Here is a 56,868-nt window from a genome sequence, read left to right as displayed (position 1 = left end):
GGAAGAGCGTAAAGAAAAATCGTTAAATGAAGTAAAAGCGCAAATCACAGATTTGGTACGTAAAAACTTACTGGAAAGCCGTTTCTATGCGGTTGAAAAAAATGTACGTGAAAAAGCCTTTGAAGACAGTAAATCTTTAGAGAGTGCGGCAAGCGTAGCCGGCGTAAAAGTACAAGAGAGCGATTATTTTTCCCGTGAAAACGTACCGGCCGAGTTAAATTCGCCTAATGTGGTTTCTGCGATGTTTGACTCCGATATTTCAAATGGCGGGGTAAATTCCGAACCGTTAAACCTGGGGGATCAGAATATCGTTTTGGTACGCGTGTTAGATCATAAGGCAGAAGGCATAAAAACACTAGACGAAGTAAAATCGGACATTGAAAACTTTTTAAAACGTGAAAAAGCGGAAAAAATATTGATCACATCGGCAACACAGTCACTCAATGATCTTCCGACGGCTCCAAATAAATTGCCGGCGGGTGTTTCTTTCGGCGCGGAGCAAACTTTCGCTTTTACTGAAAATCAAGATCTGATTTTAACCAATGGTATTTTCTCCATGGAAAAACCGACAAATGGTACAACGGTGTATAAAGTGGTGCGTAATACTAAAGGTGATGTGATTATAGTGGCGCTTAATAAAGTGGAACAAGGCGAGCTAAATGAACAAGAATTAGCTCAATTTGGCGGACAATTGCGTCAAACACAGCAACTTGAATTACGTGCGCAACTTTTACAAGCATTGCGTGATAAGGCACAAATTGAAATTAATGAAGCCTTTATCAGACAAGAAGATGAAAACTAATTGATAAGTTTTGAAAAAAGCCTATGAGAACATAGGCTTTTTTCTTGAAATAATAGCGGTAAATTGCAATCAGAACTGATTTCTGATAAAAAGTGCGGTAGTTTTCAACCGCACTTTTTTATTGATGGAGAGAAAATCCTATGGCAGAAGAAACCATTTTCAGCAAAATTATTCGCAAAGAAATTCCGGTCGATATCGTTTATCAAGACGAATTGGTGACCGCTTTTCGCGATATTGCACCACAAGCTAAAACCCATATTTTAATTATCCCAAATAAATTGATTCCAACGGCCAATGATGTAACCGAACAAGATGAAGTCTCTCTTGGACGTTTGTTTACGGTGGCGGCAAAATTAGCGAAACAAGAAGGCATTGCGGAAGACGGCTACCGTTTAATTGTCAACTGTAACAAACATGGCGGTCAGGAAGTGTTTCATATTCATATGCACCTGCTAGGGGGCGAACCGCTTGGTAAAATGTTGGGTAAATAATGAAAAAATTACTGATTATTTTTGCTAGCCTGGTGCTTTCGGCGTGCTCCGTCTCAGAGCCGAATTTGGTTCACACAAATACCCCTATTTTGAATATAACAGCGGAACTTGCTTCGGTTGTCGAGGCAAAAGTGTCTGCGGATTCTGCGTGGGTAAAAAATAAAAGTACCCAACCCGTTAATGTGAACTATCGTCTTTTTTGGTATAACGCACAGGGCGTGACCCAAGTTTGGGCGGATCGGCGTGAAAGTTTTGTCGGAAATTTGCGTTTACAACCTCAAGCACGTCAGTCTGTTGAGCTGATTAAACCAACATTGGAAAGTACCAATTATCGTCTTTATTTACAGTAAATTATGTCTACTTTATTAATTGATCTTGAAGGTTACGAGCTAACTCAAGAAGAAGTTGAATTGCTGGAACATCCTTTGGTTGCTGGTTTAATTTTGTTTACCCGCAATTTTTATGAGAGAGAACAGATTCAGGCATTAGTGAAATCTGTACGTGAGCGTGTGAAAAAAACTTTACTTATTACGGTGGATCAAGAAGGCGGCCGTGTTCAACGTTTTCGTAAAGGTTTTACGCAATTACCGGCAATGCAAGCCTTTGACTCATTATCCGATATTTTACAGCAACAACATTGGGCAAGAGAATCGGGTTGGCAAATGGCGGCGGAAATGAGTGCGCTTGATATTGATCTAAGCTTTGCACCGGTGCTGGATTTAGGTCATGAATGTCGTGCGATTGGCGATCGCAGCTTTAGTAGCGATGTGCAAATTGCGGTTAATTTAGCGAGTGTTTTTATTGATGGAATGCGTGAAGCGGGAATGGCAACAACAGGAAAACACTTTCCCGGTCATGGACATGTATTGGCGGATTCCCATCTGGAAACGCCTTATGATGAACGTCCTCAGGAGGCGATTTTTAGTCGGGATCTTCAACCTTTCAAACAACTGATTGCGCAGCAAAAATTGGATGCCATTATGCCTGCCCATGTGATTTATACTCAATGCGATAGTCAGCCGGCAAGTGGTTCAGAATATTGGTTAAAGCGAATTTTACGTGAAAAATTGAATTTTAGCGGGGCAATTTTCTCCGATGATCTGGGTATGAGGGGTGCAGGGTTTATGGGGGATTTTGTCGCACGTAGTGAAAAGGCATTGAATGCCGGTTGTGATCTATTATTACTTTGTAATGAGCGGGCAGGCGTGATTCAAGTGTTGGATCAGTTAAAACTCACGGAAAATCAACCGCACTTTATCCAGCGTCAAACACGTTTAAAAAGTTTATTTAAGAAAAAATCATATAATTGGTCTGAATTGACAAAAACGCCACGTTGGTTGGAAAACCATAAAAAACTGTCGGCGCTTCAACAAGCATGGTTGGCAAGCAAGAATGATTGATTGCCGTCATTATCAAGCGGGAAATTGTCGTTCATGTCAATGGCTTAAAATGCCTTATGAACGGCAAATTTCTGAGAAAATCACTCATCTAAAAATACAACTTTCTCACTTGAATTGTGATGATTTGGCTTGGTTAGCCCCCTTTCAATCACAACAGTCGGCATTTCGTAATAAAGCCAAAATGGTTGTTAGCGGATCGGTGGAACGCCCAATTCTCGGTATTTTGCAAAATCCTAATGATCCGAATAGTGCGGTTGATTTATGTGATTGTCCTCTCTATCCCACGCATTTTGGAACGATCTTCCCTATTCTAAAAGATTTTATCGGGCGTGCCGGCTTAGTACCGTACAACGTTGCCAAGAAGAAAGGTGAACTTAAATATATTTTACTGACAGAAAGCACATCAACAGGAAAGTTAATGTTGCGCTTTGTGCTGCGTTCTGGAAATAAGTTAGCATTAATTGGTCGGGAGCTGGCCGGACTTATAACTAAATTGCCTCAATTGGAGGTTGTCAGCGTGAATCTGCAACCTCTACACGCCGCTATTTTGGAAGGGAAGCAAGAAATTTTTCTAACGGAACAGCAGTTTTTAGCGGAACATTTCAATGATATTCCGTTTTTTATTCGCCCCCAAGGTTTTTTCCAAACGAATCCTCAGGTTGCCGCAGGATTATATAAAACGGCGCAACAATGGGTAAAAGATTTGCCTGTAACAAAATTATGGGATCTATTTTGCGGTGTGGGCGGTTTTGGTTTGCATTGTGCGTATGGATTGCAAAGAGAAAAAGGGCAGGGCGTTGAACTGACCGGTATTGAAATTTCGCCATCGGCAATTTTAGCGGCAAAAATGTCCGCCCAAAAACTAGCTTTACGAAATGTAAAATTTCAGCCTTTAGATGCGGCAAATTTTGTGTTGAATGGAAGTGAGGAAAACCCTGATTTGGTTGTCGTAAATCCCCCGCGTCGTGGAATCGGAAAGGCGGTAAGTGAATTTCTCAACCAAATCCGACCGCACTTTATTTTGTATTCCAGTTGTAACGCGATTTCTATGGGGAAAGATTTACGCTGCCTGACACATTATAAGCCTGTCAAAATTCAGCTTTTTGATATGTTTCCGCATACGGCACATTATGAAGTGCTGACATTATTGGAGCGTGTAACAAATTAATGATTCAGGCGGATAATAACCCGCCTTGAATTATTGTTTAATTTTGCTATAGGCTAATGCAAGAACAAAAATTGCCGCTTGCAATAGAATAATACAAGCGCCCGTCGATGCATCAAAGTGGTAACTCAAAATCACGCCCATAAGGCTTGAAATGATAGAGGTTATGAGTGCAACCCATAGCATTTTATCAAAGGATTTAGTCAATGTAAGCGCAGTAATTCCCGGTGCTATCAACATGGCAACCACTAAAATTACGCCAACCACCTGCATGGTGCTAACAATAGTAAGCGCAGTTAGAATGAGTAAGCTATAATGCAAAACCTGTGGTGAGAGACCTGCGACCCGGGCGTGGCTTGCATCGAAACAATAAAGTAATAAATCACGACGCTTAAATAGAATGACAAGAAAAACAAGGGCAGAAATAACCGCAGTTTGTATTAATTCAATATTGCTGACACCCAATACATTGCCAAATAAAATATGGGTTAAATGTTGCTCGGTTTGAATTTTGGTAAACATTACTAATCCGACAGCGAACATTCCTGAAAACACAATACCCATAGCCGTATCTTCTTTAATTCGGCTGTTTTCTTTTAAATAACCCACACCGAATGCACAAAAAATGCCGGATAGGAATGCTCCGATAGCAAGAGGAATACCTGCTAGATAGGCTAATACGATTCCGGGTAGCACGGCGTGAGAAATCGCATCGCCCATTAGTGACCAACCCTTTAATACTAAATAACAAGAAAGTAAGGCACAGATAGTGGAAACAATTAATGCTGTGAGCAACGCATTCTGCATAAAAGCAAATTGGAGAGGCTCTAAAAACCAATCAAACATTGTGTACCGCCTTTTTATTGCGAGTAAGTAAGCCGTATTTCGGGGAAAACAAAAATGCGAGCAAGAAAAGTAAAGTTTGCAATGTAACAATTATTCCACCGCTTGCACCGTCTAAATAATAGCTCATATAAACTCCCACAAAACTGGTGACTGAGCCTAGTATCACAGAAATGCTTGCTAGGGTTTTAAATTTATCTGTCAGTAGATAAGCTGTGGCGCCCGGTGTAATGACCATTGCGATTACAAGAATTGCTCCTACGGTTTGTAATGCAGCGACCACACAAGCACTTAATAAGGTGAAAAATAAAATTTTGTAGAAAAGAGGTGGAAGTCCCACGGTAATAGCTTGAGTTTCATCGAAAAAAATCAGTAGTAAATCTTTCCAAAATAATAAAAGCAAGACTAAACAAACACCGACAATGATTGAGACTTGGTAGATGTCCTCATCTGCAATTCCCAAAATATTACCTAAAATAATACTTTGCACATTTACGGCAGTCGGGTTTAAGGAAATAATCAATAATCCGAACGCAAAAAATGTACTGAAAATAAAACCGATGATGGCGTCTTCCTTTAGCTTAGAAATGGATTTAATCCATAAAATAGAAAGTGCGGCTAAAATACCTGAAAAAAATGCACCAAGCGCATAAGGCAAGGCAAACGCATAAGCAATGGCGACACCAGGTACAACGGAGTGAGATAAGGCATCACCAATTAATGACCAGCCCTTGAGCATTAAATAGGAAGACAAAAAAGCGCAAATTCCACCGACAACCGTGCTCAAAATCATTGCTTTCAGCATGTAGTCATAAGAGAAAGGTTCGAGCAATAAATCTAGCATAGGTTATTCCTTCTCTTTTTTATTCGCGGACATATCAAAATGGCAATCTTGTGTCGTTGCAGGAGGATCTTGTTTGGTTTCACCATAGAATACTACCGCTTTTTCATCATCGGTCAGTACCGTTACTGCGCGTTTGTCCTCGTCATTATGTAAATCTTCACCTTGCAATCTAATATGGCGTAATACACCACCGAAGACGATCTCTAAATTATGTTGATTAAAGGTGTCTTCTGTTTTTCCGGCCGCAATGACCGTGCGGTTGATCATCACAACTTGATCACAAAAATCAGGCACAGAACCCAGATTGTGAGTCGAAACTAAAATTAGATGTCCTTCACTACGAAGTTGCTGTAATAAATCCACAATGGCGTTTTCCGTTTTGACATCTACACCGGTGAAAGGCTCATCCAATAAAATTATTGGGCTTTGTTGTGCCAATGCCCGAGCTAAAAACACACGTTTTTTTTGTCCGCCGGACAATTCGCCGATTTGACGATGTGCAAGATGCTCAATGTTTACACGTTGCATAGCCTCTTGCACTTTTTGTTTATCAATAGCTTTTGGGATACGTAAGAGATTCATGTATCCATAACGCCCCATCATAACGACATCATAAACGGAAACAGGGAATTGCCAGTCCACTTCTTCGGATTGGGGAACATAAGCAACCAGATTACGTTTTAAAGCTTGAGAAATCGGCAAGTTGCATAGTTTTATTTCACCTTTTTGTGGTTTCACTAACCCCATTAGGCTTCTAAATAAGGTTGATTTTCCACTACCGTTCACGCCTACAAGTGCGCAAATCGTGCCGTCATTTAGTGAAAAGGTCATATCGTGAATAGCTGTATGTCCGTTGCTATAACGAACAGTTACGTTATTCACCCAAATTGATGTCGAAAATGATTCCATTATTTTTCAAATCCTTTAACGATGGTGGAAACGGTGGTATTCAATAGGTCGATATAGGTTGGTACGGGGCCCTCTTGGGTTGAAAGAGAATCTACATATAATACTCCTCCGTATTTTGCCCCGCTTTCTTTCGCCACTTGTTGTGCCGGCTTAGGTGAAATGGTACTTTCACTGAATACTACCGGAATATTATTTTTACGAACCAAATCAATGACTTTACGAACTTGTTGAGGCGTCCCTTGTTGTTCGGCATTAATTGGCCATAAGTAGCCTTCTTTTAAGTTGTAATCTTTCGCCAAATAGCTGAAAGCCCCCTCACTGGTGACTAACCAACGTTTGGATTCCGGAATTTGTTCAAGTTTAGCACGAAGCGGTTCATCTAATTGTTTAATTTTTTGTGTGTAATCCGCTGCATTTTTTTCATATACATCAGCATTTTGAGGATCATGTTTTATCAGCGTATTTTTAATATTTTCAATATAAATCAATGCATTAGAAGGTGACATCCAAGCGTGCGGATTAGGCGCATTTTTGTAAGGGCCCTCATAAATAGAAAGAGGTGTAATGCCTTCTGTCACCACTACGGCCGGTTTGTCTTTAATATTTTGGAAAAAACGCTCAAACCAACGCTCCAAATTTAGACCGTTCCATAAAATTAAATCGGCAGATTGTGCCTTTACGATGTCTTTTGGAGTCGGTTGGTATTCATGAATTTCAGCTCCGGGTTTTGTGATAGACTCCACAGTTGCTGCATCGCCCGCTACATTTTGCGCAATATCTTGTATAACGGTAAAAGTAGTAACGATTTTAAATTTTGCATTGGCTTGTATCATGAATAAACTTAACGTAAGTGCGGTCATTATTTTTAATGAAATTCGCATAAGATCTCCTTCTAAAGTAGAATTTATTTTGCTTAAATATAGGTGAATACAGTGAAGTTTAACTTCACTGGGACAATAGTACTACTTTTTGTACAGATTTCAAATAAAAATGATTATCAACTTTTAAAGATTATATTTTACGATGGTTAGCATATCAAAAAGGATGATAGATTTTTTCTATGCTTTTAAATGTTAATGATTCTAAGAATAAAAATATACCGGCATATTGCCGGTAGAATAGAGAAACTTATTGTTTTGAAAGTTGTTCAATCAGATTACTTAACCCTTCTTCATCGTAACCTTCTTCATATTGTGCATCATCAGGTGTGAAATTATTTAGTCGGCGTCCGGCAATACAACCATATTTTTCTAATTTGTTCTTGGTGAAATTAGTGCGGAATTGGGAGGAACTATTATTTAAACTAATCACACCAATGGCTGAATTTCGGCAAAGATGCTTATTAACAAATACTAGATTATAGCCCGATTCACGAATATAACCGGTTTTATTAATTGATGCATCGAATACTTCTTCTCGTACCAGTTTATTGGTATTTTTCACAAATACTTGCCGTCCCCCAGCTTGAATATAAGCGCTTGGCATATTTGAAAAATCTTTAATTTGCGGTTTATTCAAGGAATATTTGGTCAGTTTAACCAAATCCATTACGCTTGAAATATTACTATCCGACAAACCCGAGCTATCAGTGAATCGGGTTGAACGCATGCCAAGTTCACGGGCTTTTTCATTCATTTTTTGAATAAACTGTAGGCGGCTCATTCCGGCTAAACGGGAAAGTGCATGGGCTGCATAGTTATCGGAATGAACTAACATTGCTTTTAATAGTTCATTACAAGGAATAGGCGTATACGTCGGTAATTTTGTGCGAGTACCTTTGATATAGTCATGATCATCATCTGTAATGGAACCTGTACAACGAGGATTTTTATTATTTTCTAAAAATACATTTGCAGTCATTAGTTTTGTTACAGAGGCAATAGGTTGGACATGGTTTGGTGAGCTGCTTTCCAATACTTTATCGTGAGTGAAATCGTAAACGACATAGGATTGTGCCATGGTTAAGGTTGCAGGGATACATAGACACAGAACTGAAAAGCATTTTTTAAACATTTTTAGTACCGATAAATAAAACAAAGTCGTATTCTACCGCACTTTTTTCTAAAAGATTGCTTATTTTTGCGATCCGAATCGTAAAAAGTGCGGTCAGAAATGTTCTTGTTTTTGAAATATGCTAGCTTATCTTCTAACAAATCTGTAAAATCGCTGCTCATTTTTATATCAGGCTTTTTGTAGCAAATTACTACAATTTTTACTGCCATAATGTGTAGCAACGAGGCTTTAATGTTAGAACAAACATCAAACAAAAAAATCAATTTAATGGATTTGACGCGCCGACAAATGCGTGAGTTTTTTCAAGAACTTGGCGAAAAGCCGTTTCGAGCCGATCAGTTAGTAAAATGGATTTATCATTTTGGCGAAGATGATTTCGACAATATGACAAATATCAATAAGAAATTACGTGAAAAGCTAAAATCCGTTGCTGAGATTAAAGCGCCGGAGGTGGCGGTGGAGCAACGTTCTGCAGACGGCACGATAAAATGGGCAATGCAGGTGGGCGATCAGCAGGTAGAAACAGTGTATATTCCGGAGGCGGATCGAGCCACGCTTTGTGTTTCTTCTCAAGTCGGTTGTGCATTGGCTTGTACCTTTTGTTCTACCGCTCAACAAGGCTTTAATCGTAATTTGACAGTATCTGAAATTATTGGGCAAGTGTGGCGAGCCTCAAAAATTATTGGCAATTTTGGAGTAACCGGCGTTCGTCCAATAACAAATGTGGTGATGATGGGGATGGGAGAGCCATTGTTGAACGTAGCAAATGTAGTGCCGGCAATGGAAATTATGTTGGATGATTTTGCTTACGGTTTATCTAAACGCCGTGTGACGCTTTCTACTTCAGGGGTTGTGCCGGCATTGGATAATTTAAGTAAGATGATTGATGTTGCATTAGCCATCTCCTTACATGCGCCGAATGATGAATTGCGTGATGAAATTGTACCAATTAATAAAAAATATAATATCAAAATGCTGATTGATTCTGTGAACCGTTATTTGAGTGTTTCTAATGCCAATCATGGCAAAGTAACGATTGAATATGTAATGTTGGATCAGGTTAATGATAGTGTGGAGCATGCTCATCAGCTTGCGGAAGTGTTGAAAAATACACCTTGTAAAATTAATTTAATCCCATGGAACCCGTTTCCTGAAGCCCCTTATGCAAAAAGCTCAAATACCCGTATCGATCGATTCCAAAAAACATTAATGGAATATGGTTTTACCGTCATAGTGCGTAAAACTCGGGGGGATGATATTGATGCGGCGTGCGGACAACTGGCCGGCGATGTTATTGATCGTACTAAACGTACGGCAATGAGACGTCAATTTGGGCAGAATATAGGAATAACCGAAGTTAATTAGTGAAGCCACAATAATTGGAGGAAAAATGAAATCTTTATTTATTCGATTTTTAAGTGCGGTTGTTTTTCCTCCGGTTTTTTCAGCTTGTGTTTCGCAAGCGCCATCTTCTGACTTTAATAAACAACAGGCTGCAAAAGCACGAGTTGAACTGGCGCTTGGCTATTTACAGCAAAATAATTTTATTCAAGCGAAACAAAATCTTGATAAAGCTTTAGCACATGATCAAAGCTATTATCTTGTTCATTCTGCGTTTGCGCATTTTCATCAATTGCAAGGTGATGTAAATGAAGCAAGAAAGTCTTACCTTAAATCCATCAAACTTGATGAAAAACAAGGCGATGTACACAATAATTTTGGCACGTTTTTATGTAGCCAAGGCGAGTTTGAACAAGCCAATAAACAATTTGAGCTTGCCTTACTTTCACCTAATTATTATCGTCAAGCTGATACTTATGAAAATATGGCACTTTGCTCACAGGCACTAAATCAATCGGATGTTTATCAAAAAGCAATCGACAAATTACGGCAAATAGATGTGAATCGTGCGGAAAAACTGAGTCCAATCAAATAAAACATTGCCAAAAATTGCTTTGGACTTTAAAATTCAGCCTTTAATTATGTCTCATAAATTAATAAACGTTATGAATGCTCAGGCTGAACAAATGGAAACGAAAACGCAAGCAGATCAACCTATATCTTTGGGAGATAGATTTCGTGAGGCCCGCGAAGCCTTAAATCTTTCTCTTGAAGATGTCTCTAAGCAAATTACATTACGTCCCGCGATTTTAGCTCAAATCGAAAATAATGAATTTATCCAAAAAAATGTGCCTGCGGCTTTCATGAAAGGGTATGTACGTAATTATGGGAAATTTTTGCGTTTACCTGAAAGTCTTTGGGCGGATCTCTCTTTTGGCGAAGACGAACAAAATGATTTGGGAAAAAATGCCCGTTCTACTCGCTCGGTAAATCAATATTCTTCTCACAATCGTTGGGTTGGTTATCTAACTGCATTAGTGCTTTTAATCGCATTAAGTATGACGGGCTTGTGGTGGTGGCAGAATTATCAAAAGTCTAATGAAGAGCGTGACATTTTAGTGCAAAGTTATGTTTCAAGTGCGGAAACCACCCAAACTACGTCTGAAAATTCCCCCGTTTTATCTACTGAACTACCAAGTACTCAGCCGATGCAGCCGGAAAATACTCAGGCTACTACTAATAGTATGGAAGTAATGACCGAAGTGAAAACCGAACGAGAGGCTAGTTCCGATCAAGTCGAACAAAATCTACTACCTAAATCAATTACTTCTGCCGAAGAAACAACATTGAACGAAGTTACTATTCCCGATACGCAAAGTGCGGTTGAGAATCCAACCGTTTCTCCGCCTCCGCCGGCCGCTCAAGGTGATTTAGTCGTGGAAATATTAAAAAATACCAGTTGGTTAAGTATAAAAGATCAGAATCGAAAAGTGCTTGCACAAAAGGAATACAAGCAAGGAGAAGTCTTAACCTTTAGCGGTAATGAGTTTTCATTGATTGTAGGGGCGCCGGGGAATGTTCGTATCACTTATAAGGGGCTGGATTATCCTCTAAAAGTGGATGGGCGTGTTGCAAAGTTTAAACTTTCACAACCTTAATAAGGAATGATAATGTCAGCTTTTCAACCGATAATTAAGCGTCGTGAATCGACAAAAATTTATGTAGGTAATGTGCCGATTGGTGGCGATGCGCCGATTGCGGTGCAATCTATGACAAATACGCGCACTACGGATATTGATTCTACGGTTGCTCAGATTAAATCTTTAGAGCGTGTGGGCGCCGATATTGTGCGTGTTTCCGTGCCGACTATGGATGCTGCTGAAGCTTTTAAAATTATTAAGCACCGAGTCAGTGTACCATTGGTTGCAGATATTCATTTTGACTACCGTATTGCATTAAAAGTTGCTGAGTATGGGGTGGATTGTTTACGCATTAATCCCGGTAACATCGGACGGGAGGATCGTATTCGAGCGGTAGTGGATTGTGCACGTGATAAAAATATCCCTATTCGCATTGGTGTGAATGCCGGTTCTTTAGAGAAAGATATTCAAGAGAAATACGCTGAACCTACTCCCGAAGCACTAGTTGAATCAGCGTTGCGTCACGTAGAGATTTTAGATCGTTTTAACTTTGATCAATTTAAAGTGAGCGTGAAAGCATCCGATGTGTCTTTAGCGGTAGAATCTTATCGTTTACTGGCAAAAGCGATTAAACAGCCGCTACACTTAGGTATTACCGAAGCCGGAGGTGCACGTGCCGGAGCCGTTAAATCGGCAATCGGTTTAGGAATGCTACTTGCCGAAGGAATAGGGGATACATTACGAGTTTCCTTGGCGGCAGATCCTGTGGAAGAAATAAAGGTAGGTTTTGATATTTTAAAATCGTTGCGTATTCGTTCCCGAGGAATTAATTTTATTGCCTGTCCAACCTGTTCTCGTCAGGAGTTTGATGTGATCGGTACAGTGAACGCTTTAGAACAACGTCTTGAAGATATTCTTACACCGATGGACGTATCTATTATCGGCTGTGTCGTAAATGGGCCGGGTGAAGCGTTAGTCTCTGACCTTGGCGTAACCGGTGGTAATAAGAAAAGTGGTTATTATATAGATGGCGAGCGTCAAAAAGAGCGGTTTGATAACGAAGATATTATCAATCAATTAGAAGCAAAGATCCGTGCAAAAGTCGCATTGCAAGATCCCAAAAATCGTATTATCTAAGTCTAAGGAAAACTTGTGGCAAAAACAATTCAAGCAATTCGTGGCATGAACGATTGTTCACCGACAGAATCCCCATTATGGCAATGGGTTGAAATGCAGGTACGTGAAGTATTAAACAGTTATGGCTATTCCGAAGTGCGTATGCCAATTGTTGAAAGTACACCGTTATTTGCTCGTGCTATTGGAGAAGTAACCGATGTTGTTTCAAAGGAAATGTACACTTTTTGGGACAACGATGAACAATTAACCCTTCGCCCTGAAGGGACGGCAGGTTGTGTGCGGGCAGCGATTGAACATGGTTGGATTTATAATAATGAACAGCGTTTGTGGTATATGGGCCCGATGTTTCGCCATGAACGTCCGCAAAAAGGGCGTTATCGCCAGTTTCATCAAGCGGGTGTGGAAGTTTTTGGTATTGCTAATCCGGAAATCGATGCCGAGTTAATTATTTTGACCGCGAGACTTTGGAAAAAATTAGGCATTGATCAACATGTTTCTCTTCAACTAAACTCAATCGGTTCATTGGAAGCAAGAGCAAGTTATCGCGCTGCATTGGTAGAATTCTTGGAAAAATATCAAGATCTAATGAACGAAGAAGAAAAAGAACGTTTAGTGAAAAATCCTCTGCGTATTTTAGATACTAAAAATCAAGAATTACAAAAAGTATTAGATAATGCACCGAAACTCCTTGACTATTTAGATGAAGAGAGCCGTACACATTTTGCTCAATTATGTGCTTTATTAGATGCAGTGGGAATTCAATATGAAATTAATCCAAAGCTTGTACGGGGATTGGATTATTACAATAAAACTGTGTTTGAATGGGTAACCTCTGCACTGGGTGCGCAAGGCACGGTATGCGGCGGCGGTCGCTATGACGGTTTGGTTGAGCAGCTTGGCGGACACGCTACGTCCGGTGTAGGCTTTGCGATGGGACTGGAACGTTTAGTTTTATTAGTACAAGAAGTTAATGTAGCCATACCGTTAAAAAGTGCGGTCGATATTTATGTAATTCATCAAGGGGAAAATACGACTTTAGCCGCTTTACAAATTGCTGAAAAAATTCGTTCGGCATTACCGCACTTACGGGTTATGCAACATTGCTCGGGCGGTAATTTTAAAAAACAATTTAAACATGCGGATAAATCCGGTGCGACTTTAGCTTTAGTCATTGGTGAAAGTGAAGTGCAAAATAGTCAGGTGGTTGTGAAACATTTATACGGTGGGGTTGAACAACAAACCTTTGAAGTTGAACAAGTTATTGATTATATTCAATCTCAATTTTAATTTATAAAGGAAAAAGATATGGCGTACTCCATTGAAGAAGAACAAGAGATTAACCAGTTAAAAGAATGGTGGAAAGAAAACGGCAAAACTATCATTGTGGCTTTTATTTTAGGTGTAGGTGGAATGTTGGGTTGGCGTTATTGGCAGACTTACCAAGCGAATCAAATTGCTGAAGCATCGGCAGGCTATGATGCTTTGGTTTACGCAGCCGAGCAAGATCCTGCTACTCAGAAAGCAAAATTAACAGAATTCCTTCAAGCGAATAGTAAAACCAGCTATGCGATCTTTGCGTTGTTTGATGAGGCAAAAAATGCAGTGGCAAGACAAGATTTTGCGAGTGCCGAAGTCGCTTTACAGCAGGTTTTAACACAATCTCAAGATGACCTATTGACATCGCTTGCCGCATTACGTTTAGGTGCCGTGCAGTTTCAGTTAGGCCAATTAGATGGTGCGTTATCAACACTTGAACAGGTAAAGAGTGCTGGTTTTAATGCACGTAAAATGCTTTTAGTCGGCGATATTCAGTTGGCAAAAGGCGATACTGCTGCGGCAAAAAATAGTTTTGAGCAAGTGCTTCAAACGGGTAGTCCGTTTGAACAGCAAACGGTTCAAATGAAATTAAACAATCTTTAATAGGAAGCGCCCGAGAGGGCGTTTGTTTTATGCGTTTTTTATTTCCACTTCCTCCCCCGATTCTTTGTTTCACCATTGGTGTGCTGATGTACGCCTTACCTAAAATAGGGCAGTATTCTAGATTTTTTTATGCGATTTGGTTTTTTATTCTATTATCTATTTTGGTTGCTGTTGCGGGTTTATGGCAATTTTATCGCAATGATACATCTATTGATCCGAAACAGTTGGATAAAACGACAAGGCTTGTTACATCCGGTATTTTTCAAATCACGCGTAACCCAATATACCTGAGTTTATTACTGATTCTTGTATCATGGGCATTATGGTTAGGGCATTTATTGGCTTGGAGCGGGGTTATTACCTTTATATTGTTAATGAATCGATTCCAAATTTCTCGAGAAGAAATCTATTTAGAAAAGAAATTTGGGGATACATATCGTAGGTATAAATCGAAAGTTAGACGTTGGATATAAAAAGTGCGGTCAAAATTGACCGCACTTTTGTGTTTCATTGATTATTTGGCGTGATTGCAATCAGCCGCTTTCTTTTCAAAACGCTCTGCAACATAATCCCAGTTTACAACATTCCAAAATTCTTTAATGTAATCAGGGCGACGGTTTTGGAATTTCAAGTAGTAGGCATGTTCCCAAACATCTAAGCCTAAAAGTGGGAAGCCTTCACAACCTGCAATTTCTTTACCCATTAATGGATTATCTTGGTTTGCGGTAGAAACAACCGCTAGTTTCCCTTCGGCAGTTAATACCAGCCATGCCCAACCTGAGCCTAAACGGGTTGCTGCCGCTTTTTCAAATTCGGCTTGAAAGGCTTCGACAGAGCCAAAATCGCGTGAGATTGCATCTTTCAAAGCACCTTGTAACGTTGTTCCTTTTTTCAAGGATTTCCAGAATAAACTATGATTTGCGTGACCGCCGGCATTATTGCGTAATGCGACACGTTTTTCTGCCGGAAGTTTGTTAAGTTGAGAAATTAATTGACCTGCGCAAATTTCTGTAAATTCAGTCGGTAAGCCCTCTAATGCGGCATTGGCATTATTTACATAGGCTTGGTGATGTTTACTATGGTGAATTTCCATAGTTTGAGCATCAAAATGGGGTTCTAAGGCATCATAAGCGTAGCCTAGTTCTGGTAGAGTGTAAGCCATAATTCATTCCTTCTTATAAAATGAGTTTTCATTTGAGCCGATTTGGCCAGCTAAAAATACGAAAGCTTTAACCAAAAAGTACCAAGGAAAAAATACTAGCAGAAAAGTTGATTTAGATCATTAAATGTTTTCCCTTTTGTAAAAATTGAGTATTCAAATGAAGTTTGTTCTAAGTCAATAAAACCTACAATCTACTACCAAATAGTTAATTGTTTTGACTACTTAAAATCTCGTTAAATTTTTCACTTGTGATAGAATGACGGCAATTTAATATTCGTCTTTTTCTTTATGTCTAAATCTCACAATTTGTCTATTAAAGAGCTTGCCTGCCAACGTGGCGAGAGTTTGCTTTTTTCTGGTTTATCGTGCAATTTTTACAGTGGTGATTTTGTGCAGATTGAGGGACATAATGGTATTGGAAAAACCAGTTTATTGCGTACTTTAGCCGGGCTTGCGCAGCCGTTAGTAGGCGAAGTGCGGTGGGATTCCGAACTAATTTCCAAACAAAGGGAAATTTACTATCAGGATTTACTGTATCTAGGGCATTTTTCCGGTGTAAAACCGGAACTGACAGCGTTAGAAAATCTACGATTTTATCAACGCATTAGCCAATCGGAGCAAGGTGATGATGCACTTTGGGCGGTTCTAGAGAAAGTTGGACTTTTGGGACGTGAAGATCTACCCGCCGCACAACTTTCAGCAGGGCAACAACGACGTATTGCATTAGCAAGATTATGGCTTTCACATGCACCGTTATGGATTTTAGACGAACCTTTTACGGCGATTGATAAAAAAGGCGTGGAGATTTTGACCGCACTTTTTGATGAGCATGCAAAACAAGGTGGCATTGTATTAATGACGAGCCATCAAGATGTGCCGAGTATGCGTTTGCAAAAACTTAATTTAGCACAGTATAAAGCGGAATAACCGAATGATTTTTCTAGAAGTAATTAAACGTGAGTTAAAAATTGCGATGCGTAAACGCTCAGAGATTTTAAATCCACTATGGTTTTTTTTGATTGTCATCACGTTATTTCCACTTGTGATTGGACCGGATCCTAAATTACTTTCACGCATTGCACCCGGGATTGCTTGGGTGGCGGCTTTACTTTCTGCATTGCTTTCTTTTGAACGCTTGTTTCGTGATGATTTTATTGACGGTTCACTTGAGCAATTAATGCTGACCAAGCAACCTCTCGTATTAACGGCGTTGTCCAAGGTTGTCGCACATTGGCTTTTAACCGGTTTGCCACTGATTTTACTTTCGCCAATTGCGGCATTGTTACTTTCTCTTGAAGTGCAACTTTGGTGGGCGCTAGTGCTAACTTTGCTCCTCGGTACGCCGGTATTGAGTTGTATCGGTGCGATTGGTGTCGCATTAACCGTAGGATTGCGTAAGGGTGGTGTATTGCTCAGTTTACTTGTAGTGCCGTTGTTTATTCCCGTGTTGATTTTCGCATCTTCCGTATTGGATGCCGCAGGTTTAAATCTGCCTTATACGGGGCAGCTTGCGATTTTAGGTGCGATGACGGTCGGTGCGATGACGCTTTCGCCTTTTGCGGTGGCTGCGGCATTGCGTATTAGTTTAGATAATTAATTCGACAGCTGTACGCAAGTGCGGTTGTTTTTCTTTTTATTTTTTGTGAGGCTTTTTTATGTGGAACTGGTTACATCCCTACGCTAAACCAGAAACCCAATATCGAATTTGTGGTAAATTGAGTCCGGTGTTTGCACTATTGAGTTTATTATTGTTAAGTGTCGGTATTGTATGGGGTTTGGCCTATGCGCCGGCAGATTATCAACAAGGTAACAGTTTCAGAATCATGTATGTACATGTGCCGACGGCGATTTGGTCAATGGGCGTGTATGGTTCAATGGCGGTCGCAGCTGTGATTGCGTTGGTGTGGCAAATTAAACAAGCACATTTAGCAATGATTGCTATGGCGCCTATTGGTGCATTGTTCACCTTTCTCGCACTAATTACAGGTGCGATTTGGGGGAAACCGATGTGGGGGACTTGGTGGGTGTGGGATGCTCGTCTGACTGCTGAATTAATTCTATTCTTTTTATATCTTGGTATTCTTGCTCTTTATTCCAGTTTTTCAGATCGGGCGATCGGAGCAAAAGCATCGGGTATTTTATGTATTACTACCGTAGTTATTTTGCCGGTTATTCATTTTTCTGTGGAATGGTGGAATACCCTTCATCAAGGGGCAAGTATTACAAAATTTGAAAAACCGTCTATTGCTACTCCAATGTTAATTCCATTAATTTTATGTATTTTAGGTTTTTTAGCTTTATATATTTGGCTTACTCTTGTGCGTTATCGTGCGGAATTATTAAGAGAAGATGCAAAACGCCCATGGGTGAAAGCTCTGGCAAAAGGTGGTAGTAAATAATTTTTATATTTTTTATAGAGGAATAAAAATGTTTTTCCAAACTTGGAGTGATTTTTTTGATATGGGTGGCTATGGTTTTTATGTATGGCTATCTTATGGCATTAGTTTGGTTGCAATTGTTGCGTTGATTATACAAAGCCTCAAACAACGTAAAACTATTTTGAAAAATGTTCTGCGTGAAACCCAACGTGAAATACGTTTACAACAAGCTAATAAAGGAAACACACTATGAATCCGAGACGTAAATCCAGACTTAAATTAGTTGTTTTTGTTGTACTTGGTATTGCCATTGCAAGTGGCTTGATACTCTATGCGTTACGTCAAAATATTGATTTATTCTACACGCCGTCGGAGGTGGTTTTGGGTAAGGATAATAACCCGAACCAAAAACCTGAAGTCGGGCAGCGTATCCGAGTCGGTGGAATGGTGGTTGAAGGAACGGTAGAGCGCGATCCGAAAAGTTTAAAAGTGCGGTTTGATTTGAACGATATCGGTCCTGCGATTACCGTGGAGTATGAAGGTATTTTGCCCGATCTTTTCCGTGAGGGGCAAGGTATTGTTGCACAAGGTGTATTAACCGAACCGACCGTACTGACCGCTACTGAAGTGTTGGCAAAACACGATGAAAATTATGTACCGCCTGAATTAGGCGAAAAAATGCAAAAAGTGCATAAACCGATGGGCGTAGATGAGGCTGATTTGAAAGGCGAAAGTACGCGTGATCGTCAAGAAAAACAAGAAGGCAAGAAATGATCGCTGAAATTGGAAATTATGCGCTCGCCTTGAGTCTTGCCGTGTCATTAATGCTTGCGATTTTTCCGTTGTGGGGCGCAGAGAAAGGGAATTCCCGCTTAATGGAATTGGCGCGACCAATGACCTATGGATTATTTGTCAGCCTTACCATTGCTTTTGTCGCGCTGTTTTACTTGTTTGCAGTCAATGATTTTAGTGTGCAATATGTGGTGAATAATTCCAACAGTAGCTTGCCGATTTATTATCGTTTATCTGCGGTTTGGGGATCTCATGAAGGCTCATTGTTGCTTTGGATTTGGTTGCTTGCCCTTTGGTCTGCTGCGGTGGCAGTGTTGAGTAAACATTTACCTCAGGAAGCGGCGGCGAGAGTGCTTGGTATCATGGGAATTATTAGCGTGGGTTTCGTATTGTTTGTATTATTTACATCAAATCCATTTACCCGCACTTTCCCTGATTTCCCAGTGGACGGTAAAGAGCTTAACCCTATGTTGCAAGATGTAGGTTTGATTTTTCACCCTCCGCTACTTTATATGGGATATGTCGGTTTCTCTGTCGCCTTCGCTTTCGCAATTGCTTCTTTAATGACCGGTAAACTTGATTCGGCTTGGGCGCGTTGGTCTCGTCCTTGGACGCTTGCTGCATGGGTATTTTTAACACTTGGTATCGTACTCGGTTCTTGGTGGGCGTATTATGAACTGGGTTGGGGCGGCTGGTGGTTTTGGGATCCGGTTGAAAATTCATCCTTTATGCCTTGGTTAGCCGGTACAGCGCTGATTCATTCTCTTTCAGTGACGGAAAAACGCAGTTCATTTAAAGCTTGGACGGTACTTCTCGCTATTTTAGCTTTTTCCCTTTGTTTGCTCGGCACATTCTTGGTGCGTTCGGGGATTTTGGTGTCTGTCCATGCTTTTGCCTCCGATCCGACGCGCGGTTTGTATATTTTGGCATATCTTGTGATTGTCATTGGCGGTTCACTCGTACTTTACGCCTATAAAGGTAGCCAAATTCGTTCACGTGATAATGCCGAACGTTATTCTCGCGAAAATATGTTGCTGTTAAATAATATTCTATTAATGACCGCACTTTGCGTGGTGTTCTTAGGTACACTGCTGCCTTTGGTGCATAAACAATTGGGATTAGGCTCAATTTCAATCGGCGCACCGTTTTTTGATCAAATGTTCTTGATTATTATGACACCGTTTGCCCTATTGCTTGGCATTGGACCGTTAGTAAAATGGCGACGGGATCAATTCTCGATAATTCGAACGCCTGTGATAGTCAGTATTTTTATTATGCTGATTGCGGGATTTGCCTTACCTTACTTTTTGCAAGACAAGATTACTGTAAGTTCCGTTCTTGGTTCGATGATGACTATTATTATCCTATTACTCGCACTTTACGAATTACAACAACGGGCTACCCATCGCGAATCGTTTTTTGTCGGTGTGCGCAAACTATCCCGTTCTCATTGGGGAATGTTATTTGCACACTTAGGTGTAGCAATGACTGTATGGGGTATTGCCTTTAGCCAAAACTTTAGCGTAGAACGTGATGTACGAATGCAAGTAGGGGATAGTGCTCGAATTGGTCGTTACGATTTTAAATTTGCCGGCGTCAGTGATGCGAACGGGCCTAATTATATTGGCGGCAAAGCACAAATTGATATTACAAAAGACGGAAAGCCGGAAGCAAGCTTATTCGCTGAAAAACGTTTTTACACCGTGAGCCGTATGTCAATGACAGAAGCTGCTATTGACGGGAGTTTAACACGCGATTTATATGTGGCGCTTGGCGAAAAACTCAATGATGGTTCTTGGGCATTGCGTTTGTATTACAAACCTTTTATTCGTTGGATTTGGATTGGCGGCGTGTTTATGGCATTGGGTGGTCTGTTGTGTATGTTTGACAGACGTTATCGGTTTAATAAATTATTAAAAAAATAACTCCCATATTGCATTCCTGATTTTCCTTATGGAAGTGAAAGTATGTGGAAAATATAGCGTGATTGATTTTTTGACAACCATTTCCAAATAAGGAAAGGACAGTTACTTAAAAGAGCGGTAGAAATGAAAAAAAAATTATTGATTCCTCTTGTTCTCTTTTTAGCAGTGGTTGTTGCCTTTTTAGTGCAACTTAACCGTAATGCTCAAGGTGAAGATATTAAGGCCTTGGAATCGGCGTTGGTTGGAAAACCCGTCCCGATGAAAAGCTTAACGGAACTCTTTGAAAATAAGGTTTATGGTGATGAGCTATTCCGCCAAGGCAAACCGGTTTTGTTAAACGTATGGGCGACTTGGTGCCCAACCTGTTATGCCGAACATCAATACTTAAATAAACTCGCGCAACAAGGTGTGAATATTATTGGGTTGAATTATAAAGATGAATCGACAAAAGCAATAAAATGGTTAAAAGATTTAGGTAATCCCTATCAAGTTGTGTTGAAAGATGAGAAGGGATCTTTTGGCTTAGACTTGGGGGTATATGGTGCGCCGGAGACTTTTATTGTGGATGGCAAAGGCGTAATTCATTATCGTTTGGCCGGGGATGTAAACGATAAAGTGTGGTTGGGTACTTTAAAACCGATTTATGACAAACTTGCGGAGCAGGCACAATGAAAAAATTAGGGCTTTTTTTTACCGCACTTTTATTTAGTACCGTGGCGTTCTCTGCCATTGATGTGCTAAATTTTAGCTCGCAACAGCAAGAAAACGATTATCACCAACTTACGCAATCTTTGCGTTGCCCGCAATGTCAAAATAATAATATTGCGGATTCTAATGCAACGATCGCGGTAGATATGCGTAACAAAGTCTTTGAGTTGTTACAAGAAGGGAAATCGAAAAATGACGTCGTGGAATATATGGTGGCGCGTTATGGTAATTTTGTGACCTATGATCCTCCTATGACGGCGAGTACCTTAATTTTATGGTTTGCTCCATTATTTCTCATATTATTCGGTGTTTTTTTCCTAATGAAGCCTAAGTCTAAAAAACAAAGTGCGGTGAAAACCGACACCGTTTTAACGGAAGAAGAAAATGCACGTTTAGCTGAATTATTGAATCAAAAGGATAAATAGATGAGTTTTGCATTGAGTTTGGCCGCAATCACTTTACTGGTGGCGTTAATTTGTTTTTATCCTTTGTTGTGTCGGTTTAAAACGCAAAATAAACAAAAACGTGATGAACTGAATAAGGCACTCTATTTCTCACGCTTGCAAGAAATCGAACGGGATGATGCGCAGGGGCTAGTGGAAAATGTAGAATTACTTAAACAAGAATTGCAGAAAACTTTATTAGATGATATCTCTTATCAGGAAGAAAAAATAATCCCAAATGAAAGATCTTATGGAAAAATTTGGTTTGTTTCAGGTATGCTTGCGATGGGGATTATTGCAGGAGCAAGCTACTTTATGGTTGGATCTTGGCAGGCGGAATCAATGTTAGAGCAAACTTATGCAAAATTGCCTTATTTTTACGAGAGAATGAAAGAGGAAGAGACAAATCCTCTTTCGGATAGTGAAATGCAGCAATTTTCAATTGCACTTCGTATCGATTTACAGAAAAATCCACAGGACGCACAAAAGTGGTGGTGGTTGGGACAAATTGGTATGAATTTAGGTGATGCCCGTTTGGCGTTCGATAGCTACCAAAAAGCAAATAGGTTTGAGCCTGATAATTTACAATATAAATTGAGCTATGCTCGTGTATTAATGTTTTCAGAAGATGTGACGGATAAACTAAAAGGTAGTGATTTATTACGAGAAGTTATCCGCAAAGATCATAGTAATATTGAAGCATTAAGTTTATTGGCATTTCGTTATTTTGAAACGGAAGATTATAAAATGGCGGCAGTGACTTGGGCGATGATGTTACGTTTAATGCCAAAAGATGATGAACGAGTCGCGTTAATTGAAAAAAGTATTCGTGCTGCACGTGATGCGTTGGAAGTTCAAGAACAGGAAAAATCAAAAAGTATTACACCAGAGAAAAATTAGTCATGTTTGAATTGAAGATGTTCATCATGTTGCCGTCATTGTTTCGGATTATTTGCGTCCTAAGCAATTTTATACAGAAATTTTAGGTACAAAGGTGATTGCCGAAACTTATCGGGGGGAACGCGATAGTTACAAATTAGCTTTAGAATTTTCTGATGGTAGTAAAATTGAACTTTTCTCTTTTCCAAATCCGCCTAAAAGGTTAAATTATCCCAAGGCTTGTGGTTTACGACATTTGGCGCTTAAAGTTAAGGATATGGGATCTTGTGTTTCTTATTTAGCGAATAAGGGTGTTTCCTGTGAATCCATTAAGGTCGATAAATTAACTAAAATGAAGTATACTTTCTGCAAAGATTTGGATAGTTTACCTGTAGAATTTTATCAAACTTATTAATAATATAAGAATGAATATGAAATACTATACTTATCTCTTATGTTTTTCTATATTATTTTTTTTGTCTTTATCGGTTTTTGTTAGCGCAAAAACGATTGTTGTTAGAATATCAGAAGATACTCAGAATTTAACGGGTTATATTGATAGTAAAGAACAGCGAATTATAGAACCGAATACTTCGATTCGGGATACAAAAAATTTAGCTAATAGTGTTGAGTTTGAAGTGTATATGGTGAATGAGAATTTCTCTTCTAGAAGTGTTTTTGTGTCCGGTGAGGGGGTATGCAATGGTTTTGAGGGAGATAATGGGGTAGATTTTATAAATTCCACGAATAATTACATATATCCTAACGATGATAGTCAATACTACGGTGGAATTATAGGGGCTTCGCTTTATCGGCAAGATGATCCCCAAAATATACAGTATGCACCTATTTATGTTATTGATAATCCTCAATTAGAGAAAGAGATTCGTGAGCGGGAAGGGAGACAAATAAAGCAAACTATTAAAGATACGGTGGATAGCAATAAACAACTTTTGAATAAAATGGTTTGTAAAAAGGGAGCAAAATGAAAAGATTATTAATTATATGTCCGATATTATTTCTTGTTGCTTGTAGCTCACAACAATCAGTGCAGCAAGATATAGGTGTTTATGATATGAAAACGGTTCATGAGTATCAAGCTCGAGTAGCCGGTGGTAATACGGTAACTGCCGAACAAAAAGCAAGAGCTACAAAAGATATTTCAGATCCGATTAAAATGAATGGGAGTGATAGTCGCCAGAAAGTTATTTACCAACGCGTACCCGTTATTATCCCTAGTATTGGGTTTGGTTATTATAGAGGTTATCATCATTGGTAATGAAAGATAGCCGAGTTTAACAGCTTTTTTGTTTCAAATTAAAAAATAAACCGCACCTAAAAAAAGTGCGGTTTATTTTTTTAATATTATGTAGCAGTTGGACAAAACTGATATTTAAAGATGACTGTAGAGTACACTGTGTCCAATATTAAAAATTTTAGCTTAGCCTAGGGCGTACGCAGTACGCTCTATATTTTGTATAAATTTTATTTTGTGTATTTGCTATATAAATACCGTATTTTTTGCTATTTTTTCTTCGCGTATTTTAATGAGTCTATCGCAACAGCTAAAATGATGATGCTACCTTTGATAATGTATTGCCAATAAGGGCTTACTCCAATATAGGTTAAACCGTAGTTGATGACGGTAAAGATGATAACACCGGTAACCACACCAATTACAGTACCAACACCACCGGCGAACGATACGCCACCAACTACGCAGGCTGCAATGGCATCCAATTCATACATAAACCCTAGATTGTTAGTTGCAGAACCGATTCGACCGGCTTCTAACATACCGCCGAAAGCATAGAACATTCCCGCAATGATATAAATTATAACAAGATTACGGGCAACGTTTACACCGGATACTCTTGCAGCTTCCGGATTCCCACCAATAGCAAAGATGTTTTTACCGAAACGGGTTTTATTCCACATTATCCACACTAAAAATGAAGCAATAGCTGCATAAATAGTGATATATGAAAGTTTAAAGCTACCGATTCGGAAGAATCCTTGTGCAAATTCAGAAAAATTTTCATTAAAACCGGCGATAGGTGAGCCACCTACTGCATCGTAATAAAGAGAGTTGAAACCATAAACAATGATCATTGTTCCCATCGTGGCAATAAATGGCGTGACGTTAAGATAAGCAATGACTAAACCATTAACTAAGCCGATAACAGCACCTACGGCACAAACGGCTAGGATCACAACAGGAATTGGGATTTCACCTAAATCGGGGAAAACACGGTTCATATTTTCCATAGATTGTAACATAGTTGCAGAAATTACCGCGGCTAAACCGACCTGACGACCGGCAGATAAGTCGGTACCTTGCGTAACCAATAATCCCGCCACACCCAAGGCGATAATTAAACGCACGGAGGATTGGGTAAGAATATTACTAAAATTGATAAGATTTAAAAAGTCGGAATCTTGCGCAATGATAATACCGAGTAAAATTAGTAGCACAAAATAGATCGCATTTTGTTTTAAAAGATCAACGGATTTATTTTTTTCTAGGGCACTCATAATTCGTTCCTTATGTTGTTATAAATATTTCGCCGCCAACTGCAAAATTTCTTCCTGAGAAGTTTTTGCAGTCTCTACAATACCGGCAACCCGACCGTTACTCATTACGAGAATTCTATCGGTTGTCCCTAATAACTCCGGCATCTCAGAGGAAATCATAATGATGCCTTTGTCTTTTTTGGCAAGCTCTTGAATGAGCTGGTAAATTTCAAATTTAGCACCGATATCAATGCCTCGGGTTGGTTCATCAAGCATCAAAATTTCCGGTTGGGTAAGTAACCAACGACCGATAATGACTTTTTGTTGATTGCCGCCGGAAAGTGAACCAATCGTGGTTTTGTGTGAAGGCGTTTTTACATTCATAGAATCAATTACCCATTGGGTATCACTCCGCATTTTCTTATTGCTAAGTAACTTCCAAGGCGTAAGATAAGATTTCATATTTGAAATCAATGAATTGAATTCAATGCTTAGATTGGAGTAGATCCCGGTGGTGCGGCGTTCTTCGGTGACAAGTGCAAAACCGTTGTTAATCGCTTCAAGTGCGGTTCGATTTTTGACAATTTTATCGTACAGCTTAATCGTACCGCTTTTGAGTTCGCGTACGCCGAAAATAGCTTCGACAATATCTGTACGTTTTGCACCGACTAGACCTGCAATACCTAAAATTTCACCCTTACGCAATTCAAAAGAAACATCTTGAATAGAAGGTTGATTCATGGCAGTTAAATGTTCGACTTGAAGAACAACTTCTTTTGGGATATTCGTTTTTTCAGGGAAACGTTGAGTAAGTTCGCGTCCTACCATCATTGAAACAATTTGTTCCATACTGGAAGTTTTTACCGGTACGGTATTGATCCACTTCCCATCACGTAAAATAGTAATTTCGTCACAAATTTTAAAAATTTCATCCATTTTGTGAGAAATGTAAATAATGCCGCAGCCGCGATCTTTTAATTTTTGAATAATTTTAAACAGATGTTCAACTTCTTTTTCAGAAAGCGAGGATGTGGGTTCATCCATAATGACAATTTTGGCATCGTAAGAGAATGCTTTGGCAATCTCGATCATCTGCATTTGAGAAACAGAAAGTTTGGCGACTTTTTCTTTTGGATCGACATCAATCTCCAATTCATCAAAAATCGCTTTGGTATCATGATACATTTTAGCATGATCGACAAAGGGGCCTTTTAGCGGATAGCGTCCGAGCCAAAGGTTGTCCATGACACTGGTTTGGCGCACGAGATTGAGTTCTTGGTGCACCATAGAAATACCATTTTCTAGGGCTTCTTTTGATGTTTTAAAATTGACGGGTTTACCTAAGAAAAAAATCTCACCTTCGTCTTTGGCATAAATGCCGAACAAACATTTTAACAATGTAGATTTTCCCGCTCCATTTTCTCCCATTAAGGCATGAACAGAATGAGAACGGACGGTTAGGTTTGCATTATCTAAGGCTTTTACGCCTGGAAAGGATTTACTGACATTGGTCATCGTAAGCAGCACTTGACTGTTTTGACTTAAATCTTGAGTTGTCATATCCAACCTCATTTGAAATAGGGGAAGTAGAAATACTCCCCCTAAAGGTTACGTCACTGATATTAGTTTTATTTTAAGAATTCAGCTAAATTATCCTTATCCACACCTACATAAGGGATACGAACAACGCGATCTTTTAATTCCCATTTGGTGCCTTCGGTAGCTGTTTTGCCTTGGGCGAGGTTATTGGCTAATTGAACAACGGCTTTACCTTGATTTACTCCGTCATTTAATACTGTACCTGCTAACTCCCCTTTCTTAATAAGTTGTAGGGCTTCAGGTAAAGCATCGACACCGAAAATCGGTAATTTTTTACCGTGAGCTTTTGTTGCTTCCAATGCACCTAATGCCATACCGTCATTATTGGAAATTATCACTTCAATATTATTGGCTTTAGAACTGGATAACCAAGCATCCACTTTGTCTTTTGCCATTGCGGCATCCCACATACCGGTATCAATAAATAATTGTTCCGTTTGAATACCTTGTTTATTTAATTCGTCTATAACATATTTTGTTCGGGCTTCAGCATCAGGATGTCCAGGTTCGCCTTTTAGTAATACAAATTGGATTTTACCGTCTTTGTTTAAATCAAATTCAGGTGTTGCTTTCCATTGTTTTGCAATTAACTCACCTTGGATAATGCCTGATTCTTTTGGATCAGTACCGACATAGTAGGCCTGTTCATAGCTACCAATCGCTTTTGCACCGGGATCTTTATTGAAGAACACCACAGGAATATTATCCGGTTTGGCTTTACCGATAATGGTTGGTGCGGCAGCCGGATCCACTAAGTTGATTGCAAGCGCTTTCACGCCTTTAGAAAGTAACACGTCAACTTGGTCATTTTGGATAGATTGGGCATTTTGAGAGTCATTCATTAATAACTCAATGCCTTGTAAGGTTTTCGCTTCTTTATCAATTTCTTTACGCATTAATGACATAAAGTTGTCATCATATTTATAAATAGTGACTCCAATACGGTTATTGGCTGCATAGCTTGCCGTAACCGAGCCTAAACCTACTGCTAAAGCAATTGCACTTAATATTGTTGTTTTTTTCATAAAACACTCCTAGTTGGAAGGTTGATGTGAATTAAAGAAGACACTGTATGTTATTATGACAGCTGTCATAACTGCTTTGGCATAATACTGAGCAAATTCCTGTAAGTCTGTGATCAAACTCACATAAATGAAAACGATTACAAAGGAATATTAAAATTTGTGATCTTTATCACATTTTAATTTGCCGGCTCTACAGAAAAACGGCGAACCAATGTTGGGTTAAATTGAATCGTTAAGGGAGTTGCAATACTTTCATCAACTAAACTTAATGCTAAATTGGCTGCATAAGTTGCCATTAAATCAATGGGATAGCGAATTGTCGTGAGTTTAGGGATTAAATAACGCGCAATCGGCATATCATCAAATCCGATAATGGAAAACTGACTTGGAACCTTGATATTGTTTTCATTTAGCACTGAAATTGCACCGGCAGCCATAGAATCATTGTAAGCAACGACAGCGGTCAAATCTTTATTGTAACTGAGCAAATCAATCATTGCTTGTTCTCCTCCCTCAAAATCTGGAGAATTATGCACGATTGCGTGTTTAACGATGGGGTGATTGTGCATTTTTAACGCTTCTAGATAGCCGGTTCGACGCTCAATTTCATCAAAAATAGCATGGTTGGAACCGATATAAGCAATCTTTTTATGCCCGCACCGAATGAGCATTTCCGTTGCAATATAAGTACCTTTTTGATTATCCAAACTTATGCAACGATTTTCATAGCCTTTAATGACACGGTTAATCACCACCATTCCTTTCACTTTATCAAGATAATCTTTAAGTTCTTCATCTGAAAGCGCTTTAGAATGAACGACCAAGCAGCTGCAACGTTTACGTAATAACGTATTAATCGCCTCGCGTTCTTTTTCTGCATGATGATAACCAATGCCGATTAAAATCGTTTTATTATGGGATTCAGCCACTTTATCCACTGCTTTCACTAAAATAGCAAAAAAAGAATCCGTGACATCTGTTACCACAACACCAATCGTATCGGTATTTTGTACAGCGAGCGCCTGTGCATTGGCATTAGGCTGATAACTTAATTGTGAAATCGCATTTTGTACGGAAAGACGGGTTTTTTTACTGACTGACGGATGATTATTTAACACACGAGATACTGTTGCAACGGAAACTTTAGCGAGCTTTGCAACATCATGAATTGTACTCATAATATACCCTCTTTCTTCTTAATTCATAATTAGTCATCATAATAACTTAGTATAGAATTGAAAACGGTTACTTTTTAATTTTGTAATATAGATCACAAAAATCACCCTGAAAATTCTAATTTTGTGATATGGATCACGGTTTATTATTAAGAAGTTAGGTATCTTACGAAGTAATTAAATGTAACCGATTACAAATAAGTAAGGGAGCCATATATGGATAGATTATTTGAACCGACGGAGCATCCGCATCGCCGTTATAATCCGTTAATTAATCAATGGGTTTTGGTTTCACCACATAGAGCCAAACGCCCATGGCAGGGACAACAAGAGAAAGTGATAGAAGAACGGAAACCAAGTCATGAGCCGAATTGCTATCTTTGCCCGCGTAACAAACGTATTACGGAGGAGTTAAACCCTGATTATGATAAACCTTATGTATTTAAAAATGATTTTTCTGCCCTTCTGGAGGATACGCCCGCACCGGAAAAATCGGATGATCCGCTTTTTCAAAGTTCACAAGCTCGTGGAGAAAGCCGGGTAATTTGCTTTTCACCGGATCACAGTAAAACTTTGCCATTATTGACCGCACTTGAAATTGAAGAAGTGATTAAAGTTTGGCAAATGCAACTTCGTGAGCTTGGCGCAAAATATCAATGGGTACAAATTTTTGAAAATAAAGGGGCAACGATGGGGTGTTCTAACCCTCATCCTCATGGTCAAATTTGGGCAAGCAGTTTCTTACCGAATGAGGTGGTTCGCGAAGATCAAAGCCAACTTCATTATTGGCAAAAATACGGTTCTGTTATGTTATTGGATTATGTAAGGCGTGAGCTTGAATTAAAAGAGCGGATTGTTGTGGAAACCGAGCATTGGGTAGCGGTTGTCCCTTATTGGGCGGTTTGGCCGTTTGAAACCTTGCTGTTACCAAAAACACATATCAAGCGTTTAACGGAGCTTAGCGAAGCACAAGCTAAAGATTTAGCCCTCATTCTGAAAAAACTAACCACAAAATACGACAATTTATTTGAAATCTCTTTTCCTTATTCTATGGGATTTCACGCTGCGCCTTTTAATGAGGAAGAAAATGAGCACTGGCAACTCCATGCACATTTTTATCCGCCGCTTTTACGATCCGCCACAGTACGAAAATTTATGGTGGGGTATGAAATGCTTGGCGAAAGCCAACGTGATTTAACCGCAGAGCAGGCTGCGGAAAGGCTCCGTGCATTGAGTGAAATACACTATAAAATGCGATAGGATTTGGCTTCTACTCATAATAGAAGGCGGTTAGAGATGATAAATGTGGCGGACTAAAAACACAGTGAAAAATAACCGCACTTTTTATTCCAAACAGATGGCGATAGCAATCATAGACGAGGAATAAATATGAAGGAATTATTTTTATCTTCATCATTTAAAGATGTAGCCACAGTATTTGCTGATTTTAAGCGGGATTTAAAAGGTAAAACAGTAACCTTTATCCCTACGGCAAGTATTGTAGAAAAAGTGGTTTTTTATGTAGCTTCCGGAAAAAAAGTACTTGAAAAATTAGGATTGAAAGTCGATATTTTAGAAATTTCTACATCAGAACCTAAAGAAATCAAAGCTAAATTAAAAAATAATGAATTTATTTATGTTACCGGAGGGAATACTTTTTTCTTATTACAGGAGTTAAAACGAACAGGAGCGGATAAAATAATCATTGAAGAGGTAAATGCGGGGAAAGTTTATATTGGCGAATCAGCCGGCGCGATGGTTGTATCGCCCAATGTTGAATATGCGATTGCAATGGATAGTATCAAGAAAGCCCCTCATCTAGAAAATTTCGATGCATTGAATCTGGTTTCTTTTTATACCGTTCCTCATTATACAAATTTTCCGTTTCAAAAAGCGGCGCAGAAAATAGTCGATACTTATTCGTCTATTTTGCCGTTATTTCCTATCAGTAATAATGAAGCATTACTTATACGTGATAATCAAGTTATTCTCAAATCCCTGTAATAATTAAGGATATATTTATGACACCAATAGAAAAATCCCAACATGTTTTCACTCAGAAATTTAATACAAAACATACGCTCACCGTTTACGCACCCGGTCGAGTAAATATTATTGGGGAACATACGGATTACAATGAAGGCTTTGTGATGCCTTGTGCGATTAATTTTGGCACAGCGGTGAGCGGTAAAAAACGCGATGATCATATTTGGCGTGTTTATGCGGCGGATTTGGATGAAATCGATGAATTTTCTATTAAGGAAACAATCGAAAAAAGCCCGCATAAATGGGCGAATTATGTACGTGGCGTGGTGAAGTTTATGCAAGAACGTTACGCTTATTTTAACCAAGGAGCGGATCTTGTCATTTCAGGTAACGTACCGCTTTCTTCCGGTTTAAGTTCATCGGCGGCACTTGAAGTGGCTGTGGGGAAATTTTGCCAACAATTGGCGGATTTACCCATTTCACATATTGATATTGCACTAAATGGTCAAAAAGCCGAAAATAAATTTGTCGGGGCGAATTGTGGCAATATGGATCAGCTTATTTCTGCGCTTGGGCAACAAGATCATCTTTTGATGATTGACTGCCGAAGCCTTGAAACAACACCGACTCCGGTACCGGATGACGTTGCGGTGATTATTGTTAATTCTAATGTACCGCACGATTTAGTGACGGGCGAATACAATACACGCCGTCAGCAATGTGAAAAAGCGGCGGCATTTTTCGGTGTGAAAGCGTTGCGTGATGTGTCTGTATCTCAATTTAAAGAAAAAGAGGCAGAATTGACCGCACTTGATCCTATCGTGGCAAAACGTGCCCGCCATGTGGTGACGGAAAATCAGCGGGTATTGGATGCAGTGGAGGCGTTAATAGGTAACGATTTGATCCGATTAGGCGAATTAATGGGGCAATCTCATGATTCAATGCGTGACGATTTTGAAATTACCGTGCCGCAAATTGATTATTTGGTAGAGTTAGCACAATTAGTTCTTGGTAAACAAGGTGGGGCAAGAATGACTGGGGGCGGTTTTGGCGGTTGTATCGTAGCCCTTGCACCACAGGATAAAGTAGAGGCAGTGCGCAAAATTATTGCCGAGAATTATGAAAAAACAACCGGATTAAAAGAAACCTTTTATGTGTGCCGTGCTTCACAAGGCGTGCGAGTGATTTAAGGAGAATCAATGCTGGAAAAGACAATGTTTAATGCTCCTGACGGTCACCCTTATCAGCTCATTTCTATACAAAATGAAAAGGGAATGCGGATCAAATTGATGGATTGGGGGGCTACTTGGTTATCTTGTCAAGTGCCGGTATGTGGTGAATTGCGAGAAGTATTATTGGGTTGCAAAGTAGAAGATTACCCGAACCAACAGGCTTATTTGGGGGCATGTATTGGGCGTTATGCCAATCGTATTGCAAACGCACAGTTTGAGTTAAACGGTGAAACTATCCAATTGGCAGCCAATCAAGGCAAGCATCAACTTCACGGTGGGAAAGGTTTTGATCAACGCCGTTGGGGAATTGAAAAGTGCGGTGATAATTTCGTTTGTTTTTCGTTAAATTCTGCCGATGGCGATCAAGGTTTCCCGGGAAATGTGAAGGTAACCGTCAGTTACACGCTTACGGAAGATAATTCCGTCAAAATTGAATATGAAGGATTGAGTGATAAAGACACTGCATTGAATCTCACCAATCACGCCTATTTTAATTTAGAAAATGCCGCACAAGGATCGGATATACGCGAACATCACCTACGTTTGAATGCGGATTTTTATTTACCGGTAAACAATGAGGGTATTCCGAATTCCCCGCTTAAACATGTGGTCGGAACAAGTTTTGATTTTCGTCTGATCAAGCCGATTAAGCAGGATTTTCTACAAGGTGATCAGAAAGCGACCAAAGGTTATGATCACGCTTTTATCGTTAATAAGGCTTGGCAAAAGCCTTGTGTCCTGCTGATCTCTCCGAATGAGGATTTAAGACTTGAAGTACGAACATCTCAAGCTGCGTTGCAGGTTTATACGGGAAATTATTTTGCAGGCGTGCCGAACCGTAGTGGAGGAGAGTACGGCGATTTTGCAGGTATTGCTTTGGAAACCCAATGTTTACCGGATACTCCGAATCACCCCGAATGGCAAAATTACGGCGGGATTCAAAAAGCCAATGAACGATATTATCAGTGGGCGGAGTTTAAGTTTTTATAAGATTAAGTGCGGTAAAAATGAGTATATTTTTTACCGCACTTTACTTTTCTATGCTTTCCACTTTGCGAACTTAGTCAAAATATGATACTTTTCTGAGGCGGATTTAGTCTAGTCAAAATAAAATTATGAGTGACGAACAGCAAAATTTAATTCAATCGGAGAACACTAAAAAATCTTTTTTCCGATCTTTATTCGGCCGATTTTTTCAAGGAGAGTTGAAAAATCGTGAAGAACTGGTGGAAGTGATTCGTGACTCCGAGCAAAACGATTTAATTGATCAAAATACCCGCGAAATGATTGAGGGCGTGATGGAAATCGCCGAGCTTCGGGTACGCGATATTATGATTCCTCGTTCACAAATTATTTTCATAGAAAGCGAACAGGATTTAAATTCTTGCTTAAATATTATTATTGAATCGGCGCACTCACGCTTTCCCGTCATTGCAGATGCGGATGATCGAGATAATATCGCAGGGATCTTACATGCAAAAGATTTGCTGAAATTCTTGCGTGCAGATGCGGAAGAATTTGAGATGTCGAAACTTTTACGTCCGGCAGTGATCGTACCGGAAAGCAAACGTGTAGATAGAATGTTAAAAGATTTCCGTTCGGAACGTTTTCATATGGCGATTGTAGTGGATGAGTTTGGCGCAGTATCGGGTTTGATTACTATTGAAGATATTTTGGAACAAATTGTGGGCGATATTGAAGATGAATTTGATGAAGAAGATATTGCCGATATTCGCCAGCTTTCCCGTCATACTTATGCAGTACGCGCCCTGACGGACATTGATGATTTCAATGAACAATTTAAAACGCGTTTTAATGATGAAGAAGTCGATACCATTGGTGGTTTAGTTATGCAGGCTTTTGGTTATTTGCCGAAACGTGGTGAAGAAATTGCCTTGGAAAATCTGCAATTTAAAGTTACTTCTGCAGACAGCCGTCGTTTGATCCAGTTACGCGTAACCGTGCCGGACGAACATTTATCGGATATGAAAAACATAGAAAACGAATAGGTTAACCTTCTCCGATTAATTTCCCCCCCTCACTTTATTGGGGGGAATCTTTTTGTGATATTGAAATTAGATGAAAAATTTATTTATTTATTTTGTTGCTTTTTTTTCCGGCTTACTCGGTGTTTTTGCTTTTTCGCCTTTTGATTATTGGGGATTGGCGTATGTTTCTTTGTTGGGTTTAATTTATATTGCTAAAACCCCGAAAAAATTCACCGCACTTTTGGGTGCGTTTTTATGGTCAATGGGTTTTTTTTGTTTTGGGGTTAGCTGGCTGAATGTCAGCATTCATCAATTCGGCGGCGCTTCTCTAGGCGTAAGCTACTTTCTAGTCGGTTTGCTTTCTGCTTATCTTGCCCTTTATCCTATGTTATTCACCTATCTCGTACATCGTTTTCAGGTAAAAAGTGCGGCTATTTTTGCGGTAATTTGGACGTTTACGGAATTTCTTCGCGGTTGGGTATTTACCGGTTTTCCTTGGTTACAATTCGGTTACACGCAAATAGACAGCCCGTTTTCCGGTATTGCCCCTATCTTTGGCGTGAGCGGATTAACCTTCTTTACCGTGTGGGCAAGTGCGGTCATTTTTAACGGTATTTTTGTCTTATTTAAAGAAAGAAAAATTAAATTATTAGTGGCGAATGTGCTGCTACTTGCTGTTGTTTGTGGGCTGGCTAGTTATGCTCAAAAAATTATTTTTGTGAAATCAGTAGAGGATAAATCCCTGAAAGTTACGCTTGTGCAAGGCAATATTGAGCAAAATCTAAAGTGGGATCCCGAGTATCTCTATTCAACCTTAGCGATCTACCAAAAATTAATTGCAGAAAATTTAGGGAAAAGCGATTTGATTATTTTGCCCGAATCAGCGTTGCCTACCTTAGAAAATTCGATTGTTCCTTTTTTTGACAGGCTTGATCGTGTCGCACAAGAAAACAATACGGAAATTATGATTGGTACGGTGTATCAGGATGAGCAATCGGGCAAATTGTTGAATTCTATTGTGATTGCCGGTAATCCTGATTTTCCTTATCGATTAGATACGCCAAATCGTTACAATAAACATCATCTGGTACCATTTGGCGAATATGTTCCGTTGGAAAATTTATTACGTCCGTTAAATTCCGTGTTTAATTTGCCGATGTCGGCTTTCCAAAGCGGTGAAGCGCTACAGCCTTCTTTTATGGCGAAAAAACGTGCTTTTTCACCGGCGATTTGTTATGAAATTATCTTTGGTGAACAAGTACGGGAAAATTTGAAAAAAGAAACCGATTATCTACTGACAATTTCCAATGACGCTTGGTTTGGTGATTCTATTGGACCTTGGCAGCATTTACAAATGGCGAGAATGCGGGCATTGGAATTAGGCAAACCTTTAATTCGTGCGACCAATACGGGAATTTCGGTGTTTATTAGTTCAATGGGGGAAATTCTGGCACAAGCGCCGCAATTTGTCGAAACAACGTTGACCCATAAAATTGCACCGACCGAAGGTAAAACGCCTTATTCTGTATTGGGTAATCTACCGCTTTATGGACTATCATTGTTGCTTTTATTGTTACATGGGACGATGGCATTTGTTCGTCAACGTATGAACCTTTCACAAAAACAATAGTCAAAACGACCGCACTTTATTGATGAGTTTATTCATCACGAAATTAAATATAATCGATGATTTGAAAAATCACCCAACTAAAATGAGATTTGAATGGAGCAAAATCTAATCGAAGTCAAAAACCTTACCTTTAAGCGGGGGGAGCGTATGATTTACGATAACTTGAATTTGAAAGTTCGAAAAGGAAAAATTACGGCAATTATGGGGCCTTCGGGCATCGGAAAAACCACACTGTTAAAATTAATTGGCGGACAGTTACACCCGGAACAAGGTGAAGTTTGGTTTGATGATAAAGATATTTGTCGTCTTTCTAATCGTGAACTTTACGAAGTACGCAAACGTATGGGGATGTTATTTCAATCTGGTGCGCTTTTTACCGATATTTCCACTTTTGATAATGTGGCGTTCCCGATTCGGGAGCATACCCGTTTACCGGAAAGCTTAATTCGTCAAATTGTATTGATGAAACTGGAAGCGGTCGGTTTACGCGGTGCGGCACAGTTGATGCCGTCCGAGCTTTCCGGCGGTATGGCACGTCGTGCCGCACTTGCCCGTGCGATTGCATTGGATCCCGATTTAATTATGTTTGATGAACCCTTTACAGGACAAGATCCCATTAGTATGGGGGTTATCGTGAGTTTAATTAAGCGTTTCAACGAAGCATTGAATTTAACTTCTATTGTGGTTTCGCATGATGTTCAAGAAGTATTAAGTATTGCCGATTACGCTTATATTATTGCCGATAAAAGGGTGATTGCAGAGGGGACAGCGGAACAATTACTGGCGAGCCAAGATCCGCAAGTATTGCAATTTTTAAAGGGGGAAGCGGATGGGCCGGTGAAATTTCATTATTCGGCAGAAAATTATATCGGGGAGTTATTTCAATGATTGAGATGATTTCTTCTCTTGGACGACGTGTCATTCGTTTTTTCCGAGCACTAGGTCGGGCCGGTTTCATGTTGTTCGGGGCTTTGGTCGGCAAACCGCAAATTCGCCAACATTTCCCGTTATTGATTAAACAGTTGCACGTTTTAGGTGTGCAATCGTTGTTAATTGTGATGTTATCCGGCTTATTTATCGGTATGGTCTTGGGATTACAGGGCTATGTGGTATTAGCTGATTTTTCGGCTGAAACCAGTCTTGGTCAGCTTGTGGCATTATCGCTTTTACGGGAATTAGGGCCTGTGGTGACCGCACTTTTATTTGCCGGACGGGCTGGCTCGGCATTGACGGCGGAAATCGGTTTAATGAAAGCTACCGAGCAGCTTTCCAGTCTTGAAATGATGGCGGTTGATCCGCTTCGTCGAGTTATTGCTCCACGTTTTTGGGCCGGGGTTATTGCGATGCCGATTCTTTCCATTATTTTTATTGCGATTGGAATATGGGGCGGTTCACTGGTCGGTGTGGATTGGAAAGGGGTTGATGCCGGTAGTTTCTGGTCTGTCATGCAAAATGCGGTAAGCTGGAGCTACGATATTCTCAATGGATTTATTAAAAGCCTGTTCTTCGCCATTGCAGTGGTGTGGATTGCATTATTTAATGGTTATGATTGCATACCGACTTCAGAAGGCATCAGTCAAGCCACAACGCGAACCGTAGTTCATGCCTCATTAGTGGTTCTTGGATTAGATTTTATCTTGACAGCCATTATGTTTGGGGCGGGTTAAAAGGATATTTTATGCGACAAACGATTAAATATGAATTTTGGGTAGGAGTATTTTTATTACTCGGTATTGGGGCGTTGGTGTTTTTAGGCTTACGCGTGGCAAATGTGCAGGGGTTCGGAGAGAATAAATCTTATACGGTGACTGCAACTTTTGATAATATCGGCGGACTAAAAGTCCGTGCGCCGTTAAAAGTCGGGGGAGTAGTGATAGGGCGGGTCACCGCTATTGGCCTAGACGAGAAAACCTACTTACCGAAAGTGAATATCGCTATTAACGAAGAATATAATGAAATTCCGGAAAATAGTTCGTTATCGATCAAAACATCGGGACTATTGGGCGAGCAATATATTGCATTAACAATGGGATTTGATGATGGTGAAACCGCAATGTTAAAAAACGGTAGCCAAATTCAAGATACCAAATCAGCTATGGTGTTGGAAGATTTGATTGGTCAATTCCTTTATGGCGACAAAAAAACTGAAGGCAATGCGGAAAACGTAGAACCGACAGCAAAATAATAACAATACTTAGTTAGGAGATTTATGATGAAAATCATTCAGTTGAAAAGATGGTGTGCAGTTTTAGCGTTTGCACTGACCGCACTTTTTATGACACGCACGGCAATGGCGGAAACCAGCCCTTATGTTTTAATGCAGCAAGCTTCGGATAAATTGTTTGCGGACATTAAAAACAGCCAAGCCAAAATTAAACAAAACTCAAACTATTTGCGTACTATTGTGCGTAATGATTTATTACCCTATGTACAGGTGAATTATGCCGGCTCTTTAGTATTGGGGGCGCATTTTAAATCCACTACGCCGGAACAGCGTGAAAAATTCTTCAAAGCGTTTGGCGATTTTATTGAGCAGGCTTATGCGCAAGTGCTGACGGCATACAGTAATCAAAATATTCAAATTGAACCGGCTAAAGATATTACAGGTAAAAATTTAGTGAGTATTCGCGTCAACATTATTCAAAATGGCGGTGCCGCGCCGATTAAGTTGGATTTTAAATGGCGTAAAAACAGTAAAACCGGCGAATGGCAAGCCTATGATATGGTGGCGGAAGGTGTGAGCATGGTAGTAACTAAACAAAACGAATGGAGCGGTATTTTACGTCAACAAGGGATTGATGCGCTAACGGCTCAAATTCAAAAATCAGCAGCTCAACCTGTAACGTTAAGCAAGTAATCTCATGACAAGATTAAATTGGGATTTGGTTCAAAATAATGATAAGATAGCAATCCGATTTTCTGGGGAGCTATCTCGCAACACGTTGTTAGCCTTGTGGCAGCAACGTGCTTCTTTTTTATCTGAAGCTAAGTTAAGCCAATCAATTATCGAATGGGATTTAACGGCGATCACAAAAATAGACTCTGCAGGTTTTGTACTCGTTTGTGATTTTTTGCATATCAGTAAACAATTGCCTAATAAAACGGTGCGCTTAGTTAATCCCCCCCAACAATTATTGACGCTTGCGGATTTAGTCAATCTCTCTGATTGGATCGCAGCTTTTATTGACCATCATTAAAATGGGAATCCGAATGGAACTGCAAGAAATTGAACGAATTTTAAAAGAAACTTTAAATGTTGACGAAGTGTATGCTCAGGGTGAAAATGCGCATTTTGGTGTGATAGTCGTGAGTGATGAAATTGCAGCTTTGTCAAAGGTCAAACAGCAACAAACTATTTATGCCCCATTAATGTCTTATTTCACAACAGGTGAAATTCATGCATTAACCATCAAGACCTATACCACTGAAAAGTGGAAAATGGATCGCCTTTTACATCAATCCAGTTAAATTAGGATTTCTACCATGGAAAAATTTCGTGTTTATGGTGGTTCTTCCCGTTTAAGCGGTACGGTAACCATCTCAGGTGCTAAAAATGCAGCTCTCCCGATTCTTTTTGCCTCAATCTTAGCTACCGAACCGGTAAAATTGACGAATGTGCCGGAACTCAAAGATATTGAAACTACCCTTAAAATTTTACGTAAACTTGGCGTGATGGCAGAACGTGATGAAAGTGGTGCTGTATTGCTCGATGCATCAAAAATTGATCATTTCATTGCACCTTATGATTTAGTGAAAACAATGCGGGCTTCAATTTGGGCGCTTGCACCGTTAGTTGCTCGTTTTTGTCAAGGGCAGGTTTCATTGCCCGGCGGTTGTTCAATCGGCGCACGTCCGGTAGATTTGCATATTAGCGGTCTTGAAAAAATGGGGGCGAATATTGCGCTTGAAGAAGGCTATGTAAAAGCACAGGTTACGGATCGTTTAATCGGTACGCGTATTGTCATGGAAAAAGTCAGCGTAGGCGCAACGTTATCCATTATGATGGCTGCAACCCTTGCGAAAGGGAAAACAGTGATTGAAAATGCGGCCCGTGAGCCGGAGATTGTGGATACGGCGGACTTCCTTAATAAAATGGGTGCAAAAATAAGCGGAGCGGGTTCGGATCATATCACGATTGAAGGTGTAGCGCGTTTAACCGGTTGTGAACACAGTATTGTACCGGATCGTATCGAAACGGGAACATTTTTAATTGCCGGTGCGATTTCCGGCGGACGGGTTGTGTGTAAAAACACTAAAGCGGATACTATGGATGCCGTTATTGATAAATTACGTGAAGCAGGTGCACAGGTTGATATTACCGAAAATACAATTACTTTGGATATGTTTGGTAATCGTCCGAAAGCTGTGAATATTCGTACCGCACCGCATCCGGGATTCCCAACAGATATGCAAGCCCAGTTTACTTTATTAAATATGGTGGCACAGGGAACGAGTATCATCACAGAAACTATTTTTGAAAATCGTTTTATGCATATCCCTGAATTAATCCGTATGGGCGGAAAAGCGGAAATTGAAGGTAACACAGCGATATGCCACGGTGTACAGCAACTTTCCGGTGCGGAAGTTATGGCAACGGATTTGCGTGCTTCAATTAGTTTGGTTTTAGCCGGATGTATTGCAACAGGCGAAACGATCGTTGATCGTATTTATCATATTGACCGAGGTTATGAACATATTGAAGAAAAACTTCGTTGTCTAGGTGCGAGAATTGAACGTTTTTCAGACTCAGATTAGCGCTCATCATTTTAAAAAATGCGGTCAAAATTGACCGCACTTTTTACTTCTTAATATAGGATTTTAATGTTTGTTCCACCTCATAAATCCAATCTAATTCATGTTGGGTAAAACCAGCCTGAATACGCGCATCGGTATTAATTATACCTTTAAAAATTACAATGCGATATTTACGTAATAGTTCACTGAAACATTTCATTGCATCCAGTCCGCGTTTTGCCGAGAGCGCATGATACCAATGATTACCGATGTAAACGTGACCAATTTCATCTCGCAGAATAACATCTAAAATATCAACGGCTGCAAAATCTCTACGCTGGGCAATTTTTTCTTGTAGAACGGGTGTTGCATCCAATCCTCTCGCTTCCAATACCCGTGGGACAAGAGCCATTCTTTCCCAAATATCATGGGCGGTGGCTTGTGCCATTTCCCATAAACCGGCATGCGCCTCAAAATCACCATATTGATAACCTAGAGTTTTTAAATGGTTATTTATTAAAGTAAAATGCGTACTTTCTTCTCGTGCTACGCGTAACCAATCTTTTACAAAAGCTTGCCCTTCTCCCAACTCTTCTTGTGCATTTCGCCCGAATCGCCATGCGGCATCCAGACCCAAATTAATCGCATTAAACTCAATATGCGCAATGGCATGTAGGGTTGCGGCATAGCCTTCTTCCGTTGCAAATGCACGTTTAGGCACATCTTTAGGGGCGACAAGGTTCGGTTTTGAAGGGAAACCCGCAATATTTTGTTCAACGTTGATTTGTGGAAAATCATCGATTTTCGTGAGTGAGATAGTCGGTAAAATCTCATCATAGAGCTTATTAACAAGCACACATTTTATGTTTGGAGCCGTTTCTTGTAAGGCTTCGGTGACCTTATGCCAAAATTCTATTTTCATTATTGCCTCAAGTGCTGTTATTTTTGATAACGAATTAAACCTTCTTGTTGTGTTGTCGCAATTAATTTTCCATCTTGTGAGAAAATTTGCCCGCGTGCTAATCCACATCCGCCAAAAGCATTATTACTTTCTATTGCATGGAGATGCCAATTATTTAAATCAAACGGGCGATGAAACCAAATACTGTGATCAATAGTCGCAACTTTCATACCCTGTTGTAAAAAACCTTTCTCATGAGGGTGAAGTGCGGTCAAAAGACAGTGAAAATCGGAAAAATAGGCAAGCAAACATTGCTGTATGGCGAGATTATGCGGTGCCTTACCCTGGGTTTTAAACCATGAGTATTGTTCGGGCGGTAATTTTACGCCGTTGAAAGGGTTATTGAGATATTTTGTCCGTATCTCAAAAGGGCGTTCCGCCATAAATTTTTCTTTTAACGGCTCTGGTAAGCCAGAAGCCACTTTTTGTATCATTGCGTTTTCATCAATAAAATTTTCAGGTTGTCCGACATTTGGCATTGCACTTTGGTGATCAAAGCCTTCTTCATACATTTGAAAAGAAGCGGTAATGTGGCAAATAGGCTGATTATGCTGAATCGCTTTCACTCGCAATGCAGAAAAATTTCTTCCTTCACGTAGCGTTTCTACATCGTAAATAATAGGATATCGGCTATCTCCCGGTGCGAGAAAATAGGCGTGGCACGAATGTAAAAGGCGATCTTTCGGTGCGATTCGCATTGCAGCCGACAGCGCTTGCGCAACAACTTGCCCGCCAAAAACTTGGGGTAAACCTAAATCTTGGTTTTTTCCACAAAAAGTTAAATCATCAATTTTTTCAAGTTTAAGCAGATAAATTAAATGGCTAAGCGCCTCTGACATTTTGCCTTCCTCATGACAAATAAAAGTGCGGTTATTTTAACGAAGATTTTGGGGAATGCCAAAAAAGTGATTGTAGCGGTCATCAAGAAAATATTGGAGAACGGCAATTTATGATTTTGTAGGGAGTTTATAAATTTACCCTCAAAACCAACCGCACTTTTCCAATTTTCTTTTCAATTTGTATAATAGTACGCTTTTTGAAATTTAGAGGGGAAAGATAATTTGAAGTCGATTAGTGTAAAGCCGGAAACATTGCCGCAATTTATTGGTAAGAAAGTTGCCGACAATGATGCATTTGGATTGATGGACGGATTTTGTCGGCTTTTGCGTGAAAGTCGTGAAGAGCAGGTTGTTCCTCATCTGCGTTTGATTAAACGGATTTTAAAGCAGGATCATGAACTTGCCTGTTCGGTGGTGACATTATTGTGTGATTGGTTATGTCGTTTGCGTTTGTATCCGATTTTTATTAGTAGCGGAATTCTACCGCGTGAAGGGTTTGGTCGTGAGATGAAAAAACGTCTTTATGAACGATTCAGCCCTTCTTTTAAAGATGTGAATGATTTACGCGATATTTTTTATTTACTATTTAATGATAAAGACGATGCTCGTTGGATTGATGCCGTTCCATTGAAAGAATGGCGAGCGATATTTGGCGTATTGATACGCAAAACGACGGAAAAGGATCGTCAACGCTTACGTGTTCATTTTCAAAATGAAGGGCTGTTTGCTATCGAAATGCTCTCTATCTGGATTGCCGCTGAGGAGATGGAACCTGAATTAATGCGTATGGAGCCGTCATTATTGAATGCCGATTCTCCTTTTGTTGCATTACATCGAGAAGTTGTTGATTGGTTATTGGCCCGTCGTCTAAATGAATCTTTTGATGATAGTCATTTACAGGTGATGTTTGATCAATGTCAGCAACTTATCGAGCGTTTACAAAAACGGGGGGCTGTAGTCGGTTCATCTCTTCATGTTGCGTATTTGTTGGAGCGACTCTCACAAACGCTTGAACGTCTAGAAAAACTGATGGCAATTTTTGTATCAAATCGTTATTTGCCACGACGTATTTTGTTGCTGACGGCTTGTTTTGCTCGAGCCTCGGCAGAGCAACATAGTGTGTCCCGTCTGTGGAAACAAAGTTCAAAACTGATTGCACGAAGCATTACACAGAACGCGGGAGATCATGGCGAGCATTACATTACTCGGGATAAAAAAGAATATTTTGCGATGTTTTATTCTGCCGCCGGCGGTGGGGTATTGATCGCATTAATGGCGTTATTGAAAACCTATTTGGGCGGTATGATTGACGATAAAGTCTGGAAGGGTATTGCAGAAGGGCTTAATTATGGCTTAGGGTTTACGTTGATTTTTATGTTGCATTTTACTGTGGCGACAAAGCAGCCTGCAATGACGGCAGCCCGTTTTGCCGAAGCGGTCGAAAAGAATCCGCAAGGTAAGAGCCTGAATGTGAAATTGGCACAATTACTGGTGGATGTGTTTCGCTCTCAAAGTATTGCTGTGCTTGGTAATGTGATCGTCGCGATGAGCTTGGCGATGCTTATTGCCTTTGCCTACCGCTATCAAACCGGTGAAGCCCTGATGAATCAGGAACAGATTGACTATCAGCTACACAGTATTGATCCTTTTGCCGGTACATTATGGTTTGCCGCAATCGCAGGAGTATGGCTATTCTGTTCAGGTATTATTTCGGGCTATTTTGATAATCGAAGTAATTACTTAAATATGCGAATGCGTTTACGCCAACATCCATTACTGAAAAAAATGCTGCCTTTAAAGCTGCGTGAAAAACTGGCGGATTATATGCACGAAAATTATGGTTCCATCATCGGAAATCTTTGTTTTGGTTTATTGCTCGGTTTAACTGGGGTGGTAGGGTATTTAACCGGTTTGCCGTTAGACATTCGCCATGTGGCATTTTCTTCTGCTAACGTCGGTTATATTGCTGTGAGCGGACATTTCGATTTTGCACTTTTATTACAATGTATCGTTTTTGTCTTGTTAATCGGTTTAGTGAACTTAGTGGTGAGTTTTTCTTTAACCCTTTGGGTGGCGTTACGTTCTTTAAGTGCGGAAATAATCAGTTGGTGGGCGATTTGGCGTGAAGTCGCAGAGATTATCAAACAGCATCCATTGAGTTTATTTTGGCCTATTCAACCGGAAAAATAAAAAGTGCGGTTAAAAAAATGAGTATTATGCACCGGTTGTAATGTTAAAAAAGGGCGACTTTTTAGTCGCCTTTATTTTTGTCATTCATTTTCTTGTTTAATTAGGATGATTCCATTATTCAAAATGGTTTTTTGCACATAATATTTTGATGACCGTACGGAATTAAAGAAAAACTTCAATTTTTTGAAGAAGGGAAATTTCATAGGATAAATCAGGTAAAACAAAAAGCAACCTGAGTTGCCTTTTGTTTTTTTATCCGATATGAATCGTTGTGGAAGGATAGCGAACTTTACTACGCACCGGTAAAGCGATGACATAGGCAATGGTTAAAGGACCGAGACGGCCAACAAACATCATGAGCATAATAACTATTTGCCCAAGAGGGGATAAATCACCCGTTAATCCTCGGGAAAGCCCCACTGTACCAAGGGCTGAAATTACCTCGAAAACAACATCTAAAAAGGCGTGTTTATGTTCGATCATCAGTAAAATCACGATGCTGACGAAAATCAAACACAAGCTAATACAAAATAATGCAATTGCACGCTGGATTTGATCTGTACTAATGGTGTAGTGGAAAATAGTTACGGAATCTTTGCGTTTTATGTAAGAAACGGTTGCCATAATAAGCACTATCAATGTGCCGATTTTGATCCCGCTGGCAGTGGAAAGTGAACCGCCGCCGATGAACATTAAAAACATCATTACCATGGTGCTGGCGTCCGTCATTTGACTAATATCAATAGAATTGAAGCCGGCTGTACGAGCCGTTACTGCCTGAAATAAGGACGATAGAGCTTGCTCTTGTAAGCCAACGTTTTTTAATGTTGTCGGATTGTGGGTTTCCATAATGAAGAAAAAAAGAAATGCGCTCGCATTCAGCACTAAGGTGGCAATTAAAATGAGTTGTGTATTTAGATTAAATTTACTCCAATGCCGGTTCTTGGTTATATCAATTAATACCGTAAACCCTAACCCGCCCAGAATAATCAATGCCATGATAGTGAAATTCACGGTGATGTCATCAGAAAAAGGCATTAAGCTATCCGAGCTTAAAGCAAACCCTGCATTATTAAACGCTGAGATCGCATAAAATACGGATTCATATAGCGCACGTTGAAAACCTAAATCTCCCATCCAATGTAGCGTTAGCACAACTACGGCAATAAATTCAAACGATAAAGCAAAAAGAATAACCAAACGTACTGTACTGCCAATCAAATGGAGTGGAACAATCCCAAGTGCTTCATACGCTATTTGTTGGTTGCCTAAACTGATACGAATGCCAATACTCATCATCGCGGCGATTGCCAAAGTCATAAAACCTAATCCGCCGGTTTGGATTAAGATCATAATTACACTTTGTCCGAAAGTCGTGTAATTTGCAGTATCGGTCACTGCAAGCCCTGTTACTGTAACTGCAGAAGTTGAAGTAAAAAAAGCACTGAGCCAAGATAGATCGCCATTATAGGCAAAGGGCAATTTTAACAAACAGGCTCCGATGAAGATCAAGCTTAAAAAGCCAAAAACTAATAAGCGTAACGGTCGGGTTGAAGAATGATAAACTTTCATTATGCTTTAAACTCTAATGCTAGAGCTCTCAAACTTTTAAGCTCACCCATGACTATTAAGCGATCGTTTTCTATAAATTGAAAATCAGAGTCTAACTCTGAAATCAATTGCCCGTTGCGCATCACACTGACAAACTTATCGTTAGGATATTTATCTTGTAATTTCGCAAGACTATGTTCGGTAGAGGTTACCACGATTTTAATTAAGAAATAATTATCTCCCAACGGCATGTATTGGGTCACCATCGGATAATTCATTGCTTGCGCTATCCGAACCCCCATATCATACTCGGGCTCTATTACTTTCACAATGTCAAGGCCTTTTAATACCATGGCATGCGCTTGATTTTTTGCCTTAACCCAAATATTTTTTACATTTAAATTTTGTAGATTTAATACTGTCAGCAAACTGGCTTCTAAATCCGCTCCAATTGCTACTAATACTGCATCGTAATCTGCTATATTTAGTTCTTGTAAAGCTGATATATCAGTGGAATCCGCAATTACTGCATAATGCAAACGATCGCCGAGTTTCTCAATCAATTTTTCATCATGATCGATAGTAGTTACTGTATTATCTAATCCTTGAAGCTCTAATGCCGCAGCTAATCCAAATTTACCCAGTCCAATTACTGCAAATTGCATGGTTATGTCCTTACAGAATACGAGGATATCAACATCCTACCTACCATAAAGTGCGTATCATAACTTATTTAGGTTTTTCCAACAAATATTCGTAAGGCGTTTTTCCATTTACAGCCAAATTCCGAATCTATCCTAAATTCTGCGTAAACATCTTTTCGACTGGCAGTGATTGTCTAAATAATCCATAAAGAACCGACTAATGGCTACATAGACTTTAATTTTCCTTATTTTTCGGTATCATACTGTTCATTCATTTTTAGTATTTTATGAATTGCGCTCATGAAACCTACATTTCTTGAATTTCGACATCTTAAAACTTTATTGGCATTAAAAGAAACCGGTAGTGTTTCTTTGGCAGCTAAACGGGTTTATCTCACTCAATCCGCACTTTCTCATCAAATTAAACTGATTGAAGATCACTTTGATTTACCTTTATTTGAGCGCAAAAGTAGCCCGTTACGTTTTACTGCCGCAGGAGAACGATTAATTCGTCTAGCCAATGAAGTAATACCGAAAGTTATTGATGCGGAACGTGATTTAACCCGGATCAAACATGGTGATGCAGGGCAATTACGCATAGCGGTGGAATGTCATACTTGTTTTGATTGGTTAATGCCGGCAATGGATGAGTTTCGTCAGCATTGGGGATTGGTGGAATTGGACATTGTATCCGGTTTTCACACGGATCCTGTCGGTTTATTACTTTCCCATCGTGCAGATTGGGCAATTGTATCTGAAATTGAAACAAATGATGATGTGGTTTTTAAACCGCTCTTTTCTTACGAGATGGTAGGCATTTGCTCGAAAGATCATCCGTTGGCCGCAAAAGAAATTTGGCAAGCAGAAGATTTTGCCGATGAGACTTGGGTCACTTATCCTGTGCCGGACGAGATGTTAGATTTATTGCGTAAAGTATTAAAACCGAAAGGAATTAATCCCGCACGCCGTACCACTGAACTTACAATCGCAATGATTCAATTAGTGGCAAGCCATCGGGGTATTGCCACCGTTCCTTACTGGGCTGCGTTACCTTATCTTGAAAAAGGCTATGTAGTGGCGCGCAAAGTTACGCAAGAAGGTCTGTATAGCAATTTATATGCCGCTATTCGTAAAGAAGATGAAAGTCTTGCGTATATGGAGGATTTTTATCAAACCGTTAAATCTCAAAGTTTTTCCACTTTACCGGGATTGTCCGTTTTAGAGTTAGCGAGGGAATAAATGGATTCTTCTCAAATACAGCCTATCCGTGCAGCAGCCAAGGCGGCATTGCCCTACAGTGCGCCTATGATCGCAGGATTTTTATTTCTTGGCATAGCATATGGCATTTATATGAAAGCACTGGGTTTTGGCGTTTGGTATCCCATCTTGATGGCATTATTAATTTATGCAGGTTCGGTAGAGTTCATTGCCGCCAGTGCTTTGGTATCGCCTTTTTCACCGTTAAGTGTGCTATTAGTGACACTGATGGTGAGCGGCAGACAAATTTTTTATGCCATTTCTATGTTGGAAAAATATGGCGTGCATCTTGGTAAAAAGCGCTGGTATTTGATTAGTTCCTTGGTGGACGAATCTTTCTCATTGAATTATATGGCAAAAATTCCACCGCACTTAGACAAGGGTTGGTATATGTTCTTTGTGAGTTTGTATCTGCATACTTATTGGGTATTGGGCGCGACGATGGGAAATCTATTTGGCGAGCTCTTACCCGTTGACTTAAAAGGTGTTGAGTTTGCTATGACCGCACTTTTTCTAGTGATTTTTGCGGAAAATTGGATGAAAGAAAAATCCCACGAAAGTTCTTTGCTCGGTTTAGCAATCGCCTTAATTTCTTTGCTTATCGTAGGCAAACAACATTTTTTGCTCCCAACCTTAATCGGAATTTGGCTAATCTTGACATTACGCCGTCCTAAAATGGAATGTAAATTGGAGTCGCTAAAATGACTTTAACGGAACAGATTATTACAATTGGCATTTGTGTGCTTACAGTGCAATTTACCCGACTTTTACCTTTCTGGATTTTCCCGGCAAATCGTCCGATCCCTGAATATATCCGTTACCTTGGTAAGGTGTTACCTGCTGCGATGTTTGGTATGTTGGTTGTTTATTGCTATAAAAATATTGATGTATTGAGCGGCTATCGAGGTATCCCGGAGTTTCTTGCCGGCGCATTGGTTTTGGGGCTGCATTTTTGGAAGAAAAATATGTTTTTATCCATTGCGGTAGGGACAATTTTTTACATGAGTTTGGTTCAAACTATCTTTATTTAATCTAGGGTCTGAAGGTATTTTTAGCAAAATAAAAAATTCTTTACCGTGCAATCGATTGCTTTTATTTCGCTCTCTTTTCATCTCTCTAAAAATCCTCTATCATGCGACAACTCATTTTTAGAGGATAGTTTTATGGAGCTCAATTCTATTGAATTATTAGGTTATATGGCGACATTTTTTGTTGCGACCTCATTCTTGTTCAAATCTATTGTCCGCTTACGTATTGTAAACACAATTGGTGATGTTTTATTTGTTATTTACGGTATGATTATTGGGGCGTACCCGGTTGCTTTGTTAAATACTTTCCTTGTTTGTGTGAATCTTTATCAGCTTTATTGTTTGAAAAAAGAGCGGGCAGGTTTAAAAATAGCGGAATAATCAACTGCACTTTTTGTTCGTATCACTAAGTTGATAAAGTGCTATTACAATCGACATAGTAAACACACAAAGAAAAATATTGAGCCATTAAATTATAGATGATGAGAAAGGGCGGAATAATTTGTTTTAAATACAGCCGCCACAACTGCCACAGCGCCAGTCTTCTTTATTTACGGCTTGATAAAAAGCCCGTATTGTGTTCTCTTCCAAAGGTATATTGTGTTCAATAAATACATCGGAAAGCCATTCAATGTTCTCGACAATCCAGTCATCTTCCTTTAATCCTTCGCGATAAAGTTCGTCTTCGGGATCCATAAAATTATAAATATTTTCTGTACCCATATCTTGATCACGACGTTCGCGAGGCAACACAATGGGTAGCTCAAGATAAGAAATCTCCCAGTGTCCCAAGCAGAGAGTATTACCTTGCATAGACCAACGGGCTTTAAACGGATTGTTATTCATGTTGTATAAGAAAAATTGAATGTAAGCGCAGTATAAAGTTGAAAAGGGGGAAAACCTATACTAAAAATCGAGTATTAGCTTGATTAAGATCAATATTAAAAGAAAAAGTGCGGTTAAAAATGATCTGTTTTTCAACCGCACTTTTAGTTTGTTCTTAACGTCTAAACATTCCTCCTAAGCCGCCAAGACCGCCTAAGCCGCCCCCCATCAAGCCTTGCATACCTCGCATCATTTTCGACATTCCGCCTTTACGCATTTTTTTCATCATACGCTGCATTTCATCAAATTGTTTGAGCAATTTGTTCACGTCTTGCACCTGCGTGCCGGAACCTAATGCAATACGGCGGCGGCGGGAACCTTTGATAATATCAGGATTGGCACGTTCTTTTAGGGTCATGGAATTAATAATGGCTTCCATTTTGATGAACATTTTATCGTCCACTTGGTTTTTGACGTGCTCCGGTAAATTTTTCGCACCGGGGAGTTTTTCCAGCATAGACATCATCCCGCCCATTTTTTTCATTTCGATCAATTGTTCACGGAAATCATCAAGGGTAAAGGTATCGCCTTTCTTGAATTTTTGTGCCATTTTTTCCGCTTTTTCACGATCGACCGAACGTTCAAGATCCTCGATAAGAGAAAGCACATCGCCCATGCCCAAGATACGAGAGGCGACGCGATCAGGATGGAACGGCTCAAGAGCATCGGTTTTTTCGCCCACACCGAGAAATTTAATCGGTTTACCGGTGATCTGACGAATAGACAATGCTGCCCCGCCACGAGCATCACCGTCTACTTTAGTAAGAATTACACCGGTAAGCGGCAATGCTTCATTAAAGGCTTTCGCGGTATTTGCCGCATCTTGACCCGTCATAGCATCAACGGTAAAGAGTGTTTCGATAGGATTTAACGCACTGTGGATTTGTTTGATTTCATCCATCATTTCTCCATCCACGTGCAAGCGACCTGCGGTATCCACGATGAGTACGTCGTAGAATTTGAGTTTTGCTTCCGCAAGGGCTGTTTTGGCAATATCTACCGGATTTTGTTTGACATCAGACGGGTAGAAATCTACGCCCACGGATTGTGCTAAGGTTTCCAATTGCTTAATTGCCGCAGGACGGTACACGTCGGCAGAGACAACCAACACTTTCTTCTTATGGCGTTCGCGCAAAAATTTTGCCAGTTTTCCGACACTGGTGGTTTTCCCTGCCCCTTGTAAACCCGCCATTAAAATCGCCGCCGGTGGTTGGGTCGCGAGATTCAAGCTTTCATTTGATTCGCCCATGGCTTTTTCAAGCTCTCGCTGAACGATTTTTAAGAATTCTTGTCCGGGTGTTAAACTTTTGTTAACTTCTTCCCCCACAGCACTTTCTTTCACTTTAGCGATAAATTCACGAACGACAGGCAATGCAACATCAGCTTCCAGCAATGCCATACGCACTTCACGTAGGGTATCTTTAATATTATCTTCTGTTAAACGACCTTTTCCTGTGATATTACGTAGGGTTTTAGAAAGGCGATCAGATAAATTCTCAAACATGATTAATCCTGTTTTCTCATCAAAAATTGCCGTGATTATACCGAAATCTAGGCGTTTTTCATCATTTCAAATAAATTTATAGCGAATTCGGAATCAGAACGTTAAAATAATAACAATTCCTAACAAGAGACAACGATTATGTGGTTTGCCGTTTTTTCGATTTTGTTTTATTTAATTAGCGCATTGATGATTGCGCCGTTGCTAAATTCTTCGGATAATGAAAAACGCCGTCCGAAAAAAACGTTATTCTTTTTGACCGCACTTTTAGCCGTAGCGTTCCATTTGGTAAGCCTTTATCCCGCATTACAGGAATTAGCCATAGAACGTAAGTTCAGCCTGGTCGAAATTAGCTCGTTAATGAGCGTAAACATTGCGATTTTGGCAATATTGGCAATGTTGGTGGTAAATTCCATGTGGTTTTTATTGCCGATTGTATTTTCCTTTTCTATTTTTAATGTAGTTTTGGCGACATTTATACCGAGTTATATGATTCAGCTATTGAACCAGGATTTGGCAATGTTATTTCATATCGGTTTATCTATTTTTACTTATGCAGTGTGTTTTATTGCAATGTTATACGCCATTCAAATAGCTTGGATCGATCGTACTTTGAAAGCGAAGAAAACTGCATTTTCACCGGTGATGCCTTCTTTGATTACCGTGGAACGACATTTTTTCCATTTGCTTGCCGCAGGTGAATTGTTACTGACGCTAACATTAATTTCCGGCACTTACCATTCTATTCATGCTTTAACTGCAGAAAATATTCACAAAGGTGTTTTATCATTATTCGCGTGGATTGTTTTGGGGGTGGCGCTTTTCGGGCATTGGCGTTTAGGTTGGCGTGGAAAAAGGATGATTATTTATGCTATTTCAGGTATTATTTTGCTCACGATTGCCTACTTCGGTAGTCGGTTAATTTAGTCAATAAGGGCGAGCAGAGGTTCGCCTTTATCGTTGGGTTTTTATCCAACTCCCGTTTAACTAACAAAAGGATTTTCCCTTGGACAGTATTCCCCTTAGTACGTTATTTATTACTCTCGTTATCTGTTTAGTTTTATCCGCTTACTTCTCAAGCTCTGAAACCGGCTTACTCTCTTTGAATAAATATCGAATGCGTTACCTTGCCGAGCAAGGTAATAAGGGCGCACAAAAAGCAGAGAAATTATTAGAAAAGCCCGACACATTACTGAGCTTTATTCTTATTTTTAACAACTTAGTAAACATTAGTGCGTCAGCAATTGCGACAATGATTGGAATGCGCCTTTACGGTGATGTCGGCGTAGCGATTGCAACGGGATTATTGACTTTCGTGATGCTTGTATTTTCTGAAATTTTCCCTAAAACGGTGGCTGCGCTTCATCCTGAAAAAGTGGCTTTTTTATCTAGCCATATTTTGAATTTTTTGATTAAGATTTTCTATCCTGTCGTGTGGTTTATGAATTTATTTACCACATTTTTAATGAAAATTATGGGCTTAAAGCCGGAAATGCAAAAGCAGGTGATTAGCAGTGAAGAGCTACGTAGTATCGTGAGTGAAGCGGGTGAGGCGACACCGGGCGAACAGCATCCGCAAATGTTGCTTTCTATTTTGGATATGGAAACCATTACAGTGGATGATATTATGGTGCCGCGCAATGAAATTGGCGGCATTGATATTGAGGATGACTGGAAAGCCATTATGCGTCAGCTTAACCATGCGGCACATAATCGCGTGGTGTTATACAAAGGCAGTCTTGATAAAAATGTACTTGGTATTCTGCGTATTCGTGAAGCCTTCCGATTATTACTCGAGAAAAATGAATTTACTAAAGAAACCCTTATTCGTGCGGCTGATGAAGTGTATTTTATTCCGGAAGGGACGCCGCTAAAAACGCAACTGACTAATTTCCGAACTAATAAAGAGCGCATTGGACTCGTGGTAGATGAATACGGCGATATTAAGGGCTTGGTTACATTAGAAGATATTTTGGAAGAAATTGTCGGTGATTTTACGACTTCTACTGCTCCGAGTATTCATGAGGAAGTGACCCAACAATCCGACGGTTCAATCATTATTGACGGTTCTGCCAATCTCCGGGATCTGAATAAAATGTTTGGTTGGGGATTGGATACCGAAGATGCCCGCACTTTCAACGGATTAATTCTAGAGCATCTTGAAGAAATCCCTGATGAGGGGGCGGTTTGTGAAATCGAAGGTTTGCAAATCACCATTCTTGAGGTCGCAGACAATATGATTAAGCAGGCTAAAGTCGTTAAACGCTAAAACTAACAAAAACCTTACCGCACTTTTGATTTGGATCATAAGTGCGGTTTGTTTTTTCACCGTTTTTTATCAAGCTATCTATAATTTATCTGCTTAATTTTAGGTATGAGGATGATGATGGAAAAAGCGTATCAACGGGGAATAACGCGTGCTTGTGTGCAAACGGCATTATTGTTGTTACAACATGGGGCAGAAAGTACGGTAGTGGTGCAAATGGCACAACGTTTAGGGATTGCTCTTGGCGTGGAAAGTGTAGAATGTGCTCTTACGGCAAATGCCGTGGTGATTACAACACTTTCAAACCAACATTGTATTACCACAGTACGAAAAAATAACGATAAAGGGATCAATATGCAAATGGTGACTGAGGTACAGCGTATTGTGATTGCGGTAGAGCATAAGTTATACAATTTGGATCTGGCACAGAAGAAACTGGATAATTTAAACCCTTTAAAATATCACCGTGCTTTAGTGGTATTAATGATTGGGTTATCTTGTGCTTCTTTTGCTCATTTGTCGGGAGGAGATTGGCTGATTTGCCTGATTACTTTTTTGGCTTCCGCCGTGGCAATGTTTGTCCGGCAAGAATTATCAAGACATCATTATAATCCGATGATTGTTTTCGCAATTACTGCATTTGTGGCTTCGCTCATTTCCGGCATCAGTTTGAAATATCAATGGGGAAATGATCCGCAAATCGCCTTAGCTTCCAGTGTGTTGCTGCTTGTGCCGGGATTCCCTTTAATTAATTCGTTGGCAGATATTTTAAAAGGCTATGTCAATATGGGGTTAGGGCGTTGGACAATTGCGACGGTTCTGACTTTTGGCGCTTGTATTGGTATTGTGTTGGCATTGAGCGTGTTGCATATTACTACATGGGGGCATTAAGATGATGTTTCTGTTGAGTTTGCTTGACGATATGGTTTTTGCCGCCATTCCTGCGGTTGGTTTTGCTTTAGCATTTAATGTGCCGCCTAAGGCGTTAAAATATTGTGCGATTTTAGGGGCATTGGGGCATGTAACACGCACATTACTCTTGCACATTAATGTTCCCATTGTATTTGCAACTTTTTTTGCCACCTGTGTTATAGGCTTTATTGGCGTGCATTTATCGCACCGCTATTTGGCACATCCAAAGGCATTTACCGTGGCTGCGATCATTCCAATGATTCCGGGGGTGCATGCTTATAAGGCAATGATTTCAATCGTACAAATTCATCATTATGGTTATTCTCATGAGCTTTTGGAGCAAATGATCAGCTCATTTATTAACACCGCCTTTATTTTAGGGGCGCTGGTTTTTGGGCTTGCTTTGCCCGGACTGATTTTTTATCGCCGAAAACCTGTAGTATAAAATCTTCACAGATTCTAAAAAAAACACGCATCGTTGCGTGTTTTTTCTCTTATTATTTCTTTGTGATTTGTTTGTCTTCCGGCAAAATTAAATTCAATATCAAGGCCAATAATGAACCAACCGTAATGCCTGATCCCAATACCTCTTTGAAAAAGTGCGGTAATTTATCAAGCAGTTCCGGACGGGTGGTGACCGCTAAGCCGCAACCGATTGAAATAGCAATAATTAACCCGTTACGCTTGCTACGTTCCACTTTATCCAACATTTGAATTCCAGCGGCAATAATCATTGCGAACATCATTAGACCCGCCCCGCCGAGTACCGGTAGCGGAATGGAGACGATTAATGCACCAAATACAGGAAATAACCCTGCTAATGCCAATAACACACCGGTTAATGCGACCACATGGCGACTTGCGACACCGGTTAGCGAAATTACCCCGATGTTTTGTGAAAAAGAAGAAAACGGTGTGGTGGACATTATCGCAGCCAAAGCAGAGCCTAAACCGTCCGCCAATACACCGCCACGTAAATGTTTGCCGGTAATTTCGGTTTTTGTCGCGTTACCCAATGCAAGAAAGTTACCGCTAGATTCAACAATAGTAACCAAATAAGCGATAGACATTCCGATAATGCCGGAAATTGGAAAGGCAAGTCCAAAGTGGAGAGGTTGGGGAACGGCAAAGATTTGTGCATTCGACACACCTGAAAAATCAACCCGGCCGAGTGCCAAGCAGAGGGTATAACCCATCATCATTCCAATAACGATAGCCGCAGCAGAAAAGATCCCTTTACCCAATTGAACCAACGCAACAACAACAATTAACACAAAGGTTGCCATCATTAAATTTTCCGGTGCGGCGTAGTTGGCATCACCGCGTTGACCGCCGGCGAACCAATCTACCGCAACGGGAATCAAACTTAAACCAATCATCATCACGACAGTACCGGTCACAATCGGTGGAAAAAGCTTACGGATATAGGGCATAAAAAAGCTGCCGATAATCATCACTAACGAACCGACTAAAGACGCGCCTAGAATGCCTGCTACGCCATAATCGCTAAAACCGATTGCCAATGCGGCGGCAACAAAGGTAAAACTGGTTCCCATCACACTGGGTAAGCGAATACCGATCGGACCTAATCCGCGACACTGAATCACCGTTACCACACCGGAAATTAACAAGGCGGCGTTTACTAAAGTAATAGTGTCCTCGGTGGATAATTTTAATACGTTGCCAATCACCAAGGGTACGGCAATAATTCCTCCGAGTGCAGCCAATAAATGTTGTGCAGCGAGTAATAAACTCAATCCAAAAGGCGGTTTATCTTCAACAGAGTAGAGGAGTTGGTTATTCATTTTAGGTCCTTATGCAAAAGAAAGCGCGGATTATACGCTAAAGCACAACAAAGGAAAACGTTTGCTTTTTGTTATGTGCAAAATAAACATATTTGCTTTATACTGGCGGCAGTTTTGTACTCAATAAAAGGATGATTTATGGCAACCCAATCCGACTACCGCTATACCCTTGATTCCGGCGATAAATATCATTTTGATGTGGTGAGTTTTCAGTTAACCGAAGGGCTGTCCGAACCGTTTAAATTGGAATTAGACCTGTCGAGTTTTGACCCCAATGTTCCTTTTTCCGCACTAATGGATAAACCGGTCACCTTCACCTTTTGGCAGGGCGATAGAGCGGTACGTTATGTGAAT

General features: G+C 40.0%; 64 protein-coding genes (1 of these 64 only partly in view). 47 read left to right on the top strand and 17 right to left on the bottom strand.

Features of this window, described 5'->3' with window-relative positions; all coding sequences use genetic code 11:
• From ppiD to rlmC, 5 genes are all read left to right on the top strand, one after another.
• A protein-coding gene (gene ppiD / locus BKL51_RS03410; protein WP_077465342.1) for a peptidylprolyl isomerase crosses the window boundary here: on the top strand, positions 1-802 show its 3' end. Its footprint begins 1,061 nt before the window's first position; the window shows 802 of its 1,863 coding nt (coding positions 1,062-1,863); the start codon falls outside the window, past its left edge; its stop codon occupies positions 800-802.
• Positions 803-942: 140 nt separating this feature from the next.
• A complete protein-coding gene (hinT, locus tag BKL51_RS03405) occupies positions 943-1,293 on the top strand; it encodes a purine nucleoside phosphoramidase (protein ID WP_077465341.1) in 351 nt (116 codons plus the stop codon).
• Positions 1,293-1,643: a DUF1425 domain-containing protein gene (locus BKL51_RS03400; protein ID WP_077465340.1), complete on the top strand. Its 351-nt coding sequence runs from the start codon at positions 1,293-1,295 to the stop codon at positions 1,641-1,643. Before hinT ends, BKL51_RS03400 begins: the two co-directional genes overlap by 1 nt.
• A 3-nt stretch (positions 1,644-1,646) precedes the next feature.
• Positions 1,647-2,693: a beta-N-acetylhexosaminidase gene (nagZ, locus tag BKL51_RS03395; RefSeq protein ID WP_077465339.1), complete on the top strand. Its 1,047-nt coding sequence runs from the start codon at positions 1,647-1,649 to the stop codon at positions 2,691-2,693.
• The gene (gene rlmC / locus BKL51_RS03390; RefSeq protein WP_077465338.1) at positions 2,686-3,861 is read left to right on the top strand and encodes a 23S rRNA (uracil(747)-C(5))-methyltransferase RlmC; all 1,176 of its coding nucleotides are present in this window, start codon (positions 2,686-2,688) and stop codon (positions 3,859-3,861) included. Before nagZ ends, rlmC begins: the two co-directional genes overlap by 8 nt.
• Positions 3,862-3,891: 30 nt before the next feature.
• On the opposite strand, the gene BKL51_RS03385 is transcribed toward rlmC, so the two are convergent.
• From BKL51_RS03385 to BKL51_RS03365, 5 genes are all read right to left on the bottom strand, one after another.
• A complete protein-coding gene (locus BKL51_RS03385) occupies positions 3,892-4,704 on the bottom strand; it encodes a metal ABC transporter permease (RefSeq protein WP_077465337.1) in 813 nt (270 codons plus the stop codon).
• The gene (locus tag BKL51_RS03380; RefSeq protein ID WP_077465336.1) at positions 4,697-5,545 is read right to left on the bottom strand and encodes a metal ABC transporter permease; all 849 of its coding nucleotides are present in this window, start codon (positions 5,543-5,545) and stop codon (positions 4,697-4,699) included. Before BKL51_RS03380 ends, BKL51_RS03385 begins: the two co-directional genes overlap by 8 nt.
• A gap of 3 nt (positions 5,546-5,548) precedes the next feature.
• Positions 5,549-6,454, bottom strand: a complete 906-nt coding sequence (locus BKL51_RS03375) for an ATP-binding cassette domain-containing protein (RefSeq protein ID WP_077465335.1) — start codon at positions 6,452-6,454, stop codon at positions 5,549-5,551.
• Positions 6,454-7,335 carry a metal ABC transporter substrate-binding protein gene (locus tag BKL51_RS03370; RefSeq protein ID WP_077465334.1) on the bottom strand — a complete coding sequence of 294 codons (882 nt, stop codon included), beginning with the start codon at positions 7,333-7,335 and terminating at the stop codon, positions 6,454-6,456. The genes BKL51_RS03375 and BKL51_RS03370 overlap by 1 nt, the downstream gene beginning before the upstream one ends.
• Positions 7,336-7,582: 247 nt before the next feature.
• A complete protein-coding gene (locus BKL51_RS03365) occupies positions 7,583-8,467 on the bottom strand; it encodes a D-alanyl-D-alanine carboxypeptidase family protein (RefSeq protein WP_077465333.1) in 885 nt (294 codons plus the stop codon).
• Between the two features lie 210 nt (positions 8,468-8,677).
• Between BKL51_RS03365 and BKL51_RS03360 the strand changes: the two genes are divergently transcribed.
• The 7 genes from BKL51_RS03360 to BKL51_RS03330 all read left to right on the top strand — a co-directional run bounded on the left by BKL51_RS03360 (position 8,678) and on the right by BKL51_RS03330 (position 14,978).
• Positions 8,678-9,832, top strand: a complete 1,155-nt coding sequence (locus tag BKL51_RS03360; RefSeq protein WP_077465332.1) for a bifunctional tRNA (adenosine(37)-C2)-methyltransferase TrmG/ribosomal RNA large subunit methyltransferase RlmN — start codon at positions 8,678-8,680, stop codon at positions 9,830-9,832.
• A gap of 25 nt (positions 9,833-9,857) precedes the next feature.
• Positions 9,858-10,403, top strand: a complete 546-nt coding sequence (gene pilW / locus BKL51_RS03355) for a type IV pilus biogenesis/stability protein PilW (protein WP_077465331.1) — start codon at positions 9,858-9,860, stop codon at positions 10,401-10,403.
• Between the two features lie 70 nt (positions 10,404-10,473).
• Positions 10,474-11,466, top strand: a complete 993-nt coding sequence (locus BKL51_RS03350; RefSeq protein WP_077465369.1) for a RodZ family helix-turn-helix domain-containing protein — start codon at positions 10,474-10,476, stop codon at positions 11,464-11,466.
• A 12-nt stretch (positions 11,467-11,478) separates the two neighbouring features.
• Positions 11,479-12,585, top strand: coding sequence for a flavodoxin-dependent (E)-4-hydroxy-3-methylbut-2-enyl-diphosphate synthase (gene ispG / locus BKL51_RS03345; RefSeq protein ID WP_077465330.1), 1,107 nt, complete (start codon positions 11,479-11,481; stop codon positions 12,583-12,585).
• 15 nt (positions 12,586-12,600) lie between these two features.
• A complete protein-coding gene (gene hisS / locus BKL51_RS03340) occupies positions 12,601-13,872 on the top strand; it encodes a histidine--tRNA ligase (protein WP_077465329.1) in 1,272 nt (423 codons plus the stop codon).
• Positions 13,873-13,890: 18 nt separating this feature from the next.
• Positions 13,891-14,505 carry a YfgM family protein gene (locus tag BKL51_RS03335; protein WP_077465328.1) on the top strand — a complete coding sequence of 205 codons (615 nt, stop codon included), beginning with the start codon at positions 13,891-13,893 and terminating at the stop codon, positions 14,503-14,505.
• A gap of 29 nt (positions 14,506-14,534) precedes the next feature.
• Positions 14,535-14,978, top strand: a complete 444-nt coding sequence (locus BKL51_RS03330; RefSeq protein WP_077465327.1) for an isoprenylcysteine carboxylmethyltransferase family protein — start codon at positions 14,535-14,537, stop codon at positions 14,976-14,978.
• Between the two features lie 41 nt (positions 14,979-15,019).
• Here BKL51_RS03330 and sodA read toward each other — a convergent pair whose 3' ends face one another.
• Positions 15,020-15,667, bottom strand: coding sequence for a superoxide dismutase [Mn] (gene sodA / locus BKL51_RS03325; protein ID WP_077465326.1), 648 nt, complete (start codon positions 15,665-15,667; stop codon positions 15,020-15,022).
• Between the two features lie 288 nt (positions 15,668-15,955).
• On the opposite strand from sodA, the gene ccmA reads away from it, so the two are divergent.
• From ccmA to BKL51_RS03265, 12 genes are all read left to right on the top strand, one after another.
• Complete coding sequence (ccmA, locus tag BKL51_RS03320; RefSeq protein WP_077465325.1) at positions 15,956-16,594, top strand: cytochrome c biogenesis heme-transporting ATPase CcmA; 639 nt, start codon at positions 15,956-15,958, stop codon at positions 16,592-16,594.
• 4 nt (positions 16,595-16,598) lie between these two features.
• The gene (gene ccmB / locus BKL51_RS03315) at positions 16,599-17,264 is read left to right on the top strand and encodes a heme exporter protein CcmB (protein WP_077465324.1); all 666 of its coding nucleotides are present in this window, start codon (positions 16,599-16,601) and stop codon (positions 17,262-17,264) included.
• A gap of 58 nt (positions 17,265-17,322) precedes the next feature.
• Complete coding sequence (locus tag BKL51_RS03310; protein WP_077465323.1) at positions 17,323-18,066, top strand: heme ABC transporter permease; 744 nt, start codon at positions 17,323-17,325, stop codon at positions 18,064-18,066.
• A gap of 28 nt (positions 18,067-18,094) precedes the next feature.
• Positions 18,095-18,298, top strand: coding sequence for a heme exporter protein CcmD (gene ccmD / locus BKL51_RS03305; protein ID WP_077465322.1), 204 nt, complete (start codon positions 18,095-18,097; stop codon positions 18,296-18,298).
• On the top strand, positions 18,295-18,819 hold the full coding sequence (gene ccmE, locus BKL51_RS03300; RefSeq protein ID WP_077465321.1) for a cytochrome c maturation protein CcmE: 525 nt from the start codon (positions 18,295-18,297) through the stop codon (positions 18,817-18,819). Before ccmD ends, ccmE begins: the two co-directional genes overlap by 4 nt.
• Positions 18,816-20,762 (top strand): heme lyase CcmF/NrfE family subunit, encoded by a 1,947-nt coding sequence (locus BKL51_RS03295; RefSeq protein WP_077465320.1) that lies wholly within the window; start codon positions 18,816-18,818, stop codon positions 20,760-20,762. Before ccmE ends, BKL51_RS03295 begins: the two co-directional genes overlap by 4 nt.
• 123 nt (positions 20,763-20,885) lie before the next feature.
• Positions 20,886-21,434: a DsbE family thiol:disulfide interchange protein gene (locus tag BKL51_RS03290; RefSeq protein ID WP_077465319.1), complete on the top strand. Its 549-nt coding sequence runs from the start codon at positions 20,886-20,888 to the stop codon at positions 21,432-21,434.
• Positions 21,431-21,895, top strand: a complete 465-nt coding sequence (locus tag BKL51_RS03285; protein ID WP_077465318.1) for a cytochrome c-type biogenesis protein — start codon at positions 21,431-21,433, stop codon at positions 21,893-21,895. Before BKL51_RS03290 ends, BKL51_RS03285 begins: the two co-directional genes overlap by 4 nt.
• Positions 21,896-22,813 carry a c-type cytochrome biogenesis protein CcmI gene (gene ccmI, locus BKL51_RS03280; RefSeq protein WP_077465317.1) on the top strand — a complete coding sequence of 306 codons (918 nt, stop codon included), beginning with the start codon at positions 21,896-21,898 and terminating at the stop codon, positions 22,811-22,813.
• Positions 22,814-22,823: 10 nt separating this feature from the next.
• The gene (locus BKL51_RS03275) at positions 22,824-23,207 is read left to right on the top strand and encodes a VOC family protein (protein WP_077465316.1); all 384 of its coding nucleotides are present in this window, start codon (positions 22,824-22,826) and stop codon (positions 23,205-23,207) included.
• Between the two features lie 16 nt (positions 23,208-23,223).
• Entirely contained in the window at positions 23,224-23,781 is a 558-nt protein-coding gene (locus BKL51_RS03270; RefSeq protein ID WP_077465315.1) for a hypothetical protein, read from the top strand.
• Positions 23,782-23,867: 86 nt separating this feature from the next.
• Positions 23,868-24,071 carry a hypothetical protein gene (locus BKL51_RS03265; protein WP_143530505.1) on the top strand — a complete coding sequence of 68 codons (204 nt, stop codon included), beginning with the start codon at positions 23,868-23,870 and terminating at the stop codon, positions 24,069-24,071.
• A 245-nt stretch (positions 24,072-24,316) separates the two neighbouring features.
• Here BKL51_RS03265 and mglC read toward each other — a convergent pair whose 3' ends face one another.
• From mglC to BKL51_RS03245, 4 genes are all read right to left on the bottom strand, one after another.
• A complete protein-coding gene (gene mglC / locus BKL51_RS03260; protein ID WP_077465313.1) occupies positions 24,317-25,327 on the bottom strand; it encodes a galactose/methyl galactoside ABC transporter permease MglC in 1,011 nt (336 codons plus the stop codon).
• 18 nt (positions 25,328-25,345) lie between these two features.
• Positions 25,346-26,866, bottom strand: coding sequence for a galactose/methyl galactoside ABC transporter ATP-binding protein MglA (mglA, locus tag BKL51_RS03255; protein ID WP_077465312.1), 1,521 nt, complete (start codon positions 26,864-26,866; stop codon positions 25,346-25,348).
• A gap of 68 nt (positions 26,867-26,934) precedes the next feature.
• Positions 26,935-27,930: a galactose/glucose ABC transporter substrate-binding protein MglB gene (gene mglB, locus BKL51_RS03250; RefSeq protein ID WP_077465311.1), complete on the bottom strand. Its 996-nt coding sequence runs from the start codon at positions 27,928-27,930 to the stop codon at positions 26,935-26,937.
• A gap of 176 nt (positions 27,931-28,106) precedes the next feature.
• Entirely contained in the window at positions 28,107-29,108 is a 1,002-nt protein-coding gene (locus BKL51_RS03245; RefSeq protein ID WP_077465310.1) for a substrate-binding domain-containing protein, read from the bottom strand.
• A 213-nt stretch (positions 29,109-29,321) separates the two neighbouring features.
• Here BKL51_RS03245 and galT point away from each other — a divergent pair, with 213 nt between their 5' ends.
• The 13 genes from galT to murA all read left to right on the top strand — a co-directional run bounded on the left by galT (position 29,322) and on the right by murA (position 40,696).
• Positions 29,322-30,365: a galactose-1-phosphate uridylyltransferase gene (galT, locus tag BKL51_RS03240; RefSeq protein ID WP_077465309.1), complete on the top strand. Its 1,044-nt coding sequence runs from the start codon at positions 29,322-29,324 to the stop codon at positions 30,363-30,365.
• Positions 30,366-30,494: 129 nt separating this feature from the next.
• A complete protein-coding gene (locus tag BKL51_RS03235) occupies positions 30,495-31,109 on the top strand; it encodes a peptidase E (protein ID WP_077465308.1) in 615 nt (204 codons plus the stop codon).
• Positions 31,110-31,126: 17 nt separating this feature from the next.
• Complete coding sequence (galK, locus tag BKL51_RS03230; protein ID WP_077465307.1) at positions 31,127-32,281, top strand: galactokinase; 1,155 nt, start codon at positions 31,127-31,129, stop codon at positions 32,279-32,281.
• 9 nt (positions 32,282-32,290) lie between these two features.
• Positions 32,291-33,313 carry a galactose-1-epimerase gene (gene galM, locus BKL51_RS03225; RefSeq protein WP_077465306.1) on the top strand — a complete coding sequence of 341 codons (1,023 nt, stop codon included), beginning with the start codon at positions 32,291-32,293 and terminating at the stop codon, positions 33,311-33,313.
• A 125-nt stretch (positions 33,314-33,438) separates the two neighbouring features.
• The gene (corC, locus tag BKL51_RS03220; protein ID WP_077465305.1) at positions 33,439-34,332 is read left to right on the top strand and encodes a CNNM family magnesium/cobalt transport protein CorC; all 894 of its coding nucleotides are present in this window, start codon (positions 33,439-33,441) and stop codon (positions 34,330-34,332) included.
• Positions 34,333-34,402: 70 nt separating this feature from the next.
• A complete protein-coding gene (gene lnt / locus BKL51_RS03215; protein ID WP_077465304.1) occupies positions 34,403-35,941 on the top strand; it encodes an apolipoprotein N-acyltransferase in 1,539 nt (512 codons plus the stop codon).
• 93 nt (positions 35,942-36,034) lie between these two features.
• Positions 36,035-36,829 (top strand): phospholipid ABC transporter ATP-binding protein MlaF, encoded by a 795-nt coding sequence (mlaF, locus tag BKL51_RS03210; RefSeq protein WP_077465303.1) that lies wholly within the window; start codon positions 36,035-36,037, stop codon positions 36,827-36,829.
• Positions 36,826-37,608 (top strand): lipid asymmetry maintenance ABC transporter permease subunit MlaE, encoded by a 783-nt coding sequence (gene mlaE / locus BKL51_RS03205; protein ID WP_077465302.1) that lies wholly within the window; start codon positions 36,826-36,828, stop codon positions 37,606-37,608. The genes mlaF and mlaE overlap by 4 nt, the downstream gene beginning before the upstream one ends.
• A gap of 11 nt (positions 37,609-37,619) precedes the next feature.
• Positions 37,620-38,126 (top strand): outer membrane lipid asymmetry maintenance protein MlaD, encoded by a 507-nt coding sequence (gene mlaD / locus BKL51_RS03200; RefSeq protein WP_077465301.1) that lies wholly within the window; start codon positions 37,620-37,622, stop codon positions 38,124-38,126.
• Positions 38,127-38,150: 24 nt separating this feature from the next.
• Positions 38,151-38,798 (top strand): phospholipid-binding protein MlaC, encoded by a 648-nt coding sequence (gene mlaC / locus BKL51_RS03195; RefSeq protein ID WP_077465300.1) that lies wholly within the window; start codon positions 38,151-38,153, stop codon positions 38,796-38,798.
• A 4-nt stretch (positions 38,799-38,802) separates the two neighbouring features.
• The gene (locus BKL51_RS03190; protein WP_077465299.1) at positions 38,803-39,138 is read left to right on the top strand and encodes a lipid asymmetry maintenance protein MlaB; all 336 of its coding nucleotides are present in this window, start codon (positions 38,803-38,805) and stop codon (positions 39,136-39,138) included.
• Positions 39,139-39,151: 13 nt separating this feature from the next.
• Positions 39,152-39,409, top strand: a complete 258-nt coding sequence (locus tag BKL51_RS03185) for a BolA family protein (RefSeq protein ID WP_059365575.1) — start codon at positions 39,152-39,154, stop codon at positions 39,407-39,409.
• A gap of 15 nt (positions 39,410-39,424) precedes the next feature.
• Positions 39,425-40,696, top strand: a complete 1,272-nt coding sequence (gene murA / locus BKL51_RS03180; protein WP_077465298.1) for a UDP-N-acetylglucosamine 1-carboxyvinyltransferase — start codon at positions 39,425-39,427, stop codon at positions 40,694-40,696.
• A gap of 43 nt (positions 40,697-40,739) precedes the next feature.
• On the opposite strand, the gene BKL51_RS03175 is transcribed toward murA, so the two are convergent.
• Both BKL51_RS03175 and tesB read right to left on the bottom strand, forming a co-directional pair.
• The gene (locus BKL51_RS03175) at positions 40,740-41,597 is read right to left on the bottom strand and encodes a ferritin-like domain-containing protein (protein ID WP_077465297.1); all 858 of its coding nucleotides are present in this window, start codon (positions 41,595-41,597) and stop codon (positions 40,740-40,742) included.
• A 17-nt stretch (positions 41,598-41,614) separates the two neighbouring features.
• Positions 41,615-42,475, bottom strand: coding sequence for an acyl-CoA thioesterase II (tesB, locus tag BKL51_RS03170; protein ID WP_077465296.1), 861 nt, complete (start codon positions 42,473-42,475; stop codon positions 41,615-41,617).
• A 222-nt stretch (positions 42,476-42,697) separates the two neighbouring features.
• On the opposite strand from tesB, the gene BKL51_RS03165 reads away from it, so the two are divergent.
• Positions 42,698-44,665, top strand: coding sequence for a site-specific recombinase (locus tag BKL51_RS03165; RefSeq protein ID WP_077465295.1), 1,968 nt, complete (start codon positions 42,698-42,700; stop codon positions 44,663-44,665).
• A gap of 252 nt (positions 44,666-44,917) precedes the next feature.
• On the opposite strand, the gene BKL51_RS03160 is transcribed toward BKL51_RS03165, so the two are convergent.
• Positions 44,918-46,156, bottom strand: coding sequence for a TrkH family potassium uptake protein (locus BKL51_RS03160; protein ID WP_233127077.1), 1,239 nt, complete (start codon positions 46,154-46,156; stop codon positions 44,918-44,920).
• Positions 46,157-46,236: 80 nt separating this feature from the next.
• Positions 46,237-46,881: a TrkA family potassium uptake protein gene (locus tag BKL51_RS03155; RefSeq protein WP_077465293.1), complete on the bottom strand. Its 645-nt coding sequence runs from the start codon at positions 46,879-46,881 to the stop codon at positions 46,237-46,239.
• 279 nt (positions 46,882-47,160) lie between these two features.
• Between BKL51_RS03155 and BKL51_RS03150 the strand changes: the two genes are divergently transcribed.
• The 4 genes from BKL51_RS03150 to BKL51_RS03135 all read left to right on the top strand — a co-directional run bounded on the left by BKL51_RS03150 (position 47,161) and on the right by BKL51_RS03135 (position 49,526).
• Positions 47,161-48,099 (top strand): LysR family transcriptional regulator, encoded by a 939-nt coding sequence (locus BKL51_RS03150; protein ID WP_077465292.1) that lies wholly within the window; start codon positions 47,161-47,163, stop codon positions 48,097-48,099.
• Entirely contained in the window at positions 48,100-48,822 is a 723-nt protein-coding gene (gene azlC / locus BKL51_RS03145) for an azaleucine resistance protein AzlC (RefSeq protein ID WP_077465291.1), read from the top strand. It begins immediately after the preceding gene.
• The gene (locus BKL51_RS03140; protein ID WP_077465290.1) at positions 48,819-49,148 is read left to right on the top strand and encodes a branched-chain amino acid transporter permease; all 330 of its coding nucleotides are present in this window, start codon (positions 48,819-48,821) and stop codon (positions 49,146-49,148) included. Before azlC ends, BKL51_RS03140 begins: the two co-directional genes overlap by 4 nt.
• 132 nt (positions 49,149-49,280) lie before the next feature.
• Positions 49,281-49,526 (top strand): YgjV family protein, encoded by a 246-nt coding sequence (locus tag BKL51_RS03135; protein ID WP_077465289.1) that lies wholly within the window; start codon positions 49,281-49,283, stop codon positions 49,524-49,526.
• Between the two features lie 126 nt (positions 49,527-49,652).
• Here BKL51_RS03135 and BKL51_RS03130 read toward each other — a convergent pair whose 3' ends face one another.
• Both BKL51_RS03130 and ffh read right to left on the bottom strand, forming a co-directional pair.
• Positions 49,653-49,991 carry a hypothetical protein gene (locus BKL51_RS03130; protein WP_077465288.1) on the bottom strand — a complete coding sequence of 113 codons (339 nt, stop codon included), beginning with the start codon at positions 49,989-49,991 and terminating at the stop codon, positions 49,653-49,655.
• A gap of 154 nt (positions 49,992-50,145) precedes the next feature.
• Positions 50,146-51,534 carry a signal recognition particle protein gene (ffh, locus tag BKL51_RS03125; protein ID WP_077465287.1) on the bottom strand — a complete coding sequence of 463 codons (1,389 nt, stop codon included), beginning with the start codon at positions 51,532-51,534 and terminating at the stop codon, positions 50,146-50,148.
• Between the two features lie 138 nt (positions 51,535-51,672).
• Here ffh and BKL51_RS03120 point away from each other — a divergent pair, with 138 nt between their 5' ends.
• From BKL51_RS03120 to BKL51_RS03105, 4 genes are all read left to right on the top strand, one after another.
• Positions 51,673-52,458: an inner membrane protein YpjD gene (locus tag BKL51_RS03120; RefSeq protein WP_077465286.1), complete on the top strand. Its 786-nt coding sequence runs from the start codon at positions 51,673-51,675 to the stop codon at positions 52,456-52,458.
• Positions 52,459-52,537: 79 nt separating this feature from the next.
• Positions 52,538-53,800, top strand: coding sequence for an HlyC/CorC family transporter (locus tag BKL51_RS03115; protein WP_077465285.1), 1,263 nt, complete (start codon positions 52,538-52,540; stop codon positions 53,798-53,800).
• A 117-nt stretch (positions 53,801-53,917) separates the two neighbouring features.
• Positions 53,918-54,688 carry a threonine/serine exporter ThrE family protein gene (locus BKL51_RS03110; RefSeq protein ID WP_077465368.1) on the top strand — a complete coding sequence of 257 codons (771 nt, stop codon included), beginning with the start codon at positions 53,918-53,920 and terminating at the stop codon, positions 54,686-54,688.
• 1 nt (position 54,689) lies between these two features.
• Positions 54,690-55,154, top strand: a complete 465-nt coding sequence (locus BKL51_RS03105; RefSeq protein WP_077465284.1) for a threonine/serine exporter family protein — start codon at positions 54,690-54,692, stop codon at positions 55,152-55,154.
• A gap of 52 nt (positions 55,155-55,206) precedes the next feature.
• Here BKL51_RS03105 and BKL51_RS03100 read toward each other — a convergent pair whose 3' ends face one another.
• Positions 55,207-56,514: a nucleobase:cation symporter-2 family protein gene (locus BKL51_RS03100; RefSeq protein ID WP_077465283.1), complete on the bottom strand. Its 1,308-nt coding sequence runs from the start codon at positions 56,512-56,514 to the stop codon at positions 55,207-55,209.
• Positions 56,515-56,652: 138 nt separating this feature from the next.
• On the opposite strand from BKL51_RS03100, the gene BKL51_RS03095 reads away from it, so the two are divergent.
• Positions 56,653-56,868 (top strand): contractile injection system protein, VgrG/Pvc8 family (locus tag BKL51_RS03095; protein ID WP_369801906.1); only part of this gene is annotated, 216 nt, incomplete at its 3' end.

The organism is Rodentibacter sp. Ppn85 (assembly GCF_001999335.1).
In the GTDB taxonomy this organism is placed as follows: Bacteria; Pseudomonadota; Gammaproteobacteria; order Enterobacterales; family Pasteurellaceae; genus Rodentibacter.
Note: the sequence above shows the minus strand (reverse complement) of the source record. Positions and strands in the feature narration are given on the sequence as shown.

Bases quoted from the DNA above. Each gene is read 5' to 3' on its own strand.
- corC (WP_077465305.1), top strand. From the start codon at position 33,439: ATGAGTGACGAACAGCAAAATTTAATTCAATCGGAGAACACTAAAAAA.
- BKL51_RS03330 (WP_077465327.1), top strand. From the start codon at position 14,535: ATGCGTTTTTTATTTCCACTTCCTCCCCCGATTCTTTGTTTCACCATT.
- ccmE (WP_077465321.1), top strand. From the start codon at position 18,295: ATGAATCCGAGACGTAAATCCAGACTTAAATTAGTTGTTTTTGTTGTA.
- azlC (WP_077465291.1), top strand. From the start codon at position 48,100: ATGGATTCTTCTCAAATACAGCCTATCCGTGCAGCAGCCAAGGCGGCA.
- galM (WP_077465306.1), top strand. From the start codon at position 32,291: ATGCTGGAAAAGACAATGTTTAATGCTCCTGACGGTCACCCTTATCAG.
- mglA (WP_077465312.1), bottom strand. From the start codon at position 26,866: ATGACAACTCAAGATTTAAGTCAAAACAGTCAAGTGCTGCTTACGATG.
- BKL51_RS03360 (WP_077465332.1), top strand. From the start codon at position 8,678: ATGTGTAGCAACGAGGCTTTAATGTTAGAACAAACATCAAACAAAAAA.
- BKL51_RS03290 (WP_077465319.1), top strand. From the start codon at position 20,886: ATGAAAAAAAAATTATTGATTCCTCTTGTTCTCTTTTTAGCAGTGGTT.
- BKL51_RS03270 (WP_077465315.1), top strand. From the start codon at position 23,224: ATGAAATACTATACTTATCTCTTATGTTTTTCTATATTATTTTTTTTG.
- BKL51_RS03370 (WP_077465334.1), bottom strand. From the start codon at position 7,335: ATGCGAATTTCATTAAAAATAATGACCGCACTTACGTTAAGTTTATTC.
- BKL51_RS03130 (WP_077465288.1), bottom strand. From the start codon at position 49,991: ATGAATAACAATCCGTTTAAAGCCCGTTGGTCTATGCAAGGTAATACT.
- BKL51_RS03365 (WP_077465333.1), bottom strand. From the start codon at position 8,467: ATGTTTAAAAAATGCTTTTCAGTTCTGTGTCTATGTATCCCTGCAACC.
- BKL51_RS03380 (WP_077465336.1), bottom strand. From the start codon at position 5,545: ATGCTAGATTTATTGCTCGAACCTTTCTCTTATGACTACATGCTGAAA.
- nagZ (WP_077465339.1), top strand. From the start codon at position 1,647: ATGTCTACTTTATTAATTGATCTTGAAGGTTACGAGCTAACTCAAGAA.
- BKL51_RS03285 (WP_077465318.1), top strand. From the start codon at position 21,431: ATGAAAAAATTAGGGCTTTTTTTTACCGCACTTTTATTTAGTACCGTG.
- galT (WP_077465309.1), top strand. From the start codon at position 29,322: ATGGATAGATTATTTGAACCGACGGAGCATCCGCATCGCCGTTATAAT.
- BKL51_RS03335 (WP_077465328.1), top strand. From the start codon at position 13,891: ATGGCGTACTCCATTGAAGAAGAACAAGAGATTAACCAGTTAAAAGAA.
- mlaF (WP_077465303.1), top strand. From the start codon at position 36,035: ATGGAGCAAAATCTAATCGAAGTCAAAAACCTTACCTTTAAGCGGGGG.
- mlaC (WP_077465300.1), top strand. From the start codon at position 38,151: ATGATGAAAATCATTCAGTTGAAAAGATGGTGTGCAGTTTTAGCGTTT.
- murA (WP_077465298.1), top strand. From the start codon at position 39,425: ATGGAAAAATTTCGTGTTTATGGTGGTTCTTCCCGTTTAAGCGGTACG.
- mlaE (WP_077465302.1), top strand. From the start codon at position 36,826: ATGATTGAGATGATTTCTTCTCTTGGACGACGTGTCATTCGTTTTTTC.
- lnt (WP_077465304.1), top strand. From the start codon at position 34,403: ATGAAAAATTTATTTATTTATTTTGTTGCTTTTTTTTCCGGCTTACTC.
- BKL51_RS03150 (WP_077465292.1), top strand. From the start codon at position 47,161: ATGAAACCTACATTTCTTGAATTTCGACATCTTAAAACTTTATTGGCA.
- BKL51_RS03140 (WP_077465290.1), top strand. From the start codon at position 48,819: ATGACTTTAACGGAACAGATTATTACAATTGGCATTTGTGTGCTTACA.
- ffh (WP_077465287.1), bottom strand. From the start codon at position 51,534: ATGTTTGAGAATTTATCTGATCGCCTTTCTAAAACCCTACGTAATATC.
- BKL51_RS03155 (WP_077465293.1), bottom strand. From the start codon at position 46,881: ATGCAATTTGCAGTAATTGGACTGGGTAAATTTGGATTAGCTGCGGCA.
- ccmI (WP_077465317.1), top strand. From the start codon at position 21,896: ATGAGTTTTGCATTGAGTTTGGCCGCAATCACTTTACTGGTGGCGTTA.
- pilW (WP_077465331.1), top strand. From the start codon at position 9,858: ATGAAATCTTTATTTATTCGATTTTTAAGTGCGGTTGTTTTTCCTCCG.
- BKL51_RS03120 (WP_077465286.1), top strand. From the start codon at position 51,673: ATGTGGTTTGCCGTTTTTTCGATTTTGTTTTATTTAATTAGCGCATTG.
- ccmD (WP_077465322.1), top strand. From the start codon at position 18,095: ATGTTTTTCCAAACTTGGAGTGATTTTTTTGATATGGGTGGCTATGGT.
- rlmC (WP_077465338.1), top strand. From the start codon at position 2,686: ATGATTGATTGCCGTCATTATCAAGCGGGAAATTGTCGTTCATGTCAA.
- BKL51_RS03100 (WP_077465283.1), bottom strand. From the start codon at position 56,514: ATGAATAACCAACTCCTCTACTCTGTTGAAGATAAACCGCCTTTTGGA.
- BKL51_RS03400 (WP_077465340.1), top strand. From the start codon at position 1,293: ATGAAAAAATTACTGATTATTTTTGCTAGCCTGGTGCTTTCGGCGTGC.
- BKL51_RS03110 (WP_077465368.1), top strand. From the start codon at position 53,918: ATGGAAAAAGCGTATCAACGGGGAATAACGCGTGCTTGTGTGCAAACG.
- BKL51_RS03235 (WP_077465308.1), top strand. From the start codon at position 30,495: ATGAAGGAATTATTTTTATCTTCATCATTTAAAGATGTAGCCACAGTA.
- BKL51_RS03185 (WP_059365575.1), top strand. From the start codon at position 39,152: ATGGAACTGCAAGAAATTGAACGAATTTTAAAAGAAACTTTAAATGTT.
- BKL51_RS03105 (WP_077465284.1), top strand. From the start codon at position 54,690: ATGATGTTTCTGTTGAGTTTGCTTGACGATATGGTTTTTGCCGCCATT.
- ccmB (WP_077465324.1), top strand. From the start codon at position 16,599: ATGATTTTTCTAGAAGTAATTAAACGTGAGTTAAAAATTGCGATGCGT.
- mlaD (WP_077465301.1), top strand. From the start codon at position 37,620: ATGCGACAAACGATTAAATATGAATTTTGGGTAGGAGTATTTTTATTA.
- BKL51_RS03245 (WP_077465310.1), bottom strand. From the start codon at position 29,108: ATGAGTACAATTCATGATGTTGCAAAGCTCGCTAAAGTTTCCGTTGCA.
- BKL51_RS03190 (WP_077465299.1), top strand. From the start codon at position 38,803: ATGACAAGATTAAATTGGGATTTGGTTCAAAATAATGATAAGATAGCA.
- sodA (WP_077465326.1), bottom strand. From the start codon at position 15,667: ATGGCTTACACTCTACCAGAACTAGGCTACGCTTATGATGCCTTAGAA.
- hinT (WP_077465341.1), top strand. From the start codon at position 943: ATGGCAGAAGAAACCATTTTCAGCAAAATTATTCGCAAAGAAATTCCG.
- BKL51_RS03175 (WP_077465297.1), bottom strand. From the start codon at position 41,597: ATGAAAATAGAATTTTGGCATAAGGTCACCGAAGCCTTACAAGAAACG.
- mglB (WP_077465311.1), bottom strand. From the start codon at position 27,930: ATGAAAAAAACAACAATATTAAGTGCAATTGCTTTAGCAGTAGGTTTA.
- BKL51_RS03310 (WP_077465323.1), top strand. From the start codon at position 17,323: ATGTGGAACTGGTTACATCCCTACGCTAAACCAGAAACCCAATATCGA.
- galK (WP_077465307.1), top strand. From the start codon at position 31,127: ATGACACCAATAGAAAAATCCCAACATGTTTTCACTCAGAAATTTAAT.
- BKL51_RS03295 (WP_077465320.1), top strand. From the start codon at position 18,816: ATGATCGCTGAAATTGGAAATTATGCGCTCGCCTTGAGTCTTGCCGTG.
- ispG (WP_077465330.1), top strand. From the start codon at position 11,479: ATGTCAGCTTTTCAACCGATAATTAAGCGTCGTGAATCGACAAAAATT.
- BKL51_RS03385 (WP_077465337.1), bottom strand. From the start codon at position 4,704: ATGTTTGATTGGTTTTTAGAGCCTCTCCAATTTGCTTTTATGCAGAAT.
- BKL51_RS03350 (WP_077465369.1), top strand. From the start codon at position 10,474: ATGAATGCTCAGGCTGAACAAATGGAAACGAAAACGCAAGCAGATCAA.
- ccmA (WP_077465325.1), top strand. From the start codon at position 15,956: ATGTCTAAATCTCACAATTTGTCTATTAAAGAGCTTGCCTGCCAACGT.
- tesB (WP_077465296.1), bottom strand. From the start codon at position 42,475: ATGTCAGAGGCGCTTAGCCATTTAATTTATCTGCTTAAACTTGAAAAA.
- BKL51_RS03135 (WP_077465289.1), top strand. From the start codon at position 49,281: ATGGAGCTCAATTCTATTGAATTATTAGGTTATATGGCGACATTTTTT.
- BKL51_RS03265 (WP_143530505.1), top strand. From the start codon at position 23,868: ATGAAAACGGTTCATGAGTATCAAGCTCGAGTAGCCGGTGGTAATACG.
- BKL51_RS03375 (WP_077465335.1), bottom strand. From the start codon at position 6,454: ATGGAATCATTTTCGACATCAATTTGGGTGAATAACGTAACTGTTCGT.
- mglC (WP_077465313.1), bottom strand. From the start codon at position 25,327: ATGAGTGCCCTAGAAAAAAATAAATCCGTTGATCTTTTAAAACAAAAT.